General features: G+C 38.4%; 55 protein-coding genes, 1 tRNA gene and 2 pseudogenes. 36 read left to right on the top strand and 22 right to left on the bottom strand.

The genetic code is table 11. The features are described from left to right. Positions 1-294 precede the first annotated feature (294 nt). The 5 genes from U736_RS0105590 to U736_RS0105570 are packed head-to-tail and all read right to left on the bottom strand — an operon-like array spanning position 295 to position 2,503. Complete coding sequence (locus tag U736_RS0105590; protein ID WP_026500420.1) at positions 295-612, bottom strand: hypothetical protein; 318 nt, start codon at positions 610-612, stop codon at positions 295-297. 11 nt (positions 613-623) lie between these two features. Next, complete coding sequence (locus U736_RS11830) at positions 624-821, bottom strand: hypothetical protein (protein ID WP_015856893.1); 198 nt, start codon at positions 819-821, stop codon at positions 624-626. After that, a complete protein-coding gene (locus U736_RS0105580; protein WP_026500419.1) occupies positions 811-1,368 on the bottom strand; it encodes a hypothetical protein in 558 nt (185 codons plus the stop codon). The genes U736_RS11830 and U736_RS0105580 overlap by 11 nt, the downstream gene beginning before the upstream one ends. A 55-nt stretch (positions 1,369-1,423) precedes the next feature. Then, positions 1,424-1,975 carry a hypothetical protein gene (locus U736_RS0105575; RefSeq protein ID WP_026500418.1) on the bottom strand — a complete coding sequence of 184 codons (552 nt, stop codon included), beginning with the start codon at positions 1,973-1,975 and terminating at the stop codon, positions 1,424-1,426. Positions 1,976-1,984: 9 nt separating this feature from the next. Further along, positions 1,985-2,503 carry a hypothetical protein gene (locus U736_RS0105570; protein WP_026500417.1) on the bottom strand — a complete coding sequence of 173 codons (519 nt, stop codon included), beginning with the start codon at positions 2,501-2,503 and terminating at the stop codon, positions 1,985-1,987. 2,227 nt (positions 2,504-4,730) lie between these two features. On the opposite strand from U736_RS0105570, the gene U736_RS0105545 reads away from it, so the two are divergent. From U736_RS0105545 to U736_RS0105515, 3 genes are all read left to right on the top strand, one after another. Continuing rightward, positions 4,731-5,300, top strand: coding sequence for a hypothetical protein (locus U736_RS0105545; RefSeq protein ID WP_026500414.1), 570 nt, complete (start codon positions 4,731-4,733; stop codon positions 5,298-5,300). 1,491 nt (positions 5,301-6,791) lie between these two features. Then, a complete protein-coding gene (locus U736_RS0105525) occupies positions 6,792-7,772 on the top strand; it encodes a YopJ/AvrA family T3SS effector serine/threonine acetyltransferase (RefSeq protein WP_015856898.1) in 981 nt (326 codons plus the stop codon). 374 nt (positions 7,773-8,146) lie between these two features. Continuing rightward, positions 8,147-9,076, top strand: coding sequence for a YopJ/AvrA family T3SS effector serine/threonine acetyltransferase (locus U736_RS0105515; protein ID WP_026500412.1), 930 nt, complete (start codon positions 8,147-8,149; stop codon positions 9,074-9,076). Between the two features lie 479 nt (positions 9,077-9,555). On the opposite strand, the gene U736_RS12600 is transcribed toward U736_RS0105515, so the two are convergent. After that, positions 9,556-9,807: a hypothetical protein gene (locus tag U736_RS12600; RefSeq protein WP_143711786.1), complete on the bottom strand. Its 252-nt coding sequence runs from the start codon at positions 9,805-9,807 to the stop codon at positions 9,556-9,558. A 187-nt stretch (positions 9,808-9,994) separates the two neighbouring features. On the opposite strand from U736_RS12600, the gene U736_RS0105505 reads away from it, so the two are divergent. Genes U736_RS0105505 through U736_RS0105495 form a run of 4 tightly spaced genes read left to right on the top strand, consistent with a single transcriptional unit; the run spans position 9,995 to position 11,219 of the window. Then, positions 9,995-10,657: a lysozyme gene (locus U736_RS0105505; protein ID WP_026500411.1), complete on the top strand. Its 663-nt coding sequence runs from the start codon at positions 9,995-9,997 to the stop codon at positions 10,655-10,657. Continuing rightward, the gene (locus U736_RS0105500; protein WP_026500410.1) at positions 10,654-10,890 is read left to right on the top strand and encodes a hypothetical protein; all 237 of its coding nucleotides are present in this window, start codon (positions 10,654-10,656) and stop codon (positions 10,888-10,890) included. Before U736_RS0105505 ends, U736_RS0105500 begins: the two co-directional genes overlap by 4 nt. Further along, positions 10,814-11,026 carry a hypothetical protein gene (locus U736_RS13170; RefSeq protein ID WP_015856902.1) on the top strand — a complete coding sequence of 71 codons (213 nt, stop codon included), beginning with the start codon at positions 10,814-10,816 and terminating at the stop codon, positions 11,024-11,026. Before U736_RS0105500 ends, U736_RS13170 begins: the two co-directional genes overlap by 77 nt. Further along, entirely contained in the window at positions 11,019-11,219 is a 201-nt protein-coding gene (locus tag U736_RS0105495; RefSeq protein ID WP_026500409.1) for a hypothetical protein, read from the top strand. The genes U736_RS13170 and U736_RS0105495 overlap by 8 nt, the downstream gene beginning before the upstream one ends. A 1,997-nt stretch (positions 11,220-13,216) precedes the next feature. Here U736_RS0105495 and groL read toward each other — a convergent pair. Further along, on the bottom strand, positions 13,217-14,860 hold the full coding sequence (gene groL / locus U736_RS0105480; RefSeq protein WP_015856904.1) for a chaperonin GroEL: 1,644 nt from the start codon (positions 14,858-14,860) through the stop codon (positions 13,217-13,219). A gap of 58 nt (positions 14,861-14,918) precedes the next feature. Next, complete coding sequence (gene groES / locus U736_RS0105475; protein ID WP_005774667.1) at positions 14,919-15,215, bottom strand: co-chaperone GroES; 297 nt, start codon at positions 15,213-15,215, stop codon at positions 14,919-14,921. A 226-nt stretch (positions 15,216-15,441) separates the two neighbouring features. Between groES and fumC the strand changes: the two genes are divergently transcribed. The 3 genes and pseudogenes from fumC (at position 15,442) to U736_RS0105460 (ending at position 19,165) form a co-directional block, all read left to right on the top strand. Then, positions 15,442-16,830, top strand: a complete 1,389-nt coding sequence (gene fumC, locus U736_RS0105470) for a class II fumarate hydratase (protein WP_015856905.1) — start codon at positions 15,442-15,444, stop codon at positions 16,828-16,830. Positions 16,831-17,412: 582 nt separating this feature from the next. Continuing rightward, positions 17,413-17,632, top strand: a pseudogene (locus tag U736_RS12195) (lyase family protein); the annotation flags it as partial. A gap of 642 nt (positions 17,633-18,274) precedes the next feature. Continuing rightward, positions 18,275-19,165 carry an outer membrane protein gene (locus tag U736_RS0105460; RefSeq protein ID WP_015856906.1) on the top strand — a complete coding sequence of 297 codons (891 nt, stop codon included), beginning with the start codon at positions 18,275-18,277 and terminating at the stop codon, positions 19,163-19,165. Between the two features lie 1,378 nt (positions 19,166-20,543). On the opposite strand, the gene U736_RS0105445 is transcribed toward U736_RS0105460, so the two are convergent. Then, positions 20,544-20,628: transfer RNA gene (locus U736_RS0105445), tRNA-Leu, on the bottom strand. A 221-nt stretch (positions 20,629-20,849) separates the two neighbouring features. Between U736_RS0105445 and U736_RS0105440 the strand changes: the two genes are divergently transcribed. The 4 genes from U736_RS0105440 (at position 20,850) to U736_RS0105415 (ending at position 24,476) form a co-directional block, all read left to right on the top strand. Next, positions 20,850-21,455 (top strand): YqaA family protein, encoded by a 606-nt coding sequence (locus U736_RS0105440; protein WP_015856907.1) that lies wholly within the window; start codon positions 20,850-20,852, stop codon positions 21,453-21,455. Between the two features lie 12 nt (positions 21,456-21,467). Continuing rightward, positions 21,468-22,040: a disulfide bond formation protein B gene (locus tag U736_RS0105435; protein ID WP_015856908.1), complete on the top strand. Its 573-nt coding sequence runs from the start codon at positions 21,468-21,470 to the stop codon at positions 22,038-22,040. 281 nt (positions 22,041-22,321) lie between these two features. Next, positions 22,322-22,846: a type II toxin-antitoxin system PemK/MazF family toxin gene (locus U736_RS0105430; protein ID WP_015856909.1), complete on the top strand. Its 525-nt coding sequence runs from the start codon at positions 22,322-22,324 to the stop codon at positions 22,844-22,846. Positions 22,847-24,107: 1,261 nt separating this feature from the next. Then, the gene (locus U736_RS0105415) at positions 24,108-24,476 is read left to right on the top strand and encodes a hypothetical protein (protein WP_015856910.1); all 369 of its coding nucleotides are present in this window, start codon (positions 24,108-24,110) and stop codon (positions 24,474-24,476) included. Positions 24,477-25,257: 781 nt separating this feature from the next. Here the strand turns inward: U736_RS0105415 and U736_RS12595 are convergent. Continuing rightward, positions 25,258-25,908, bottom strand: a complete 651-nt coding sequence (locus tag U736_RS12595) for a hypothetical protein (protein ID WP_015856911.1) — start codon at positions 25,906-25,908, stop codon at positions 25,258-25,260. A 1,068-nt stretch (positions 25,909-26,976) separates the two neighbouring features. Between U736_RS12595 and U736_RS0105405 the strand changes: the two genes are divergently transcribed. After that, a complete protein-coding gene (locus tag U736_RS0105405; protein ID WP_015856912.1) occupies positions 26,977-27,786 on the top strand; it encodes a VIT1/CCC1 transporter family protein in 810 nt (269 codons plus the stop codon). A gap of 245 nt (positions 27,787-28,031) precedes the next feature. Continuing rightward, positions 28,032-28,562: a dUTP diphosphatase gene (gene dut / locus U736_RS0105400; protein ID WP_026500404.1), complete on the top strand. Its 531-nt coding sequence runs from the start codon at positions 28,032-28,034 to the stop codon at positions 28,560-28,562. Between the two features lie 824 nt (positions 28,563-29,386). Here dut and U736_RS0105395 read toward each other — a convergent pair. Then, positions 29,387-29,968 carry a biopolymer transporter ExbD gene (locus U736_RS0105395; protein WP_015856914.1) on the bottom strand — a complete coding sequence of 194 codons (582 nt, stop codon included), beginning with the start codon at positions 29,966-29,968 and terminating at the stop codon, positions 29,387-29,389. Then, on the bottom strand, positions 29,965-30,849 hold the full coding sequence (locus tag U736_RS0105390; RefSeq protein WP_015856915.1) for a MotA/TolQ/ExbB proton channel family protein: 885 nt from the start codon (positions 30,847-30,849) through the stop codon (positions 29,965-29,967). Before U736_RS0105390 ends, U736_RS0105395 begins: the two co-directional genes overlap by 4 nt. 1,002 nt (positions 30,850-31,851) lie before the next feature. Between U736_RS0105390 and U736_RS0105380 the strand changes: the two genes are divergently transcribed. From U736_RS0105380 to U736_RS12545, 3 genes are all read left to right on the top strand, one after another. Continuing rightward, positions 31,852-32,181 (top strand): ElaB/YgaM/YqjD family protein, encoded by a 330-nt coding sequence (locus U736_RS0105380; protein ID WP_015856916.1) that lies wholly within the window; start codon positions 31,852-31,854, stop codon positions 32,179-32,181. A gap of 3 nt (positions 32,182-32,184) precedes the next feature. Continuing rightward, complete coding sequence (locus tag U736_RS0105375; RefSeq protein ID WP_026500403.1) at positions 32,185-32,628, top strand: membrane protein; 444 nt, start codon at positions 32,185-32,187, stop codon at positions 32,626-32,628. A gap of 1,333 nt (positions 32,629-33,961) precedes the next feature. Further along, positions 33,962-34,126, top strand: a complete 165-nt coding sequence (locus U736_RS12545; RefSeq protein WP_169728635.1) for a hypothetical protein — start codon at positions 33,962-33,964, stop codon at positions 34,124-34,126. Between the two features lie 705 nt (positions 34,127-34,831). Here the strand turns inward: U736_RS12545 and U736_RS0105340 are convergent. Then, a complete protein-coding gene (locus U736_RS0105340; protein WP_015856918.1) occupies positions 34,832-35,575 on the bottom strand; it encodes a nuclease in 744 nt (247 codons plus the stop codon). Between the two features lie 158 nt (positions 35,576-35,733). Here U736_RS0105340 and U736_RS0105335 point away from each other — a divergent pair, with 158 nt between their 5' ends. The 17 genes from U736_RS0105335 (at position 35,734) to virB11 (ending at position 47,038) form a co-directional block, all read left to right on the top strand. Then, complete coding sequence (locus U736_RS0105335; RefSeq protein ID WP_026500399.1) at positions 35,734-36,084, top strand: TrbC/VirB2 family protein; 351 nt, start codon at positions 35,734-35,736, stop codon at positions 36,082-36,084. A gap of 27 nt (positions 36,085-36,111) precedes the next feature. Next, positions 36,112-36,435: a VirB3 family type IV secretion system protein gene (locus tag U736_RS0105330; RefSeq protein ID WP_015856920.1), complete on the top strand. Its 324-nt coding sequence runs from the start codon at positions 36,112-36,114 to the stop codon at positions 36,433-36,435. Further along, positions 36,435-38,795 (top strand): VirB4 family type IV secretion/conjugal transfer ATPase, encoded by a 2,361-nt coding sequence (locus U736_RS0105325; protein ID WP_026500398.1) that lies wholly within the window; start codon positions 36,435-36,437, stop codon positions 38,793-38,795. The genes U736_RS0105330 and U736_RS0105325 overlap by 1 nt, the downstream gene beginning before the upstream one ends. Next, positions 38,792-39,565 carry a type IV secretion system protein gene (locus U736_RS0105320; protein WP_026500397.1) on the top strand — a complete coding sequence of 258 codons (774 nt, stop codon included), beginning with the start codon at positions 38,792-38,794 and terminating at the stop codon, positions 39,563-39,565. The genes U736_RS0105325 and U736_RS0105320 overlap by 4 nt, the downstream gene beginning before the upstream one ends. Before the next feature lie 23 nt (positions 39,566-39,588). Then, entirely contained in the window at positions 39,589-39,861 is a 273-nt protein-coding gene (locus U736_RS0105315; RefSeq protein WP_026500396.1) for an EexN family lipoprotein, read from the top strand. Further along, a complete protein-coding gene (locus U736_RS0105310) occupies positions 39,861-40,286 on the top strand; it encodes an EexN family lipoprotein (RefSeq protein WP_026500395.1) in 426 nt (141 codons plus the stop codon). Before U736_RS0105315 ends, U736_RS0105310 begins: the two co-directional genes overlap by 1 nt. Positions 40,287-40,288: 2 nt before the next feature. After that, the gene (locus tag U736_RS0105305) at positions 40,289-40,693 is read left to right on the top strand and encodes an EexN family lipoprotein (protein ID WP_026500394.1); all 405 of its coding nucleotides are present in this window, start codon (positions 40,289-40,291) and stop codon (positions 40,691-40,693) included. A gap of 26 nt (positions 40,694-40,719) precedes the next feature. Next, positions 40,720-40,923 (top strand): hypothetical protein, encoded by a 204-nt coding sequence (locus U736_RS11810; protein WP_081725913.1) that lies wholly within the window; start codon positions 40,720-40,722, stop codon positions 40,921-40,923. A gap of 64 nt (positions 40,924-40,987) precedes the next feature. Then, positions 40,988-41,392, top strand: a complete 405-nt coding sequence (locus U736_RS0105300) for an EexN family lipoprotein (RefSeq protein ID WP_026500393.1) — start codon at positions 40,988-40,990, stop codon at positions 41,390-41,392. A gap of 26 nt (positions 41,393-41,418) precedes the next feature. Beyond that, complete coding sequence (locus tag U736_RS0105295; RefSeq protein ID WP_026500392.1) at positions 41,419-41,640, top strand: hypothetical protein; 222 nt, start codon at positions 41,419-41,421, stop codon at positions 41,638-41,640. Between the two features lie 49 nt (positions 41,641-41,689). Then, positions 41,690-41,974 carry an EexN family lipoprotein gene (locus tag U736_RS0105290; RefSeq protein ID WP_026500391.1) on the top strand — a complete coding sequence of 95 codons (285 nt, stop codon included), beginning with the start codon at positions 41,690-41,692 and terminating at the stop codon, positions 41,972-41,974. A gap of 61 nt (positions 41,975-42,035) precedes the next feature. Further along, the gene (locus U736_RS0105285; RefSeq protein WP_026500390.1) at positions 42,036-42,947 is read left to right on the top strand and encodes a TrbL/VirB6 family protein; all 912 of its coding nucleotides are present in this window, start codon (positions 42,036-42,038) and stop codon (positions 42,945-42,947) included. Between the two features lie 14 nt (positions 42,948-42,961). Beyond that, positions 42,962-43,243: a type IV secretion protein VblB7 gene (locus tag U736_RS0105280; protein WP_034451808.1), complete on the top strand. Its 282-nt coding sequence runs from the start codon at positions 42,962-42,964 to the stop codon at positions 43,241-43,243. After that, on the top strand, positions 43,240-43,911 hold the full coding sequence (locus tag U736_RS0105275; RefSeq protein WP_026500388.1) for a VirB8 family type IV secretion system protein: 672 nt from the start codon (positions 43,240-43,242) through the stop codon (positions 43,909-43,911). Before U736_RS0105280 ends, U736_RS0105275 begins: the two co-directional genes overlap by 4 nt. A gap of 2 nt (positions 43,912-43,913) precedes the next feature. Then, complete coding sequence (gene virB9 / locus U736_RS0105270; RefSeq protein WP_026500387.1) at positions 43,914-44,768, top strand: P-type conjugative transfer protein VirB9; 855 nt, start codon at positions 43,914-43,916, stop codon at positions 44,766-44,768. Between the two features lie 27 nt (positions 44,769-44,795). Beyond that, positions 44,796-45,968 carry a type IV secretion system protein VirB10 gene (gene virB10 / locus U736_RS0105265; protein ID WP_026500386.1) on the top strand — a complete coding sequence of 391 codons (1,173 nt, stop codon included), beginning with the start codon at positions 44,796-44,798 and terminating at the stop codon, positions 45,966-45,968. A 17-nt stretch (positions 45,969-45,985) separates the two neighbouring features. Next, positions 45,986-47,038, top strand: a complete 1,053-nt coding sequence (gene virB11 / locus U736_RS0105260; protein ID WP_026500385.1) for a P-type DNA transfer ATPase VirB11 — start codon at positions 45,986-45,988, stop codon at positions 47,036-47,038. 839 nt (positions 47,039-47,877) lie between these two features. On the opposite strand, the gene U736_RS12775 is transcribed toward virB11, so the two are convergent. The 9 genes and pseudogenes from U736_RS12775 to U736_RS11555 form a co-directional block, all read right to left on the bottom strand. Continuing rightward, complete coding sequence (locus U736_RS12775; protein WP_244395820.1) at positions 47,878-47,997, bottom strand: type II toxin-antitoxin system RelB/DinJ family antitoxin; 120 nt, start codon at positions 47,995-47,997, stop codon at positions 47,878-47,880. A gap of 168 nt (positions 47,998-48,165) precedes the next feature. Continuing rightward, on the bottom strand, positions 48,166-49,683 hold the full coding sequence (vbhT, locus tag U736_RS0105240; RefSeq protein ID WP_015856933.1) for a type II toxin-antitoxin system protein adenylyltransferase VbhT: 1,518 nt from the start codon (positions 49,681-49,683) through the stop codon (positions 48,166-48,168). Further along, entirely contained in the window at positions 49,670-49,858 is a 189-nt protein-coding gene (locus tag U736_RS0105235) for an antitoxin VbhA family protein (RefSeq protein ID WP_015856934.1), read from the bottom strand. Before U736_RS0105235 ends, vbhT begins: the two co-directional genes overlap by 14 nt. A 168-nt stretch (positions 49,859-50,026) precedes the next feature. Next, a pseudogene (locus tag U736_RS10995) lies at positions 50,027-50,298 on the bottom strand (HigA family addiction module antitoxin). Next, the gene (locus U736_RS12770) at positions 50,270-50,431 is read right to left on the bottom strand and encodes a type II toxin-antitoxin system RelE/ParE family toxin (protein ID WP_244395821.1); all 162 of its coding nucleotides are present in this window, start codon (positions 50,429-50,431) and stop codon (positions 50,270-50,272) included. Before U736_RS12770 ends, U736_RS10995 begins: the two are co-directional and overlap by 29 nt. A 775-nt stretch (positions 50,432-51,206) precedes the next feature. Continuing rightward, entirely contained in the window at positions 51,207-52,580 is a 1,374-nt protein-coding gene (gene glmM, locus U736_RS0105220; protein ID WP_015856935.1) for a phosphoglucosamine mutase, read from the bottom strand. Between the two features lie 546 nt (positions 52,581-53,126). Next, positions 53,127-55,277: an ATP-dependent zinc metalloprotease FtsH gene (gene ftsH, locus U736_RS0105215; protein WP_015856936.1), complete on the bottom strand. Its 2,151-nt coding sequence runs from the start codon at positions 55,275-55,277 to the stop codon at positions 53,127-53,129. A gap of 114 nt (positions 55,278-55,391) precedes the next feature. After that, entirely contained in the window at positions 55,392-56,879 is a 1,488-nt protein-coding gene (tilS, locus tag U736_RS0105210) for a tRNA lysidine(34) synthetase TilS (RefSeq protein WP_026500384.1), read from the bottom strand. 18 nt (positions 56,880-56,897) lie between these two features. Next, positions 56,898-57,671: tol-pal system YbgF family protein (locus U736_RS11555; RefSeq protein WP_026500383.1), on the bottom strand; the 774-nt coding region annotated here is incomplete at its 5' end.

Genomic DNA, 57,671 nt, shown 5'->3' with positions numbered 1-57,671 from the left:
CATTTTTATACTTGATAAAGAAAATAAGTTACAAGATTTTCTCTCTTTAAGAAAACACCAACAGCAAATGAAGCCCAAAAACAATAAAAGCCTCTCTTCGCTTTCCCCCTCACCGCTCAAACAAAAGCCCCACGCAAGCAAAAGCCTCACGCAAGCAAAAAACCCAATCAAGCGAGAGCCTCAATTCTTTTCAAAAACACAGCACAAATATAAAAAAGCATAAAACGAGAAGCGCACCCCATGCTCCTTAATGAACAAGTCAAACGCAAGGCTTATGGCAACAAAAGCATCTCTTCACTTTTTCCCCTCGCTCACATCGTATAATATAACTGGAGCTTTTTTCTGCTCAACCTCTTCTTCTAATTGCCGTATCATTTTCTTCAACCGACGGGTCACGATAAAACGCATAATAAAAACAATCGGTAAGAATAAAAAAGTACAGGCAAGCATCCATGCCAGCGGCTCGAATACGACAAGAGAAACAAAGTCCCTTTCTCTCCATATCTGAACGACAGTAGTTATAACTATTGGAGCAGTCGCCATGACTGTAGAAAGATAGAATATTTTTTTATAGTCTTGCCAAACAAGAGAAAGCTGTTTTTTATCAAACATTCTGCTGCTTTTTATTTTTGAGAGATCTGTTTTAAGGCGATATCGCGTTCATTCAGCACGCATTTCAGTTCCTTTTTCACGCGACAATAAAGCCGCGCACGCTTGATAAACAGGTAATAAATGACAACGACCGGTGCCCATATTAAAACACTTAAGAGCGTAAAGAACAGAAAAGAAATGGCTATTAATGTTATAAGACTACTCGTCATTTTGTCCCCCTTCCACATTCTGCATACGCATTGCCTGATCGCGTTGTGGTATCGCTTCTTCCAATTGTTGAAGCATTTTGTTCAATTTTCTCGTTAACTGCATGCACATGATCCCAATGATCGGAGAAAAGAGAAGAACCCCTAACCATATAAGGCTCAACAGCTGCATAATAAAGGCAACGCTATCATTTTTCCACCATACAAAATTTGCGATAGAGCAAGCAGATTGCAAAACAGAAAAGAGAATAAGGATAAAAAAGATTATTTTACATTCTTTTGAAGAAAAGGGCAGAGCTTCTTTGACGTTAAGAAAACGCATTTTCGCATCAAGGGTCTTAAATACGAGATTGTGTCTTTTCATTTCTCCCCGATCATTGCGCAATTGTTGTACAGCTTGCTTTTGTTGCGTCGTACTCTTTTTCAAGTCTTGAGCGAGTTTAAAAGATAACCTGATATGTTTGATCAACAGGTAAGGAAACCTAACAACGACCATAACCATTAAAATGGCAATGATAACGAACCCTAAAAAAGCCAAATGCTGCATCATAATGCTCCCTTTTTTTCCCTATCGTATTGATGTGAAATTATCATTTTTATTCTCTTCAAACAAATGTTTCTAATCTCTTTGCTGTTTTTTTCACGCCATACTGAAGGAAACTATGGAGAATTAAAATGACAGGTAAAGAAACAACAATACATGTCCAGACCCAAAACAGCAGTCGCATGACAAAATCAATAATGTGAAGCACTATCATAGGCACGTAATTGTGCAAAAAAATTGCAGATTTTGGAAGAAACGCTAAAAAAACGACAACACCTGTACAAAGTGCAACCATAACGAAAGCGATAAAAAAGATCATAAAACAATCTTTTTTTGAGAGAAGCAAAGATTCTTGAAAAGAAAAGGCACTGAACTGTGTTGCAAGAACTGTATTCTGTCCTCTACCCTCTGCCTGATTATGCCTCAAATTCTGCGCTGCACCCTTTTTTAATTTTCGCTGCGTCGCCAATAACAAGATTGTCCGTTTTATTAAAGAATAATAAAGTGCAACGATTGTCACCATGGTAGAAAGGAATACCATAAAAATTGCAGAACAAATAAAAATTGCCGTCCCTACGGCAATCAACATTCCAATGATTAAAGAAGCGGTCACTTTCCCCTCCTATAGTCTTCTGTTAAGAGATTGGTTGTCTAGCTGTTGCTGCTCTGGCAAGGTTTCCCACAGCTTCATCATTTCCTTCACATCCCGTTTAAATACGATGTTAAAGACAACAAAGAGCGGACAAAAACCAAAAAGAACGCCAAAAATCATTTGCGGTAAGAAACATAAAAAAGCCCAAACACTATTCCACCCCGCATCAAGCAAATGCTCAATGATAGGATTTTTAAAAGGATGTGCAAGGCTCTCCTGAATTATTTCCTGAAAACTTTCTTGTTTCATTTGTCCCAGTGCTTGGAACTGTTCTTTGGACATAATGTGAAAAAAATCCAGAGGATCCATATAAACAGTTGCGACAAAAAGCACCAACAAGAGGATAGCCAAACAACAAATGATGATATAATCGCTTGTTGAGAGAGCCGTCAATTTTTTGAAAGTTGCCGATTGATCCAACACTGGCTGCGATACAAAAGCCTTATCTCCCTCATGGGCAGATTGCTGTTGTGATTTATCTTCGATCATACGGATACTCCCCCACTTTTAAAATTCCCACTCTTCAAATTTGATAGCACGCCACCAGCGCGACAAATTCGCTTAGCACTCTTCTCAGAGTAAAGCAAGCACTATAATCCCTTCTAAATATTTTATTCACTTAGTCCCTATACGCGCTTATACATGACGCGCTTACAAGCCCAAACACCCCTTTCCCTCTCTTTATCGATCACATAAACCCTAAAGGACACCGTTTTACAAAAATCCAACAAATATTTAATCTAAAAAACATCCCATGTGGAAAACTGACATACCCACCATAAACGACAGTGTTTTCACCGCTTAAATGAAGCCGAGTATATATGAAGCAAAGGATAATGATATTCCTTGCTCGCCTCAAAGAATAAAGATTTTAAAACCCACCTCAGTTTGTAAACAATCCCATTGCTCTTAAGTGCACTCTACCTGCTGAGCACTTTATGGGCTCCACTTGCATAAAGCGCTCTACGAACAACACCTCCCTTAACACAAATTATTCCTTAACATTGGCACCTAATTTTTAACACTTATATGCGTCAAACGTTGTAATGCCTCATAAGCCTTCCTATCCCCGCCTCAAATGACAGTATTTTATGGCATAACAAGATAAAAAACATTTTCACAAGCGCTTTGTATCTTAATAATCAACACATCCTAAATGCTGTAAGATTCTCTCATTTCAAATCTACTCCCTGTTGAATCAATCAAAATTATTTGCTTGTACGTAAAAAGTGGGGGAGCCATGCGGAGTGAAATTGTACAATGAAAATGCCTCTTATAAACCGTCTCAAATGCCAAGAGCTTGTAATACATATTGGGAATTGGCAAAGTCATGCGATGATACCAGCTTACGCTTTTATGAAGCCTAAAAATGATGATACTTAATAAAGTTATATTATCATGGGATTTTATATTATCATGAAAGCTTTACCATGATACCCTTCTTGAGCCACCGTCGTGAAATGGGCTCGAGCACATGTAAAAGATGTCTCTTAAAAACAAGCGCGTGAATATGCCGCAATAAGTATATTCCGTTTGAGGCATTGTGTATGACGTAAGAGATGTGCCCCCAGAATATGATAAACAAGAACGCGATAAACAAAAGCGTGAAGCAATAAGCACGCCCCACAGACCAAACCAAACAACCGATTATCTAAAATGCGCCTACAGCAGCTTTGAAGTTTTTCAATTCTCATTTTAAAATTTCTTGATTAAAAAAGTCCCTATTTTAAAATTAAAAAAGAAATGTCTTACACCTCATAGCCCCCACCTTTATAAAAGCATCTCTTAATAAACGCCTCTTTTATCAAGTTACCTGCCGCTTATAAAGCTTCTTTGGATATTGCATCCCGTCATTTAACCATTTTAAGTGACCACCTCCCTTTTTTATGATGAAATCCATTAAAACAGCAAAAACAAAAATATCCTCTATAAACGATAACTCTAAATCGCTTGATCCTTCACAGTTTATTTTATTATTTTGAACTGATGAACCATATTTTACTTGAAAAGATAAGGATCTTATGCTATTATAAGAACATTGAAAAGTTTGTTTTTTTAAGCTCTGTATCGCTCAAAAAAAAAGATAAAATCCTCTATAAAAGATAAAGGTATGTTAGCAGTCTGATCTATATCAGGTATCTTGGTACAGCGCCCAATAAGAAACCCCCAATATGCCTCCCGATAACAAGGCCCCCCGAATGATAAAACCCCACTAAAAACAATGACTTTTCAAAGGTGAAACTGAAAAGTTTCCACAAAGCGCTCATGAGAAAGAAGGCAAATAATCCTATTAGAAAAGACTTCCTATTAGAAAGATGACGCCATACCCATAAAACATCATTCTTGTTTATTTATTCGCATGTGACAAAAGTTTCTTTTCAACTGTTCTAGAGCAGTTGAGAAATCTTTAGAGAGCAAATAATCCGCTATCCATGAAAAAATAAGCATGATAGGGGCGAAAAATAAGACTGGTAGGGGTAAGATAAAAATGACAAGAAACACCTTAAAGATGATTTTTTCGCCCCACCCCGTTGCTGTTCTTTGTGCTGAAAGACGCCTTTAGTATCCGTTTCTCCTTTGATCTGCAACAGCTCATATTCCCCCAGTATTTGCCCACCCAGTATTTGCTCCCTCCCCCAGTATTTGCTCAAAGTGCTTTTTACATCACTGTCCCCCATCAACAGACAGTTTATTTTTCATTTAAATGGTTAAGTTCATGAAAATACGTAAAAAACGCGGTAGACCGAGAATAACAGGCAAACTCAGAGAGCCCAATGGCCGTATTTCACGTGCCCAAAGCCCCAGCGAATCTGCGCTTCAATCTGCGATTGAAATGCGTGCAAAACACTTTGGTTTAAGCCTCGAAGAAGCGAAAAATCCGCTTGTCGGAACCTATATTGGGCGTCTTTGTTTGCTTGGCTATAAAGGGGATTCATCAGGCATCAGTAAAGAGCAATATGATACGGCGCAACGATACTTGCAAATCAGAAACGACTATTTATGTGCAAAAGGCTTACCAAACGGCTATTATGATGGTTTTACGCACAGCGCATCAGATGAGAAAACAAAAAAGCAATGGGTTCAAAGAGCGACGGAACACTATGAAGATATGCAAGAAGCGATTAAAGAAGCGCAATATTTACATCGTCAACACAACTTTCATGCGGCATTACAATATCTTGTTATAGAAGATCAACCGCTGCCTAATCTTGTTGGTTCGTTGCGTATTATTCTTGATGCCCTTTATAAACATTTTGACTGTTCTAGCAAAAAGAGCATTAGCTAAAAACACCCATCGTTTTCTCTCCCTCACAGGATAAAGATTCCAAAATCCCCTTTGTAACATGCCTCTTTGTAACCAGCTCCGTTGTAAAGAGACAATCCTTCTTGGCAAGTTACACTTGAGACCCACTGGACTTGCCTTTCATAGAATTCCATGGGATTGACGAGCTTAAAGCACGCAACAAACAAGCTTTAAAATATCCACCACGCCCTTTAAAAAACGCTTCAACCTGTCAAAGAGACTTATCACCATACCTCAACTATATATCTACCCATGCCTCAAAGGACAATAATTCACAGCATATTTCACGACATAGGCAAGATAAATATTGCCCCCTCTTCAAACAGCAACATTTTCCCCATCACCTCCCCATCACCTCCCATTGTAACAAACCGCCCTCATCATCCACTTTTCCCCCAATATCGCGATATCCTTAGCCCTTGAGACAATTCATTATAGTCATTGTGCATCTTTTTTTGTACAATTCTATACAGCTCTTCTGATCTTATGACGAACAAGAGACATGGCTTTGATTGCAGCATAATCTGGATTTCTCATTCAAGATCAATAACGACTAAAACATCATTATAAATCAATAGCTCATCATTAAGACACCCCATTGATTTTTTACAAAATTAAAAGCATCATCCCTTAAACGAAAGAAAAAGCCCCCACCAACAATCTCCTCCCTCATCAACAACTGTACCGGTAACCATCCACTCATCACGCCACCGCTAATATGACAGACAGCACAGCCCCAATCGCCAACACCTACGCTTTACTCCCGCAACACCTGCCAACCACCGCCTTCCCAATTCCATCAATAAAATACCACGGATTTCAAAACCACAACTCTCTCCTCTCCCTTCACCTTGCTCCCTCTTTTCTCAAAGGAGAAAATGTTTTTTGCCACATCAAAAACTTTCCCATTAAAACAACATATTTTGCTGCATAGCTAATGAATGAGCTTTTTTCTGTAGATTTGTTGCCACAATAAAAAAGGAAAAAATAATCGTTTCGCTGTTGACAGAATATGAAAAATCGTATTTAATAATGGGTGCGGTAAGGGGTTTTTTGCGCCCAGATTTCATCATCAAATGTTTGAGTTATTATAGACTGTTGTCAAACAGTGTGTTTCGCGACAATCTTCAGAAGCCTCCTGTTTGAAGGTATCTTTCGTCTTTCTCTGATTATTTTTCTTCTGCATCATTCAATTTGCATCACCAACAGCCCTATAATTTTGAGATTTTCAAAACAAGCAGTATCCAATAAGGGCTCCCAATAAAACGCTCTAACAAAATACCCCAATAAAAATATCGATACAATACATTCACAGAAATGATGAGCAATATACGAATAATAATATGAAAACGACAACAATATGCTCTCATCGCCTCATCTTTCAAAATGCAAAAGCTCTCTTTCAAAACATTGTTTAGCCAAAGTTGAAGAAAATAATGTCGTCCATTGATTATTAATATGGAGGCTAATATCATGAAGCCACAAGATTCTTCCCCCCCTCATTCCTCACAAATACCCGAAAGTACAAGCGCACCTGAAGAAGCAAGCGCACAAAAAGCTGCGAAGACACCCGAAGGAGCGCGTGCAAATGCATCACTAGACAATCTTGCTTCACATTTAGAACGGCTCAACATCGAAAAAATTAGAAATACTCCTTTTAATCGTGCGGAATTAAAAGATATTGTTGCTGGTTTAGAACAGCATAATGCCGATGGAAGTTGGATAAAAAATTATTATGATATTTTAGATCTTTATATGATGCCAGCCTTGGTAGATCAAGCAAATCGTAAATATCCAGAGATGAATCTTAAACTTGCGACGCCCCCTGACGGCTTTGCCCTTGCGCTTAAAGAAACGCTCGAAAACGGCATAAAATCTTCCAGGCTGATTGTTAATGCGCATGATAGGGGAATCCATTTTGCGGTCGTTGATCATCAAACTATAGAAGACAAAACATCTTTGATCTTTTTAGAACCTACCTCACTGCGTGACACGCTCCCCGCCTTACTTGCATTAAGAACGCGACAATCCATTGAAGATCACCAATTGCCTAACATTCATTTTGCCATGGCAGAAATGGATATTCAACGCAGTTCCTCTGAATGTGGGATGTTCAGCTTAAGCCTTGCCAAAAAGCTTTATCTCGAAGCTGATAAATTAAAAAGACTGCACAAAGATAATATTAAAGGCATGTTATGTGAACCAGATACGCCTTTACCTGCTGAAAAGTTAGATCCATATCTTCCAGCTCGTTTATACAAACACGTGCAAGGAAGAAGACGTCTTAGGGAATATCTAAAAGCCAATCCAGAAGCAGCACATGAAAAAGTAAACAAAAAAGGAGAAACTCTAACCGAGAGGTTTGAAAGAAGCTTAAGTGTAACAGAGACAAAAACTGTTTCTGTTTCACAGCACAGAAAAAGAGCGACGGAATACAAATCTCTGATGATGTAATGAAGACTTTTTTCATATCTATAAAGAATGAAGTTATGCTGCTTGACAGTAAGGTGTGGGTTGCTGTTAGCAAATCTTCTTTTCCCTTTGAAAGAAGTAAAAATGCAAAAAGTGAGCAATTACCTCTTCAAACAAAAGGCAAAACAATCGTATTCTATTAAAAGCAGCCCATTTTAAAGCCCGTATTTTAAGACTTTGAACAAACATAAAACACGCAAGTTTTGAAAAGACCTACCCGTACTTTCTTATAAAGCAGCCGAAAAATGATTTTTTCCTTAATCTTCAAGAGATAAAGATTCTTTTTCAAAACATTATTTGGTCAAAATATAAGAAAATAATATTGCCTCCCGATTATAACCACGGAGGTTCATATTATGAAGCCACAAGATTCAAAAGATACTGCCGCTCATGCCTCACAAATAGCAGAAAGTAACATCGAAAATGAATCCTTAGAAAGCCTTATTGCCCGTTTAGAACAACTCAACGCTCCTCAAAAAGAAGAGAGCACCTTGAGTCAGGAAAAGTTGAAAGCTATTATTACAGACTTAGAGGATGATCTCGTCACCGGCCGTTGGATTAACTCTTATTATGAAAATATAGATATTAGATTGATGCCGGCTCTCGTAGAAAAAGCAAACAGCAAATATCCAGAAATGAATCTCAAATTGGCTCTTACAGCAGAAGAGTTTTCGCACGCACTAAAGGAAGTGGTTGAGAGCGACGCAAAATCTGCTCGATTTATAGTAAATTCGGGAAGTAAAATCCACTTTGCAGTCCTTGATTATCAAAAAGTTGATGACAAAATCTCTTTGATTATGCTTGAACCTACAACATTTCAGAATATCACTGCTTGCAAACTAGGGATAAAAATAAATCAAACCCTTCAATGTCTTCAACTGCCTCCTTATTCTTTTACCACGGCAGAAATGGATATTCAGCGAAGCTCTTCTGAATGTGGGATGTTTAGCTTAAGCCTCGCCAAAAAGCTTCATCTTGAATCTGATAAATTAGCAAGATTGCACAAAGATAATGTTAAGGGTGTATTATGTGAACCCAATTCATCTTTATCTGCTGAAAAGTTAGATTCCTATCTTCCCATCAGTTTATACAAGCATGCGCAAGGAAGAAAACGTCTAGAACAATATTTAAAAACCAATCCGGATGCTGAACATGAAACAGTAAACAAAAAAGGTGAAACTCTGAGAGAGAGATTTGAAAAAAACTTAAGAACAACAGAAGGAAAAACTGTTTCCGTTTCCTCCCACCAAAAAAGGCTCACTGAATACAAATCTTTGATGATGTAATTGAGTTTTTTTCCATACCCATAAAGAACGAGGCTCTGCTGCTTGACGGTGAGGTGCAAATTGCTGTTAGCAAATCTTCTTGTCCCTTTGTAAGCAGGTAAAGATGCAAACAACAAGCAACGTGACCTCTTAAAGACAAAAGGCAAAACAGGACTGTTCTATCAAAATCTGTCGATTTTAAAATTTTATCAAAATTCCACAGCTCTTCTTAACAATGATCTATATTTGAATAGATAGAAAGCTGAATACATAAAATATTTTATAGTTTTGGATGTTAAATAAAAGCACACGCATCTTTCTGTAGATTTTTTCTAAGAGTTGTGCACTTTTATCTCAAGCGCCTCCACATCAGTACCACTTGCCAAAACAACCGCAAACAGCCGCTCTCTTATCCCTCACAATCAACACCATCCGTTCTCCCCATCTCTCCCCCCCCCCCACAACCCCTGCCAAAACAACCGTAATCACCAACACCAATGCTAACACAAATCATTGTGCACCCCTCCCCCCCTGCCACGCCAACAGTGCCTTCTAAAAATTCCATTCACCAACATATATGTCACCCCTCCAACCACACCTCTCATGCCACCGCTAACACAACCGTAATGCCACCATAATGCCATTGCGTACATCAACACAATCGCCAACCTCACCAACATCAATAAGACCAGCACCAATAAGCCCCTATCAACAAACCAGCACCAAGTCTCAAAACCAACAACATCTCTCAACGGAAAACACCAGCCAAACCATTATCCCACTTGGCCAACCATTATCCCATCCCTTAAGATGCTACAACTAACATTTTGATTTTATTAAAGTTTCACGTCTCTTCTGTTTTTGAGGAGTAAAAAATTTCATTTTTAATATGTCGACCAGCCTCACGTTAACGTGAGGCTTTATTTTATGGAGAAGCAAATGAGAAAAATATCATCAGCAGGGCTTGCACTCATTAAACAATGGGAAGGATTGCGTTTGAACGCCTATAAAGATGCCATCGGGGTATGGACAATTGGCTATGGACATACCAGCGCTGCTGGCGAACCGTTCGTTCACAAGGGCATGATCATTACTGAAAAACAAGCAGAAGAAGTTCTTTCTCAAGATTTAAGACAATTTGAAAATACCGTTGAAACAAATGTGACGGTTTCCTTAACGGATGAACAATTCGCCGCGCTCGTATCGTTTTGCTATAATATAGGAGCTTCGGCTTTTTGTAATTCGACCCTGCTCAAAAAACTCAATAACGGCGAATATGAAGCCGTCCCTGCTGAATTACAAAAGTGGACCAAAGCAGGAGGAAAACGTCTTCACGGTTTAGTGCACCGTCGTGCAGCCGAAGCAGGACTATGGGCAAAAGGTGCTTATGTTTCTCCTAACTACCAAACCGTAGAAACGCAAGAACCAATGGGATTTTTCAAAGCAGAAGCACTTACACCGATTATTGGTTCTTTTTCTGGACTTGGAGGCTTATTGGCAGGCAATGGTCCCATCCAATGGGCATTGGCAGCCATTATGATTTTAGCCGCCTGTGCTGGCATCTTCTTTGTGGCAAAACGGTTTCGGGAGCAACGCTTATGATGTGGTGGATGAAAAAAAATCTGATGATAACAGGAGCGACTCTAACCGCTTTTTTTATCGCTTTAGCAAAAGTTTTTACTCTTGGAAAAAAGATTGAACAACAAAAGCAAATAGAAAAAACGCTAAAGTCATCAACAACACGACTAGAGGTGGAAAATGAAATTAATCAAAAAAGTGATCCTGATGTACGCGCTGCTCTTACTCGCTGGTTGCGCGATAAAAACAATAAATGAACCTTTTTCTTGCGTTGGTTGGATGCCCATTTATTTAGACAAAAAAGATCTCAATATCATCAGCTCAAATCTAGCAAGAGATATTTTAAAGCATAACAAACAAGGGGAAGGCTTGTGTGGGTGGAAACATGGCTAGAAAAAAAACAGAGCTGACAGACCAGGAAAAAGAAATCCTACAAGAAATCATCACGACTTATAAAAGTGTAAAAATAATGTCACGCTATACGAAGTGGATTATATTCATCATTTTCTTATTAGCGCTTGATTTTTCACGTATCGTGGATGCATTGGCAAATATTTTTACACAAAAATCGAATATTCAGCTCTAAAATAAATAAAAAACATGAGACGTGTTAAATCTTTTTTAAAAATATAAAAAGCCATTCGTTATTTTTTGAAAACACGGAGATTTTATTGATGATTTTTCACGTCTCATGGAGAAATTTTTACACACTCTTCACCAACGCTTTCATGAAATGAATTTAGGAGCATGAAGAGAGATTTTTAACAAACGCGTGAGTCAACAACTCTGGTAACATAAGAAAATGATCATACCAACATACATTTTTAAATAACCTATTGATGATCAAAAGATTTTATACTCTTCACAAATCCCATCGGGAAGATACCATCGCGAAAAAATTTAAAAATATTTAGAGATATTTTTTTAATAATTGCATAAGTAAACAACGCAAAAAGCATTAACTTGCCTAAAATCCCCTTTCTTTACGCTTTAAAAAAGAGCAATCGGACACCACCCTACACGTTACCAATCCCCAATATTTATAAAACCCCCGTTTATACCCCCCCACGTTTACAAAAACTCTTTTTATAAAAAACTGACTATTTGAGAATATTCATGAGATGCATTTTTATTTTCTTTAAGTATTTTACCCTAGCTCCATCCACTTGTAAGGTATAAGAAAATAATTGAGATTATTTCAACATAAGAAAGAATTGAAATAAAAAAATCCACCGCAATAAAAATCTCTTATTCAACATACAAAACAATAAATTATTCTTATAAATAAAAACGTTGCTCCATTAAAAGTTTTGCCATTAAAATCCATTAAAAAATGTGAAGAAACACATGATTATCGTTATTTGCAAGAATGCAATGCTCTTGAAAAGAGTAAAACCACATCACATTGATTTATAACTATCATTAAGCACTCTTCAACTTGAATTAAAACCCTGCATATCGTGGGATTCTCTCATTTCCAAACCTGTTTCTTTTGAAACAATCCAAACCATGTCGCTTGCACATTACAGTGTATGGGTCAAAACTATACAAGCAAGGCATGCCTCACCGTCTCACGGACTAACGGCTTGTCATAACATTGAGAGCTGGAAAATGTATGATAACGTTCGCGTATTCTTTTATTAAGCGTAAAGATGATCGTGCCCTATAGTTATGCACTTCATGAGAACTTTGCCCTTATGCCATTCATGAATCCATTACGAAATCGTCCATTGCGAAATCGGTGTGACAAGCGAAATGTCTCTTAAAAAACACGTCAATAGGCAAAAATGTATATTTGGAGACAAATATATTTGCGACTTTTCTGTTTTACGTGAGGGATTTCACAAAAAAAAGATACGCAAGCAACAAAAGTTTGAGGCATCATCTTCATTATTTAATAAGATATTACTATAAATACCTTTAAAAGTCGTAAAGCAAAAAGATGATGACAAGACGAGTGATTATATGCCTTTACATTCTTCCTCAATGAGGCTGTCTTTCTATTGCAGAGATTAACCAAACAGAGATATGCTTGTCCCAGTATACAAAAGCCCTTTAACAGAGCAAACCTTAAATTTTGTTTTCATACAAAATCTTAAACACCAGCATCTTATTCATAAAAAAACAAACAAGACCCAACATGCTTTGCCCAACTTTCTCTCTTCAACTTTCAATGGGCACGAACTCTTGCGTTGGTTCATAAAAACCATTCGCCCTTCTAAAGCGCAAACACGAAAGTACAAACACAAGATTTTTTAATGTTGCATACATAAACTTAAAATGAAAAAATAGAACTGTATAAGAAAGAAATGACTATAAATCAAAAAGTTGTATTTTTATCAATAAAATATTTTCAAAGAAAACCACGATCCCCGCACAATAAAAACATCTCATAAATGCAAGAGAAAAAGTCATGAATAAAGAGAGAGATCTATTCACAATGGCGATACATCAACCAATGAAAAATAACAAAATGCTATAAGATCATTGTCATAAAAGGAAGAACTGTACAAAACGTGAAAAAGCATTAAAAAAAACGGGCACAGAAGGCCCGTTTCTTTATTACTTCTATGGAACAAGAGCTTAGAAATCCATTCCGCCCATTCCACCCATTCCGCCACCAGGCATTGGAGGCATTGGTGTATCTTTCTTTGGAACTTCAGCAACCATTGCTTCTGTTGTAATCAGAAGGCTAGCAATTGAAGCCGCATTCTGGAGAGCAGAACGCACAACTTTCACTGGATCAACAATTCCCAAAGCAATCAAATCACCAAATTCACCCGTGGCAGTATTGTAACCATAAGTGTCAGCATTATTTTCCAGCACTTTGCCCACAATAATAGCGGCTTCTTCACCGGCATTGGTTGCGATTTGACGTGCTGGCGCTTGAAGAGCACGACGAACGATATGAATACCTGCTTCTTGGTCAGGATTGCTTCCTTTAACGGTCAACGCATTTGCTGCACGCAACAATGCGGTACCACCACCAGCAACAATACCTTCTTCAACAGCAGCACGTGTTGCATTCAAAGCATCATCAACACGGTCTTTCTTTTCTTTCACTTCAACTTCTGTTGCACCACCAACACGGATAACAGCAACACCACCAGCGAGTTTAGCAAGTCTTTCTTGCAATTTTTCACGGTCATAGTCAGAAGTTGTTTCTTCAATCTGAGCCTTGATTTGATTAACGCGAGCAGTAATTTCAGACTTTTGTCCAGCACCATCAATAATGGTAGTGTTTTCTTTAGAAATATTCACTTTCTTTGCACGTCCAAGCATATCCAAAGTGACATTTTCAAGTTTAATGCCCACATCTTCAGAAATAACCTGTCCGGATGTCAAGATTGCGATATCCTCTAACATTGCTTTACGGCGATCACCAAATCCAGGTGCTTTTACAGCAGCAATTTTCAAACCACCACGCAACTTGTTGACCACGAGTGTTGCCAAAGCTTCACCTTCCACATCTTCAGCGATAATGAGAAGTGGTTTTCCAGACTGCACAACAGCTTCAAGCACTGGAAGAAGAGATTGTAGATTAGACAATTTCTTTTCGTGAATGAGAATGTAAGGATCATCAAGATCAGCGACCATTTTCTCAGCATTTGTGACAAAATAAGGGGAAAGATACCCACGGTCAAATTGCATTCCTTCAACGACTTCTAATTCCGTTTCAGCAGTTTTAGCTTCTTCTACGGTAATGACGCCTTCATTGCCCACTTTTTCCATAGCATCAGCGATCATTTTACCGATTTCAGCAGCACCATTAGCAGAAATGGTTCCTACTTGTGCAATTTCTGCTGAAGTTTGGATTTTTTTTGCTTTTTTGAAGAGGTTTGCCACCACTTCATCCACAGCAGCATCAATCCCGCGTTTAAGATCCATTGGGTTCATGCCCGCAGCAACAGCTTTAACACCTTCTTGCACAATAGCTTGTCCTAAAACAGTTGCTGTTGTTGTTCCATCACCAGCGATATCATTGGTTTTAGAAGCAACTTCGCGCAACATTTGTGCACCCATATTTTCGAACTTATCTTCAAGTTCAATTTCCTTTGCAACGGATACACCATCTTTTGTGATGCGAGGCGCACCGAATGATTTATCAATCACCACATTGCGACCTTTAGGGCCGAGTGTCACCTTAACAGCATTAGCAAGGATGTCGACACCGCGCAACAAACGCTCACGCGCTTCACGGCCAAATTTGACTTCTTTAGCAGCCATTTAATTTCTCCTTGGAGTTTTCTCAAAATAGTACACAATGAAAAGTTAAGCGCTTCAATTAGCCCATAATTCCCATAATGTCAGATTCTTTCATGATGAGGAGGTCTTCCCCATTAATCTTGACTTCAGTTCCAGACCATTTTCCAAAGAGGATACGGTCTCCTGTTTTGACTTCTAAAGGCACACGCTTTCCGTTATCATCGAGAGCGCCATTGCCAACAGCAATCACTTCGCCTTCTTGAGGTTTTTCTTTTGCTGTATCAGGGATGATAATCCCACCAGCCGTTTTATTTTCAGATTCAACCCGACGGACAACGACACGGTCGTGAAGTGGGCGGAATTGTATATTAGCCATGTTTTAAATCCTTAAAACTGAACATAATTGCATTAATCTTAAAAGTTCTTGCTAGCACTCATAGCTTGAGAGTGCTAGTATGAGTTAGATATAAAATCTGCATCTCTTAATGTCAAGAATAGCCATAAAATAATTTCTCTAAATGAAGCTTCAAAGTCTTGCCTCTCATTGCACTTTCGCGTTATTTAGCTTTTTTAAGAACCCGTGAACAAAAAAGGATCTTATCATGGTTGAAACACGTCAGGAAACGGATAGCTTTGGAACGATTGCGGTACGTCAAGATCGTTATTGGGGAGCACAAACTGAACGTTCACTGCATAATTTTAATATTGGTAGTGAAAAGCAGCCTCTTGCCATCATCTATGCCTTAGTCCTTGTCAAAAAAGCTGCAGCTGTTGTAAATATGGACAAAGGAAAACTACCAGAAAATATTGGAAAAGCAATTATTGCCGCCGCCGATGAAGTGCTTGCCGGCGATTTTGATACGCATTTCCCACTCTCCGTCTGGCAAACAGGCTCTGGCACACAAAGCAATATGAATGTCAATGAAGTCATTGCTAATCGTGCCAGTAAGATTTTGGGAGGAAAACTTGGCAGCAAAAAACCAGTTCATCCCAATGACCATGTCAATATGAGTCAATCATCGAACGATTCCTTTCCCACAGCGCTTCACATTGCCACCACGTTGCAAACACGCCAACACTTACTGCCAATCCTTGAAGCTCTTATTGGTACACTAAAACAAAAAGAGCAAGAATTTGCAGACATCATTAAAATCGGCCGCACCCATACCCAAGATGCAACGCCTTTAACTTTAGGGCAAGAATTTTCAGGCTATCGTGCTGCATTAGAAGCCAATCTTCAGCGCATTGAAAATGCTCTAACCGATGTCCACATGCTTGCTCAAGGTGGCACGGCTGTTGGCACAGGACTAAATGCGCCAAAAGGTTTTGACATTGCTTTTGCGCAAACAGTGAGCGCTTTCACAGGAATAACATTCCAAACTGCCAGCAATAAATTTGAAGCACTCGCCCATCATGGAGCCCTTGCGCATTTCCACGGAAGCTTGAATGCTCTTGCTGCTGATCTGTTTAAAATTGCTAATGACATTCGGTTTTTAGGCTCAGGACCACGTTCCGGTTTAGGGGAACTCAGTCTTCCCGAAAATGAACCCGGATCTTCCATCATGCCAGGCAAAGTTAATCCCACGCAATGTGAAGCCTTAACCATGGTCGCATGCCAAGTTTTTGGCAATCACACCAGTGTAACATTTGCCGCAAGCCAAGGACATTTTGAACTCAACGTTTATAAACCTGTTATTGGCTATAACGTTTTACAATCAATTACCCTTCTTGGTGATTGCATGCGCTCTTTTGATGAACATTGCATTCAAGGATTACGAGCCAATCGCATTCATATTCACTCGCTCATGGAGCGCTCACTCATGTTAGTCACAGCTCTTGCACCAGAAATTGGCTATGAAAAAGCTGCTGAAATTGCCAAAGCAGCGCATAAAAATGATACAACTTTGCGCGCAGAAGCAATAAAAGCTGGCGTTTCTGGAGCTGATTATGACCGGCTGGTTGATCCCAAAAAGATGATTTCTCCCCAATAAACAACTCACTAAAAAAAGGATGCAAACGTCTTAAAACAAATCTTTCTGTCAAAAGATCGGGGTGTAAGAACCCCGATGATGACCGATAACGATTACCCACGGCGTTCATTTTAGACTCTGGTCCACATTTCTACTCCGGTCTCAATGAGATAATGTATTTATCTATAATGATAATCTAGCATTATCCATATTGAATGAGAATCCTAAATACCGTAGGATTTTCCCGTTTTAAATCTGTCCTATGTTGAATCAATCAAAATCACTCACTTGCACATCACAAGCGAGGTAAATGTTTGGCGAGGTAAATGTTTGGCGAGATGAATGTGTGAATAGAAATTGTATAAGATTAAGACAGGACTAAAAACGCCTCTAATGAACCGCCTCAAGTGCCAAGGACTGTCACAACACCCACGAGCTGGCAAATATAATGATGGTACTGGCTTGCTCCTTTATGAAACGTAAAGATGGGGGTGCTCAATGGATTTATCGTTATACCATTCACGAGATACCTTCATGAAATGGGTTTGGAATCATTAAGAGATGTCTCCTTTATAAAGCGTAAAGATAGAAGTGTCCAACAGAGGAACAGCTGTTGGAAAAAAACTCAATGCACCAAAAAGTTTTTCTCTTTGCTGAAACAAACAGCTCTCTGACGAGGATATCCTTGACAGCTCGCAAGAAATTTGAGGCATTTACCCATCATAGCGCCCTCACCCATTTCCACAAAAACCTGAATGCACGCGCTAATCTGTTTAAAATTGCCAACGACATTCATTTTTTAGGCTCTCATCCACGTTCCGGCTCTAAGCGAACGGAAAGCAGAATTTAACGTTTGACATGGTGCGTGAGAAACCTCATAAAACTTTAAATTCTCGCACTTTTCTCCTTCTTATTCTTCGTATTCTATTCAATCAATCAAAACTATTCGCTTGGATTGTCATAAGCAAAAGTGGCATATAGATAAAAAAAGAAATAAAGAAATAAAGTCGCTCACCCTCTCAAATGCTCAAAAGGCTATCGCAATACAAAGCTACGCAATATCAGAAACGAGCAAAGAATGTGATAATGCCAATATGTATTTTTTACGATCAATTGAATATTAAGCACAATGATATCAATCATTATAGACAATATATTTAACAATGAACAACAAAGGGTGTTTTTAATATATATAAAACAATGGTTCTTTAAACAAATCAAAAGCTTATTTACTATACTATAATCTTTTCTAAAACACAGAGAACACTGAAGCAATATATAAAAATCCTGAAAAATTAAGAAAAACGCGGGATAATAGCACGAAAACAAGTTTTGAAAACGCTTTAATATGGTTAATTATAGATTTTATGCGCATTTTAGTTTTCATAATGATATTAACTATAGATTTTTTTAACCAATTTATATATAATACGATTTGTATCTGAAATAAATTGGGGACGTTTTTATGAAAACAAAATGTTTAATTGCACTATCTATTTTCACTTTCATTACCACTTCAACAGCGCAAGCAGCAGATACGGTAATCTTTGAGCAATCAAAACCGAAGGTTTCATTGCAAAATGATTCATCGTCACGTATCACACCGGTTACTGTTTCTGCACCTTTTTCTTGGTCTGGTTTTTATTTTGGAGGACAAATTGGATATTTTTCCAGTAAAAATACTCTAGATTACGCACAAGAAGCCAGGGATGGAAAATGGGCTTGGGTTGATAGAAATTTATCACCGAAACCGTCAGGATTGAGAGCAGGTTTGTATGCAGGTTCTAATATTGATCTGGGAGATGACCTTGTTTTCGGTTTTGATACGGACATAGTCTGGTCTGGGAGGAAAAGCACCCAAACAGACAATGGAAAGAAAATTCTAAATGAATTAGACTCTATTAACATTGCCTTTAAAGAAGCTGGGATTCCTATCATAAAACCTGCAGCTCAGGATGAAACGATACCCAACTATGGTGACATTGTTGTCAGCAGTGTAACATTGAAAGAAAAATGGTCTGGTGCTGCGCGTGCGCGTATTGGTTTTGCTTCCCATCGTCTTATGCCTTATATTGCAGGGGGTATAGCCTATACACAAATGCAATATATCATGTCACTTTTATCAAAATCACAAGAAGATTCGACAGTTTTTGCTTCTGGCAATGTGTTAGATAAAACAAAAACACTGTTTGGTTACACTGTTGGTGGTGGTTTTGATCTTGCAATGACAGATAATATCATCATGCGTACAGAATATCGTTATTCAGATTTCTTTAAAAAGAAATTTGCAAACGATGATCTTAAAATCTCTTCTCAAACACATGATGTTCGCTTTGGTATCGCTTATAAATTCTAAGTTTTGTAAAAAAAAAATCGAACTCTTAAAAAAACCCTGTTAAAAACGGGGTTTTTTTATGCCCCTTTCCCTCCTAAAAAGACGCGGATTCTAAAAACCAAGACTAAACTGTAAACAAATCGTCACGAAACAATAAAGCCTCTCCCTCTTTTAAAGCAAGCTCCTATCCTCTCCCCCTTTCATGTAATACATTTAGAATATAAAAGCTTTACCATCATACCACTGGCTACCATCGTAAAATACGCCATCGTAAAATAAATGAGAGCAGTTATTAAGAGATGTTTCTTTAAAAGAACTATGGATATTGTGCATCAATTGCAGTTTTATAGGATGATGTTGACTTGGCCTCCCCACTCTCAAAGGATAAAGATTCTAAAAACCCATTTCTAAAATCATATCCGTTTGTAAGAACACAACGAATCTTGGGGGCTCTTGGGACAGGCTCCTCTTGGCACCTCCCCATGGAATGCCCTTAAACCTAAAGTAAAACAAACAAACTTAAAAATATCCAACACACACTGAAAAAAATTACTGTAACGTTTCAAGGAAGTTTACAGACCCTATATGACCACACTTCAAATGAGAGTGTTTTACAGCTATTGTATGCCAGAGTGGAGAGAGGATATTGCGGTTCTCTGTTTATGGAATTTCTGTAACGGGGAAACAGTTTCATTTGGGGAGAATATGAAATTGTCAAGGCAAAAACCAATTTCCAACCTTACTATTTCCTTTTACTTCCCTGTTACGACTTTCAAAGCCTCTACAGCTCTGTCTTTTAAAGAAAGGAGTTTACGCATTGCCTCATGCTTGTGTTTCTCACGGGACTTTTTTGGATCACGCCCCTCATGTCATACGACAGCGCTCCAAACCAAACACACTCAAATCCCAAACACACTCAAATCCCAAACACACTCAAATCCAAGACACTTGGGTTGGCAATTCACATGCGTGTTTTCAAGAAACATCTCTCAAAACCCTGACGCCCATTTTGCAACAACGCCCACAAGAATATAAAATCTATAGAGCATCATCTTTACACTTCATAAAAGTGCAAGATAAAAGTGCAAGCTGGCACCATCCATCATATACTCCTACCCCCCAATGATACCCTTGAAACGGTTTATTGAGAGGCATTTTTATTCATTTTTTGTAAAATTTCATTCCACAATAGCGCATCTAGCTTGCAATGTACAAAAGACATGATTTCGGTTAATTTACTATAAACAGACTTAAAATAAACAAACTTAAAATGAAAGAATCCTATGGTATTCGAGGTTTTTCATTCAACATGCAAAACAGTGAAGACTATCTATAAATCCCACATGTTTTATAAATTAACATGATAGCCATAACAGGATAAAGGAAAATCTCTATGAGATGGTGCGGGTGGTCGGACTCGAACCGACACTCCTCTCGGAACCAGATTTTGAGTCTGGCGCGTCTACCAGTTCCACCACACCCGCACATTGCTACAAAAGACAGGACTTAAAATACAGACTTGTCGATTATTCCTTTGCACTATATGAAGAAGCACAGATTCGTCAACAGCAGACTTCTCATTTTTTAAGAATTCATATCATTTTCTTATCTGTTTTATGAAATATTTTCTTTATTGGATTTCTCTACCGGATTTATAACAATCTCATTTGTAAAGTCTTTACCTCTTAAATTTATAGAAAGCCTCATGATATTAAACAAATTAAAGCTTTGGACGATTTCTTTGGCAAATCGGCGTACAGCACCACACTGGCTTGGTTTCATTGCCTTTATTGAAAGTTCTGTTTTTCCAATTCCCATAGATGTTTTATATATTCCGATGCTGCTTATCCATCAAAAGCGAGTTTATCGCTATGCTTTGATTGCGACTATCTGTTCTGTATTAGGAGGCATTGCCGGTTGGTTTATCGGACATTTTGCCTATGATACTCTTGCCAAACCCATTTTAGAAATTTATGGTAAGGTTGAAAGTTTTGAATCTCTGAAAAATAGTGCAACCCTGCAATTTCTAGTCATTTTACTGATAACATCAGGTTTTTTTCATCTTCCCCCCATCAAGATTGTCACAATTTTGGCCGGTGTAATGAGTGTACGTCTTGAACTTTTCATTCTTATTTGTATTTTTTCTAGAGGCGCTCGTTTTTATCTTCTCGCGTGGCTGATTAAACATTTTGGGCAAAAAGCAATGAATTTTCTAGTACAGAATTTCAAATGGATTATTCTCATTGGTTGTGTTAGTCTCGTTTTAATTTATGGGATTTTCATAGCTTTTTTAAACAAAAAGCTTTTATAAGGAACAGACTTAATGGCGTGCGTTTTGTCTTCTCACCCACTTTTATACAAGCACCTTCATCTTGAACCCAGCAGAAAAGAACAAAGTTTATGGGCTTTTTTTCTTGCTTTTTGCTTGTCCGCTACAATAGGTCTTGCCCTTGGTTTTGAATATTTTGGAGGGTATCTTCCTTGCGATTTGTGTCTCATAGAGCGTTTTCCCTATTATGGTGCCATACCCTTTTTGCTCTTAGCAGGTTTTGGGGCATGTTTTTTTCGCATGTCTGCTTGGATACAACTTTTATTTTTGTGTGTTTTTGTCTTAATGTGTATAAGCCTTGTTTTAGCCATTTATCATGCAGGTGTTGAATACGGCTTTTGGGCAGCCCCCCTCAGTTGTGGTTTAAGCGCAGTGAGAAAAACCTCAGACATTAACCAGCTTCTTAACCAGTTAAACAACATTCATCCCCCTTCTTGTTCTGAAGCATCCGCACGCTTTCTTTTTCTTTCATTTGCCGGCTGGAATGTCGTTGCTAGTCTATTTTACATGCTTATCAGTTTTTATGTTGCCTCAAAAGGACTCCTTTCAAGCAATAAAAAACTCTAACCATAAAATAGAAACGAAACCGCGTGCACTCGTTCTCTCCAATCGCTTCCCCCTAACCAAGAACCCTCCAAGTCACCAATCACCACCCAAAACCACCCACCGCCACCCCCCTATCACCAATATCCCTCCTCTAGCGTTGTACTCAAAAGACAAAAATAAGCAGATATATCCATTTTATGGTTTCACTTCTCTGTACTTATGAGCAACATTTTGATAAAAACCCATGATAGAAAAGCCGTAAAATAATAAGTGAGGGGACCGATAAATATAAATGGTCTGCTATGGCTGAAGATAAGAACACAGCGCCTCCTACCCTATCACCTATTTCCTTAGATATAACCAAACTTGAAGAACCATGTGTTATGATGGAACATGATTATAATGCATGGCGCGAGCATATAAAAGAAAGAGATTTAAATGCTCCTTACCAAAAACCACCTCATATAAAACCACGAATCAAATCGGCACCACGCATCAGACAAGTTTTTTGGTGCGATTTTCCTCATGATTCGATACTCCCTGAATTTTGGAAAAAGCGGCCTGTTTTAGTGCTTTCTAAGAATGCAAAACTCTATGGAAATGTGACAGTTTTGCCTTTTTCGACGAAATCACAACCCAATAATCCAGCCGCCTACCCACTTCGATCTCCTATAGAAAATAAAAAAGCATGGATTATCTGCAATTATGTCACAACAGTTTCTGTAAGTCGTTTAAGTTGCTCACGTACTGTTCCAAGATTATCTGAAGAAGAATTTCATAAAGTCATAGCTCTTATGCTCAAACATTTACCGCGTTTACACCATTGACTTTTAAAAAAAATAAGCGTATATATGTCAGCATACACGGCATCAGTAATGGTGGCCGCTTCCCCGAAAGGGGAGATAGGAACGAAGGAGTGGGAAACCGCTCCTTTCGTCATTTTTGGTATCTTTTTTGAGAACTTTTTAGCCATTTTTTGCAACCTTCCCTAGAACATATCCAACATTCATTCTCCACCGTTGTTGTTTTGAAATATCTGCGATTTGGGGTAAGCAGAAGTCACTATCCGTACTATTGATCTGGTAAAGTTTCCCACGGAGATTACCGTGATGTTGTACATATTTATCATTTCATTGCACAAAAAACCGTGCTGCCATTGCTTAAACTTTATATGATTTGCCGCAATAGGAATATCTTTCCGAGATTGAAAAAATTTTTTCATAATTTGGCATAACAAACAATCCCTTGTTCTTCGCGCTATTGAAGTGTTCAATCGCTCAATTTACCAAAAGATATTCGACCTCACAACTTGTTTATTTACGTCCCTCAATACGAATGAAGCGGATGAAAAAGCCAGCACTTTTGAAAAGAAAAATAAATAGCATTATTTAATGATTCAAACGCTTTAAGACTACACAGAATACTCCATTCATCTTTGAACGCATCAATTTCTGCTAATAATGCTTATGTAATCTGAATAATATTAGCTTACTTACCATATGATAACCGATTGATAACTATAACGCTGAACACAGAACTTACATCACCACACCGCAAAATAGTGTTTTTACAAGATAACATAAAACGATTACTTCACACCGAAATATATCTTAAAAATTACATCAATATTTCATAGCATTTTTATAAAATGCTATGAAATTTGAAAAGTTCATACAGAACATATGTCATTTACACCACAATAAAACTACATTTTGCTTATTAAAAAACATTTTGTTTATTTAAAATATCTCCGTTAATAATATAGAATTGCGTTTACGAATTACCAAAAAAGATTATAAAATAAATATAATAAAAACAATAATATAATTTAAATTTATTTCTAAATTAACAAAAAAATTACAGCTTATAATTTAAGTAAAAAACCAAAATGAAAAGTTTACAGAATCAATAAACTATTGAAATTACATAAAATATAATATAAAATGTGCAATTAAACACTCTGTATTAACAACACATTAAACACATAATAAAATTATACATCACGGGATGCCACGGTGCTTTTTTTGTTTTGTTTAGAGAGTGTAATGAAAAAAAATTGTTTAAATCTTTTAAATTGGGATCATTATAATGAAAATATTTCAAAAAATCGCGTTATATATTGTTACAATAGCCTTTTTCTTTTCACAGATTTTGGAAGCTAATGCTTATTATTTGAATAGCCATTCTCAAGGTTCTAGTTTTGCTTCTACAGTGTCAAAAGAAAATAAAGTTGTTAAAGCTATTGATATGGTTATGGATCATATTTCAACACAAAGCACTGAACAAGATGTTAAAAAAGGTGTTGTAAAGGTAGGAGTTATGATGGGACTTGCACCAGCACTTTGGGGTCTTATTGCGTATTTTTCATGGTTGTTTTCTAAAAAGCGGGATCCTTATCGTATACCGGGTGAAAGAACATTCAATGCTTTTGCGGACAGTGCGTGGATGCTCGTTTAAACAACGTTTCACTTAAATACAGTTTAAACAGGAAGCTTATTTAATACTTAATAACATAAACTGTAATTCAGATTACAGTTTATGTTTTTTTATATTCAATTAATACTGTTAACTTTTTCCCACTCTACATGATAAATAAATTTTGATCAGCTATATTCATAACAATGCAATGCGATAAATTGAACACTGTTTGATATGATAATATCTCTCTCTCATTTATGCACTCCTATCCTTAAACCTGCGCCTGCAATCACAGCACAAAAGATAATTCGTTACACGCTAAAAAATCCACCTAAATGCAAAAGCTGTAACAACGCTCAACTTCGACTATTTGAATAACAGCGATCATTCAAACTTTAACCAACATGATAATACGCCTATTCTAAACGATTTATGTACCACCTCATCCGCAACACATTGCCAAATATCCGTACATTTCCCCGAAAAATTTTCACACTTTTACGCATAGTAAAAAAAAGATTAACTGTAATCATGTTGCACTCCTTAAATTGATAACGGATTTTAAAAATGCCCAAAAAAATCAAACAAAAATAGAGAGGTAAGTTACGAAAACTACAGGGTAAATTTTACTGCCCCAAAATGTCTATTTTCCCCCGCCTGAACAGTCAGAGGAACACTATAAAAATTATTTTCATTGAAAAACAATTACTTATAATCTAGGGAAGAAAAGTAAAAATCTCCCCCAGAAAAAGAGATTACCTTCAAAATTATCAAAAAAAACAGCACAATTTTAGTGATCTTTTTATTTTTTTTCTTTTGATCAAAGAGAGCTGGCAGGTGTCTTAGGCGCCCCTCCGGTAGGTTCCCAATTCGCAACAGCCGCTAATTCCTCAATAACATCCTTTTTTAACTTACCATTTTTCTTATTGTGTAAATCATATTGATCAGCATTCTGTTGCAACCATTTTGCAAGCGTTCCTTTAACAGTTTTACCACCCTCAACCTCACTCACCGCTTCCCATGCCGCAACAATAGCAGCAAGCTTTGGAGCGTAACGTGGATGCGTTGGATCTTGAAACGCATATTTTTGGTCCTTAGTCTCAGCAGAATCATCCTCAGGGAAAAAAAATGGAGGGTACAGACCACGCGATGAAAGCCATTCTTTTAAATCATCAACGCGAACATATGAGGAATCTGCATCTATAAAATCCGAAAAATTATAGTACGACCATTCTATCTCTAATCGATTGCTTTTTCCCGCTTGAACGATAGCATGATAGGCTGCACGGAAATTAGCAGTTTTCTCTGATGATACGGAAAGGTTATCTTCGTAAATATCACTTTTTTCTGGTTCTAATTTGTTGACAAACAAATACTTTCCTGGATTTAATCCAACTATTAAAAGCGCTGCCTGCAGTATTGTTAGTTTTTCAGAAAGCCGCCAAAATTTCAAACCATCACTATTTTCCATATATGCTCCCTTTTTTATCTGTACAATTTCGCTCTTTTTTAAAAACATCAAAAACGTTTGTTAACGCGTAGAGATTATGCACTTCTCACATTTCAACTCATCCCATACTTTAAATAAAAACACAGCACCCACACCCATCCTTGTGATACACAAGAAAATGATTTGAATTGTTTCAATATAAGAAGTTTTGAAGTGAGAGAATCCTACTGAATTTTGGGCTTTCATGCAAGATATCAGGCAAGTTACAAGGCGGTAAATGCCCCTTCATAAAGCATAAATTTTCATGCGTGATCAAACAATTTGATATGATAATATCTCTCTCATTTATGCACTCCCACCCTTAAACCTGCCCCTGCAATCACAGCACAAAAGATAATTCGTTACACGCTAAAAAATCCACCTAAATGTAAAAGCTGTAACAACGCTAAAATGCGCGTAAATATCATAAGAATACTGTCTTACACCTCCACACGTGGGATCAAGTGGCGTAAAACTGTACAATAAAATGCCATGCCTATAATAAACCGTGCTAAAGACTGTCGCAACACTGGGAGCTAAGGTGTATGATGATGCCGGCTTGCTCTTTTATGAAGCGTAAAGATTAAGAAGACTCAATGGAGTTTATATTATTTCATGGAAATTTTGTCGCTCTACCCTTCTATACTCTTCACAGGGTCCCCTCGCGAAATGGGCTTTTGTCCCTTGAAAAAGGTCTCTTTTAAAGAATCATCTCAAATTCCAAGAGCTGTTACAGTCTTTTGAACGCATCAAATGAATGATGGTGCTAGCTTATTCCTTTCCCTACATTCTCTAGCACAATACATTGAAACACTCCATTCAAACGTCCCTGTAGCAAAATAAAGCATATTTTCTCTTAAATTTTTCACGCAATCATTTCTTTCATGTGACCATTATTCTTGATAAATCTCCTTTGCTTTCTTGACTTCCCAGCACTCTTTATTTCTCAGTGCAACCTTTTTGTAATTTGTCAGTTTTTAACTTTTAGATTGACTTTCGGTTTATTTTTCTTATGTTTTAGAATTATTCTAAAGTGCAGAGGAACAGAAAATGTTAAGATCGTTTTTTTCATTTGTACAACGTAAAGCTCTGTTCTTTCGTTCAGCACAAAAAATGATGCTTCAAGCGCTCAAAGTAAAAGAGCAACATGCAGCGCTCTATTTAAAATATGCAAAAGCTCTAGAACCTTATTCCTCTAAGGAAGCGGCAATTTTTACCGCCATGGGGCTTCAAGAGCTTAAAAATTATAAGGAACTTTTGTGCCTTACTTGCCATAATCGTGCAAACACTATCGGTTCATTATGTGACCGAACTTCTCTTGTAAAAAGCAAGAGCAGCCATCCCTCTAAAAAAACAACAGTGGCCAATAACACCGTAAAAAAACCTTCGAAAACGCAAAGACAAACACTTTTAACTTGGATTCAACCAGGTCTTGCAGGATTAATGGATGGCTCTGTCTCGACCCTTGCCCCCATTTTTGCAGCAGCTTTTGCCACAGGAGACACGCATCAAACTTTTTTGATAGGGCTCTCAGCTTCAATTGGTGCAGGACTTTCGATGGGTTTCACAGAAGCAGCCCACGATGACGGTAAATTATCAGGGCGTGGTTCACCATTAAAAAGAGGTCTTGCCAGCGGCATTATGACAACATTAGGGGGATTGGGCCATACTCTTCCCTATTTGATCAACTCTTTTTATGTAGCGACCGTTATTGCTTTTATCATTGTTTTTTTCGAACTAGGCGCAATCGTCTGGATCCAAAACAAATTCATGTCAACTCCCTTTTGGCGTGCCTCTTTACAGGTCATCATTGGTGGTGCTTTAGTTTTTGCCACGGGTATTCTTATTGGTAGTATCTAAAAAATCTTATCTGTAACCATAATTTAGATCTCAAATAAGCGTATGTCCTTAGGTATAAGCCATCATTGATGATGTCATTATTGAAAAATACCATTAATGATGTCAGATGGCGTTTTGGAATATTCTAGATCAGCAAGCTCTGGGGACAACCTGTATTAACAAACCTTTATCGACTTGGTTTTATGGATATCTTTTGTTAAAGTACCATTTCTTTCTAGACCTCATATTTTGGAAATACCTTTATCATGTCGCACTCTGAAACCAACGCCCCTCTAAACAATCACCCTGTCTCTTCTCAATCTTCACATGCCCTGACTTTATTTGTTCAGCGTCTTGCACACGGACAAGGTTTAGAACTTCCTCACTACGCAACGGCTGGTTCTGCGGGTCTTGATCTACGTGCAGCAATTGGAGAAGAAGAAACGCTTGTTCTTGCCCCTGGGCAGCGGGCACTTATTCCAACAGGTCTCATTTTTCATTTATCACGTGGGCTTGAAGCACAAATACGTCCACGCTCTGGCTTAGCCTTAAAACACGGCATCACATGCCTCAACACTCCAGGAACGATTGATAGTGATTACCGTGGTGAAGTCAAAGTCCTTCTTATCAATTTAGGACAAGAAGACTTTTCTATCCAACGGGGAATGCGCATTGCCCAAACAGTCATCGCTCCCGTATCCCAAGTCAATGTTTGCGCCATTGAACCAGAGCAAAATACCCAAAGCCATAACGAGAGCCGTGGAACAGGAGGTTTTGGTTCAACGGGGCATACTTAAGAAGCTCTGAAAAATCGCTACTCTCAAAATATAACACTCGCAACCACTCTTTCACTGGAAGTCCTTTGGGCTTTTAAAGTGTAGAAGGAGTGCGCATGTGCCTTCAAAGTTTTTTACTAAACGGAACCTCTAAACAATCATCTCTCAATTACGTTTCTTGCGCTATACAAAACTTCGTTATCACCGGACACCCCTCCCCCCATAACAAAAACATTGGCATTAACCATTGAGAGCCCACATACCGCTTGTAATGTCTACAATCTATACATCATATTGATTTATAATAATTAATTATCTTGCAACTTAAATGAGAAATCTCAATACTATAAGATTGTTTCATTGCAAATCTATTTATATTACATCAATCAAAAGTATATCTCTCACGTTCCAAACGTGGCTAGCATGTAGAAAATACCTATAATGAATACTTGTACTAAGTACTGTCACAACATTGGGAGAAAATATAAATACTATAATGGTGCTCGCTTGCTCTTTTGTTAAGCATAAAGATAGTGAGGTTCAATAGATTTTTTATTATTTTACGGGGGGCTTTACCGTCATACCATTTATAAACACCGTCGCAAAAAGGGCTTTAAAATGTATTAAGACACACAACAACCACTCCTGCTGTTTTTCTCGATCACACCTCTTGAGGCAAGATTAGTAGAGCTTAATCTTAAAAAACCGATTCAATATATGAACCCCCTGCGTAATATCAAACCCATGCGTATTTGGTTTAATAAATCCACGACAAAACCCTCATCAATTTCACTCTACGACTTTGAGTCATATGCTTTGCTTCCTGCAACAAAGGCTGTTTTTTATCACTGGTCAGAGGCAGCTTCTGAAATATTAGCATTTACCGCTGTGCCCGTTGTTACGGCATCCACATGCCCCACAACGTTACCACCCGCTCCATCGACAGTAGCGTCCGCTACCCCTGTGGTTTTATTATTGATCACACCTTTTGAGGTAAGATTGGTAGAGTTTTGCAATCCTACAAGACCGATTTTATTATATCCAGCCATGCGTATTTGATTTAATAAATCGATGACAGCACCATAATCAATTTCGCTATCGGCTTTGATTAAAATTTTTGTCTCTAAATTTTGCGTAGTTTCCCTCAACAAAGCTTCTCTCAAAGCTGCTTGTTCTACAAGATGATCACCAATGTAAAGAGAACGATCTTTTTGCAAAGTAACATAAAGAGGTTCATCAGACTGAACCACTGAAGGTATTTGAGTTATAGAAGGAAGCTGAACGGGAATGACAGATGTTGCCAAAGGTGCAGCAACCATAAAAACAATAAGCAACACCAATATAACATCAATAAAAGGGGTCACATTGATTTCGCTTTGCAACCCACTTTCGTCTGTATCCCAATCATTATTCAGGCTTGCTTTCATTTTTTATGACTTTTCTGTTGTCTTTGTTTATCAAGTTCACGGCTCAAGAGCCTTTCAAGAGCCGCAGCGATATCGCCTAAATCATTGCGATAACCATTCAAAGCACGCATAAGGCTATTATACATAACAACGGCGGGGATAGCTACAAAAAGCCCAATAGCTGTTGCGAATAAGGCTTCAGCAATCCCAGGAGCAACCACATCAAGTCGCGTTGTTTGAGACTGAGCAATCCCAATAAAAGAATTCATAATGCCCCAAACAGTCGCAAAAAGACCCACAAAAGGAGCAATTGCGCCAATGGTTGCAAGAACAGTGCTTCCACATGCAACACGGCGTGTAGCAGCCAACAAGCAGCGTGACAAAAGCGAATGAACCCTTTCTTTTAAACCTTCATGAACATCGCGAGCCCTAACATCGCGAACATCGCGGGAAACATCTTCATATTGATTGCTCTCCTCATAAAAGAGAATGTCTTCAATCGTTTGTGCACTTTCCCTTGCACCGGTTCTTTCCCCAGAGCTTTTATTTATCCCTTCAGGAGCAGAAAAATGAACCTGTTGTGTAGAAAGATACACCTCTTTAAGAACTTCTTTGAGAAAAAACACTCCAGCCCCTTTGCTTTCTTTCAAGCTAGCTGCCAAACGCGTAAGAGTCTGAGCATTAAGAACCAATTGAAGTTCATGACGTACTCTTCGTTTTGCCAAAGTGATCTCAATAATTTTCACAAAAGCAATTGTCCAAGACATAAGAGAAGCAAGTAACAAAATAATGATAACGGCTTTCACCACCCAATCAGCAGCCATAAACATAGAAAAAGGAGAAAAATCATGCGCTGTCACTACAGCAGACATATTATCTAAAGGTACTGTTTCAGATTCCATTTCTATCTCACATTCTTATGGTCTTATCTTTATTTATGAGCTGGATCGTCACCCCGCACAGCATCACTGTTCCACAATGCCACTACCCTTTTAACGTCATTTTCGCATTCCTCTTAAGAAAGAAAACTTGATAAATCAAGTATAGTTTTATTCCACAAGCTCTCTCTTATTCTAAAGAAATAACTCAAGAAATTTTTCTCTAACAATTCAACAAGTTGATCTTAGCCAATCAATTTATTACATAAATTTGGCAAAATAATAGACTCGCAAGGAGTATTGCATATAATATTTTAATTTATAAGAATAATTTATCATCGTTTCTGTTGAATGAATCCCTCATATCGCAAAGCTTCTCTCATTTCAGCAGCTCTTTTAAACCCAACAAAATATTTGCTTGCATGGAATAAGCAGCAAAAAGATCATAACACTCTTGAAGAAAAGAATATGCACATCTCTAACAACCAGTGCACTGAAGTACCACCTATCCCAAAATAAAAATATACCTTACATTTAAAAAAAGAACTATCGCAATATCTTAAACTGACCACAAGTATAATGGGAGTGCTCGTTTAGTCCCCAAATACATAGAGAGTAAAGAACAGCAATATTATTTTCTTGTTCTTCTGCAAAAGCATAAAAATGACATTGCTTCTGCCGCAAAAGCGCAACAACCATGTTTTTTATCTGTCACAAACCTAAAAAATAAGCCTTAACACGCTTTTAAAAAACTATTATAAAAACTGCGCCACAAGAAACTGAAGAATGGTGCTAACTTCCTGCAAAAGCATAAGACAATTTTCAACGGATGCAATCCTTTACGGGTATTGCCTATCGTATAGGAAAGATTTATTTTATCAAAAACAGTTTTAAATTCGACAAAATGAAAGGAACCAAAAAAAACTTTTGGCGTTACTCAACCAGTGAAAATTTTCACTCCAATGCAAATGATCACTATGAACACACCAATACAAATATAATAAATCAAGAGAGGGAAAGAATATCATGGCTCAGAACAAAACAACACAGCATAATAAAACAACCGTAGAAGAAAAAGACCTACAAGGACAATTAGAAAAGTTACGCACTGAAATTTCAGGGATTACCTCAACCCTGACAGATCTTGGTGCAAACAAATTTAACGCCGCCAAAGACAAAGCGGAAAAACTATATCATTCAGCGAAAGAAAGTGGTGAAGACATGATGTCTCAAGCAAAAGACAAAATCAGTGATCTTGAACAAACCATGAATCAATGCGTTCGCAAAAATCCTGGCAAAAGCGTTTTGTTTGCCGCAGGGGTTGGTTTTATTCTTTCTCAATTACTGCGTCGTTAAGCAATGCATAAGTTTATCGCTCCTCTTTTAAACCATCTTGTCGGTGGAGGGCTTAAAAGCACTGTCAAGCAAGTACGCCTTCAAGCAATTTGCTATGGGTTTATTGGCATTTCATTCTTCATGTCTTTGCTTTTTTTATGTATCATCGGTTTTATTGCGTTATGTTCTGTTATGAAGCCTCTTGCTGCTGCCAGTATCATGTTTTTAATTTGTCTTTTTCTTGCAGGATTAGGTCTTATTATCAGTCGGGTTTTCAAGGCTTATCAACGCTATGACCAACAAAAAAAGACAGAAGAACAACGCCATAAACTAATGACAGACGCGACCGTTTCCAGCCTTGCAGCTCTCAGTCAACATTTCCCTTTTGCCAAATTGAGAGTTCCCATTCTCGGACTTGTAACTTATTTTTTGTGGAAAAAAGATAAAAAAGACCGCTTTTCAAAGTAAAATATGTAAAACTGTCACTCTAATCCCCCCAATGTGCTTTCTTTTATAACAAAAGAAAGCACATTTTTTCTTATAGTCTCTTTAGCTTCTTCAAGTGCCTGAAAGGAAATCCCTTTCATTTTCGCTAAAAATTCCATGGATCCGATTAAATCTCTTTCAGATTGCAATCCATGTTTCATGAACATAGCAACATGAGGCAATGCTTGCATTAAAAATTCTGGTTTGATTTGAAGCAATTGGTTGTTTTTGAAGGCAAGGTGTTTTCAGTTTTACCTTTCCTCTATTTTTTCATAAGCCTTTTTTCATGACCATAGGTCACATCATCGATTTGAATTTATAAAGCAAAAATATTCCCCGTATGAAAATTCTTTTTTCAAAAAAATCTGAAATTTTTACCGATAAGAAAGTTGTAAAAACGTCCATTACACAACAAAAATTTATCAACTCTGATACGAATAGAACAGAGGTCATACCTACAATTCACGTCACAGAAAAAATAAAGAAAATTTTATAGAAATATTTTCTGATGGCATTCAAGCAATTTTTAATTTATCTCGTACAGGACATCGTGCTTTGATAATAGTTTTAGAAGAATATCGATCTAATAAATCAACAAACGAAGACCCCAGCAGCGTTACCTTAATCTGGTTTGATGGAGGTATAAATGGAAAAAAGCGCGATATGGTCGACAGAACTTTTCACAATGGTTTAAGAAAGCTCATACAAAAAGGAATTTTAAAACCAAAATTGCCTAATCAATACTGAGTGAATCCTATTCTGTTCTTCAAAGAAGAAAAAGTTGCTTTTATGAAAGAATATCAAATAGAATCATCTTCTACCAAACCGGATATTTCATCCGTTGAACATCAAACAGATCTCGAAGATTTTATAACAAAATAACTTGTGTCATTTATTGTACTGTGTATATTATAGAGCATCTTGATTTAAGCGCGTGAGGGGAAAATAATGTCAAAATCACAAATAAGCAAAGAGGCGCTAGTCCTTTTGCTTTTATGGCTTCGTGGTCCTTTAAGATTGATACTAAGCCTTATAGTGATAATGGGGTTTATAGGATTGCTTACAATTCCTATTATGATATTATCAATAGGTTGGTCAAAAGCACTAATAAACATTACAATTTGTTCGTTTATATTAGGTTTTGGCTCTTTCCTTCTAATTTTTTATTATGATAGACTTATAAGATATTTACAATAAACTGTTCACGTATTTTTCCATTAACAATACTAATAAAAAACAAAAGATCACGATAATTAAATCTGTATTCCGATATAATTGATGAGATTAATACATATAATTTCTAAAGAGGGGGAAAATGAAAAAAATTATTTTAATATGCTTAGCTCTATTGACTATAGGATTGAATATTACAGGTTGTGGTAAAAGTGAAGAGGAAAAACGTAGAGCCCAACAAGAAGAACAAGCTAAAAAGTTTTTTGATGAAGAATTAACCTCTACAGATCGTGATCATGCATTTTAAAAAAATGCTAGTATCAATCTCTAACTAAAAGAGTATTTTGTGTAACTCACACCCGACAACGTCATTATACACTTTAACACGTATAAAGACAATCAGTTTTAAAAACTTTGGAAAGGCTTTTCATAACCTATCCGTTTAACGCTAAGTATTTATATAACAAAATATCCATTTATTATCTTTTCTTGTCTTTTTTATAATATTTTCAAATATATATCACTTAAAATACCTTATTATTTTCATCACTTTCTTTTGACTTATCCCCCTATAAGCTTTCTCTTTAATCATGATATCAAAGCCGCGTGAGAAAAGAACAAGATAAGCCTTTTGGTTATTGATCAAGGGGCACACGTGCGCCTAACGATACGCTTTTAAGAATTTCCCAGCCTTTAAAACTTAAGGATTTTAGCCTTCTCATTTAAACGCAGGTTTGATGTCATGATTTTGGGGTGCGATTATTAAGAGTTTGAGAGGCAGAAAGCCTTTCATTTAAAAAGCAAAACGAAATTGACATATAGCCAAGGAAACCCCCTCTTACATAGCGCTGTAGTAAGCAACCTATATGCATACGCGAGCTTTAAACACAACAATTTTTACTGAAGAGAGTTGTCCACCAAGAACTGTGTGGATTATGATTAACTTTTTTCTGATAAAGTTCGTAGTGGAATATTGCCTTGACTTTTAAATAGTGCTTAAGAGGACGCTTTATCAATAATGGTCAATAGGATTATAGCTCCCGTGATCTCTTCGCCAATCTTCTGGTTGTTGAAATTGGCTCGACCATAAGCCATTTTGTGCTTTTTGAGCAGCAGATTGCAGAGTTTTATAGTCTGCTGGAGATGGAAAATTATGCTGATCTTTTGTTAACACCATTAACCCTTCTGCAAGCCCCAAACGTGCCAGATCAACCCCATCCACAAAACATTGTGCATAATGAACCTGTTGAATGACACGTGCTTGCCGACAAGTAACCTTTTTATCGATTGTTTTTGAGACAAGCCAAGCAGTAACAAAAGCACCACATGGCCACTTAACGCCATTGCGTGAGGCAAATTGCCTCATTTCACAGCTTTCCACACCATATAATCGAATATCACGGATAATCTTTTTTCTCCATCCATCATCCACAAGCGTAATCATTTTAAAGGTCACACCACTTGTGACCTGTATAGCACCGGAATAGACCGGCACATTTTCTTCATAAAATTGTGATGCGAGTGGTTCTGGATGTAACATCACATCTTGTTGGTTTGCATCTTGTTGGTTTGCATAATCTATCAATTGTGACTTCGGATTTTGAACAAGGTTTTCTATTGTCTTTTCTGGCACTTTAAAAAAAGAAGTTTGCATAAGTTTTTCAGTATGTTGACTGAAATAAAAGCCTCCCAAAATAATAATATAAATTAAGACAATATATTTAGGCGCTGCTCTAAGACATTTTAAAAGTATCATTTTGAATATTACTATATTTTTTGTTTATTAATTAATAAAAGATTAAATATTGTTAATTTATCGATAGAAAAATTTATTTTTTTCATTTACATGATTCCTGATTAATATTTTGAATATTAATATTATTATAAACTTAAACATAAAGCGGGGAAATTTTCATGAAAAACATGAATAATTTGTTCAGTTGTGAACATACCTTACAAAAAACTGCTCTATCCAACACACAAAAGAAATGGTTAACAGCAGCATTGATGCTGTTTATTGCCTTCATCGCACTGAGTGAACCAGCATTTGCCGCAGGTGACTTTGGAAAAGTTGAAACTGCTCTTGATAAATTAGTCAAAGCTTTAACAGGAAACATTGCAAAATCGATTGCAACCATTGCGGTTGCTGGTATTGGGCTTGCATGGATTGCTGGTTATGTTGAAATGCGTAAAGCTTTTTTTGTTTGTGTTGGCATCGGCATTGTTTTTGGTGCACCACAAATCGCATCAATGTTTATGTCTTAATTCGCTTGACTCTAGCCTTTCAAAGCCATGAAAGAGCACGATAAGCTAACAGAAGATACGTTATTTCTTGCTTGCACACGCCCTGCAATGATTGCAGGCGTGACGGTGGAAGCTATGGGATTAAATGCGATAGGAACGATGATGTTGTTCATTATGACAGGCAATATTTTTCTTATCACCTTTGGTGTGATGCTGCATTTCATATTCAAGGAAATCCTAAAGCATGACCATAACAAATTTCGTATTCTTCTGACATGGCAAAAGACATCTATTTTTGCCAGAAATTCGAGTCTATGGGGTGGGGGAAGTATTTCTCCATTACGATTAATTCGTAATTATGAGGAATTATAATGAACACAACAGAGCGCAAACGTGAAAAGCAGCCAGAGGCGATCATTCCTTACGTGCGCCATGTCAATAAACACATCATTGCGCTGGATTCACGCGCTCTCATGTCCGTTATTAAACTTGAAGGGATTAACTTTGAGACAGCGGATATTATTGATCTGAATGTGCTTCACGAACAGCTCAATAATCTGTTTAAAAACATAGCGGATGAACGGATAGCGCTTTATAGCCATATTATCAGAAAGCGTGAAACTGTTTATCCGGATGGGACTTTCAGATCGGCATTTGCCAAGCAATTAGATGATAAATATCGTGAGCGGATGGTTTCACAGGAGCTTTATCGCAATGATCTTTATCTTTCGATTTTGTGGAATCCACACGTTGATCAAACGGATAAATTAGTGGAGTTTTTCAAACGTTTAGGCAAAGCCAAACAAGAAAAGACAGAAGCTGACGCAGAGTCCATTCGCAAGCTTGAAGATATTACAACAGATCTTATTCAAAATTTAGAGCGTTATGGTGCAAAAAGACTGAGCCTTTATGAACATGAAGGCAATATTTATTCGCAGCAAAGTGAGTTTATCCACCAATTGGTGGGAGGTCGTCGTGAACGTATCCCCCTCACATGGGGGACGATAGCGTCGACCGTTTATTCAGACCGTCTCATTTTTGGGAAAGAGATCATAGAAATACGCTATGAGGCAGGACAGCGGTTTGCGGGCATGTTTGGTTGGAAAGAATATCCAGCAAAAACCAGGGTAGGCATGGCGGATGGTTTGCTCACGCTTCCCTTTGAGTTTATTTTCACCCAATCTTTTGTTTTCAAGAGCAAAAACATTGCCAAGCAGATTATGGGGCGCAAACAAAACCAAATGGTCAATGCAGGAGACCGTGCGGGCTCACAAATTATGGAGCTGGATGATGCGCTTGATGATCTTGAATCCAATCGTTTTGTTTTAGGGGAACATCATTTATCATTGGCAGTTTTTGCTGATACGCCGCAAGAGTTAGCGGATAATCTTGCCAAAGCGCGTTCTCGTCTTACAGATGGTGGGGCTGTGATTGCGCGGGAAGATTTAGGGTTAGCGGCGGCTTGGTGGGCACAATTGCCTGGCAATTATGCTTATCGCACCCGCTCTGGAGCGATAACCAGCCGCAATTATGCAGCGCTTTCTCCTTTTCATTCTTTTCCGGTTGGAAAAATAGATGGCAATGTGTGGGGACCAGCGGTAGCCTTGATGAAAACCTCTGCTGGTTCACCGTTTTATTTTAACTTTCACTTTGGTGATTTAGGCAATACGTTTGTTTGTGGTCCCTCTGGTTCTGGGAAAACGGTTATTGTCAATTTTCTTTTAGCACAACTTCAAAAGCATGATCCCAATATGGTCTTTTTTGACAAAGATCGGGGTGCAGAACTTTTTGTCAGAGCGGGTGGCGGCACTTATATGCCCTTGAAGAATGGTAAACCGACAGGCATAGCACCGCTAAAAGGCTTAGACTATAACAATCCAGCAGATAGAGTTTTTTTACGCCAATGGATTATAAAGCTTGTTTCTTCTGAAGATCAAAAGATCAGTGAATCAGAAAGACAAGACATTACGGCGGCTGTTGAGCAGCTTGCCTTGTTGCCAAAAGAACAACGGACGATCTCTGCCTTACAAATGTTTTTTGACACCACGCATAGGGAGGGGATATCGGGTCGTTTAGAAAGATGGTGTAAAGGCAATGCCTTAGGGTGGGTTTTTGACAATCCTGATGACGACATTGGCATTGATGCAAAATTTATTGGTTATGACATGACGGATTTTTTAGACAATGATGAAATTCGTCCACCTTTAATGATGTATCTTTTTCATAGAATTTTGTCTCTGATTGATGGACGTCGTATTATCATTGTCATTGATGAGTTTTGGAAAGCCTTAGAGGATGATTCCTTTAAAGCCTTTGCGCAAGACAGGCTGAAAACTATTCGTAAACAAAATGGTTTGATGTTGTTTGCAACACAATCTCCCAAAGATGCGATCAATTCGACCATTGCTCACACCATTATAGAGCAATGCCCCACACAGATTTATTTTCCCAATCAAAAGGGCAATCATGGGGATTATGTAGAAGGTTTTAAATTATCGGACAGAGAATTTAACCTGATACAATCAGAATTAAGCCGTGAGTCACGGCGTTTTCTCATCAAACAAGGGCAAAGTTCTGTTGTAGCAGAACTGAATTTACGCGGCTTTGATGATGAAATAGCCATTTTAAGCGGCACCACCAAGAATATTGAACTCCTAGAGACCATTATGGATGAAGTTGGACAATCTCCAGAAAAATGGCTTCCTATTTTTCAAGAAAGATCAAAACAATGAAAAAACTTTTATTGGCAACAGCCCTTTGTGCAGCTTCATTTGGCTTTCAAACAAATGCCTTTGCTATCATGGTATATGATCCCGCGGCTGTTGGACAAATAATGAAACAAGTCCAGCAAGGCACACAACAGCTTGGCAAATTGCAAGAACAAATTCAACAAGGTGCACAACAGCTTGAGCAATTAAAGAGCCAACTCGATCAAGCGAAACAATTATATAACTCCTTGAATGTCAAGCCTGACATCTCGGGATTGAAAGACATGTTTAACAAGCAAGGGAGCAGTGGCGCCCTCCCTTCTGACTTTAACCACTTTCAACAATCGATGGGCAGCGGCGGCGGTGGCGGCGGCGGCGGTGGCGGCAGCAAAAACACGCAAAAATGGCAAGAAGAACTTAAATACAAAGAGCCCTCAGGCGGAGCAGGATCAAAAGAAGCAGTAGATGCTTTTTACGCACAGGAAGTGAAAAAAGCCGAACAGCGCGTAGTAGGACAAGCAGCAAAAGGCCAAGACGTCTACGAAGAAGCCAGTGAAACACAAAAAAACATTACCAAGCTTCTCGATGAACTTGGAAGCACTAAAGATGCGGGTAAAATTCAAGGCATTCAAGCAAAATTAGCAGCGGTACAAGCAGACCTCCAAACAAAAATACTCCAAATGCAAGCCGCCGCGATGATTCAACAAGCGGAATACAAAGCTGCCGAACAACGAGCTTACGAAGAATTTGCAGCGCGATATGCAGATTATGCCAAAAAACTGCGTGGTCAATAAACGGGAGAAAGAGGGGCTTGAACATGAACAAGATCATCATAACAACATTGCTACTTTGCACAGGGCTGATCACGGCTGGTTGTGAAAAAACCCACAGCGTAGAAGAATTTAAGAAAGATCACAAATTATACGAAAAATGGAAAATGAAATGTATGACATCAGGGGATCTCGATTCGCAAAATTGTAAAAACGCAGAGCAAGCTTATCGTGAGAGTCTTCCAACATGGGGATGGGGGAGAACTGGCTCGACAAATGACGATAAACAAGAATCTGAAAAGAAACAGGACAATAAATAATGAATAAAGTTCTCATAACAACATTGCTGCTTTGCACAGGGCTCATCACGGCTGGTTGCGAAAAAACCTATAGCGTCGCAGAATTTAAAAAAGATAAAAATTTGATGGGAGAGTGGAATGCTAAATGTGGATTCGCAGGAACTTCAAAAAATTGTGAAAACCTAAGATTAGCACAACTTGAACTTCAAAAGGAATATGAAGCAAAAGCTGAAGAGAGAATTAGGGAGCACAACGAAAACATGCGTAAAGCGATGGAAGAATATCGAGCCGAAATGCGAGCTAGACATGAAAAATGGAAAATTGATTTTGAAAAAAGGCAAGCTGAAATAGAAAAAAAAGAAGCTGAAGAAAAAGCAAAAGAACAAGCCGAAAGAGAAGCAGAAGAGCGCGCTAAAGCTAAACAACAACAACAGGACAATCATTAATCATGAATAAAGTTCTCGTAACAACATTGCTACTTTGCACTGGAATTATCACGGCTGGATGTGAAAAAACCTATAGCGTCGCAGAATTTAAAAAAGATAAAAATTTACGCTTCGAGTGGGATGCTAGATGTGGATTTGCAGGAACTTCAAAAAATTGTGAAAACATGCGGTTAGCATTTTTAGAACTTGAAAAAGAATATGAGGCACAAGCAGCAGAAAGAGAGCGTCAAGCGGAAGAGAACGATCGCAAAAGATATGAAGAATTTATGGCGAAACAAAAAGCTGATCTTGAAAAAATGGAAGCTAATACTCAAAAAAAATTAGCTGAACAAAAAGCAAAAGAGCGCGCGGAAGAAGAACGAAGAGCAAAAGAACGGGCGGCAGAAGAACAACAGAATAATAATTAAGACATAATGAAGAGCGGAGCATCTCAATGGCAGTAGAAAGCAAAGGCATATTTTCTTATATCGACAATATGTTGATGGAGCCCATTACAAAAACAATGGATAGCGCCATTACACATCACTACTGCGCTTTAGCTGCTCAACTTAAAGAACCTTACAGACTATACAATAGATTTATGGCAACATTATGTCTGTGCCCTAGATTTATCATCACTGGTTATAAAAACCGATAACACAAGCATAATTTAAAGATTGTGCTCAAAACTTGTAAAACTGAAAGAAAGAAGGGGAAATACTATGAATAAAGTTCTCATAACAACATTGCTACTTTGCACAGGGCTCATCACAGCTGGATGTGAAAAAACCTATAGCGTCGCAGAATTTAAAAAAGATAAAAATTTACGCTTCGAGTGGGATGCGAAATGTGGATTTGCAGGAACTTCAAAAAATTGTGAAAACATGCGGTTAGCATTTTTAGAACTTCAGAAAGAATATGAAGCAAAAGAAGCAGAAAGAAGTCGTAAAATTGCAGAAGAAAATCGCAAAAGATATGAAGAATTTATGGCGAAACAAAAAGCTGATCGTGAAAAAATGAGAGCTGAGACTCAAAAAATACTCGAAAAACAAAGAGCGGAAACACGCGCTGAAGAAGAACGAAGAGCAAAAGAGCGCGCGGCAGAAGAACAACAAAATAACCATTAAGACATAATGAAGAGCGGAGCATCTCAATGGCAGTAGAAAGCAAAGGCATATTCACTAAAATAGACAATATGTTGATGGAGCCCATTACAAAGACAATGAATGACGTCATTACACATCACTATTGCGCTTTAGCTGCTCAACTTAAAGCATTTCACGCTCTTTATAATATATTTATGGCAACAATATGTCTGTGCCCTAGATTTATCATCACTGGTTGTGAAACAACCGATAACACAAGCATAATTTAAAGATTGTGCTCAAACCTTGTAAAACTGAAAAAATGAAGGGGAAATATCGATGAATAAAGTTCTCATAACAACATTGCTGCTTTGCGCTGGGCTCATCACGGCTGGTTGTGAAAAAACCTATAGTGTTGCAGAATTTAAAAAAGATAAAAATTTACGCGATGAATGGAGACGTAAGTGTGGATGGACAGGAGATTCACAAAATTGTAAAAATTTAGACAAAGCAATAGAAGAAGTACGTCAAGAAAATTTTGATAACTATCTAAATAAATATCGTAAAAATGACGATAAACAAAAAATGAAAGAACAATCTGAAAAGAAAGAAGACAGTAATTAAAGCATAAAAATTCGACTTTGTATGGAACGCGAACCCGTATGATAAGAAGCGGAGAAAAACAATGGCAGCGTATGATATATTTACCATGATAGACAACGGGTTGATCGAGCCCCTCACAAAGGTAATGGATGACACCATTAGAAATCTCTCATCATCTTTATCTACTCCGCTTAAAGCGTCTTGTACAATCTATATTATATTTATAGGGTACAATATCATCTATGGGCGTTCTTCCATGCCCTTATGGGAGTTTATAGCAACAGTTTTCAAACTTGGCATTATTGTTGCACTTGCCACAAACGCCACCCATTATAATACTTGGGTTAGGGATATATTCTTCAACGATCTGCCGAATGCCGTTGCAAATGTCACCCAAGGAGCACATTCAGATAAAAATGTATGGGATAATATGATACAAACTGCTGCTGGACACGTTTTTGATGCTGCCAACAGAGAACATACATTTACATTTGCTGTCTATTGGCTTGCTGGTCTTTTCTGCTTAGGAGTTTCTGCTCTCTTTTGTGGTGTCGGTTTTTTCGTCTCAGTATATGCTAAAATTGGTTTGTTTCTTGTCCTATCAGTAGGTCCACTCTTCATAAGTCTCTATATGTTTTCCTCAACCAGAAGATTTACAGAAGCATGGTTAAATCAAACAGTAAATTTCATCATACTTCAGGTATTAATAGTCATAATCGGTGGTTTATATGTCGATCTTGCAACAAAACTCCTTTCAGATAGTCCTAGAGATATGATCGTTGCTTTAGTGCAATTTTTAGGTATCAGCAGTTGTGGTATTCTTATCTTTTACAAATTGCCAGAAATCGCATCGGCTTTAGCTTCTGGTGGAGCTGCTCTTACAGGATCAACGAAAGCAGGCGTCGACGCAGTAAAAGCTCCTTTCAAAGCTATGCAGAAGCATATGGATAAGATGGAACAGAAAGCAATGGCAATATTAGGCCTAATAAAATGAAAGGAAATGGAAGAATGTTAAAAAAAATTGGGGTAATCTTGCCGTTTCTCTTTCTCAGTGGCTGTGTGTCTTCACCAAACACACTGAAGTCACTCCCAAAGTGTGATGGATATTCTAAACGTCCACTCAACAGATCAATGTGGAATTGGGAAGGGAAAAAACCCACGCCCACGCCCATTATCATCAGTAACAACACCCCTTCAACCCTAAAAGAAGGGAAGCTGGAAACGCTTCTGGCACAAAAATTAACGGATGAAGAAATCAAATCTTACAAAAATTGCGGGCAAAAAGCATGAAAGAAAAAGACATAGAACAATACATTGCCGAAGCACGCTCGTTTGATCAAGATCGCATGCTCGCCTCACGCCGCACCACCCGCGTCTCGCTTGCCATTGCCGGCATCGCGGTTGCTGTTGCAATAATGTCTTCTCTCGCGGTCATCACCCTCACGCCCCTTAAAACCGTGGAACCTTTTGTCATCCGTGTGGACAATTCAACCGGCATTGTTGAAGTTGTGGAAGCCTTAAAAGAAGGTCTCACCAATGTCGACGAAGCAATCACACGCTACTTTGCTGCAAAATATGTCCGCTCCCGTGAAGGCTTCACCACAGAAGAAACACAACACAACTTCCAAACCGTCTCTCTCCTCTCTTCTTCTGAAGAACAGCAAAGATTTGCCAGCTGGTATGGAGCAAGAAATCCCCAAAGTCCTCAAATTCTCTATAAACACGCCTCCGTTACAATAACAATAAAATCAATCTCCTTTATCAATGACGATGTTGCCCAAGTGCGTTACTACAGAACCATCCATGACAACGACAACAACAAAGAATTCATCACCCACTGGGTTGCAACACTTACCTTTGAATATATCAATGCCCCTATCTCTGTCCAAAACCGTTTGATAAATCCTCTAGGGTTTATTGTTAATGAATATAGAACCGATCCGGAAGTGGTCAACTGATCATGACAAAAAAAATTCTTTTTCTCATTCTTAACATCGCTATTACCCTCTCTCCTATAGCCTTGAGCCATGCCAGTATTTTTCCCACCCGCGCGCCAAGCGATAGCCGCATTCGCTTTATCAACTATGATGCTTATAATGTCACAAAAATTATTGGCTCCATACGCTCATCGGTACAAATAGAATTTTCTCCCAATGAAGAAATTGCCCATGTGGCAATTGGCAACAGCGTTGCGTGGGAAGTCGCTCCCGCTGGCAATATTCTTTTCCTAAAAGCCCGAGAAGTCCAACCCATTACCAATCTCCAAGTCGTCACCACAAAGCTTGATGGCTCAAAGCGCTCCTATCAATTTGAACTCATGGTCAAAGATGGGGAAATTTCCTCTGGACAAGAAACATATTTCCTTGTGAAATTTCGCTACCCACAAGAAGAAGCAGAACAAAGAAGACTCGCCGCCCTTATGCGACAAGAAAAACAACAAGCCCAGCGTATTGATAATGTCTTCAACGCTTCTGAAACCTACGGACCACGCAATTGGGCTTACACCGCTCAAGGCTCAAGCGTGCTCGAACCCTCCTCCGTTTATGACAATGGCAAAACCACAACATTTACATTTCCAGACAACCAAGAAATCCCTGCCATTTACATCGTCAACAATGACGGTACAGAATCGCTGGTTCCCAAAACCACAAGAGGCAACATGGTGATTGTCCATGCCATTAGCGCGCACTTCACCCTAAGAAAGGGAAAAAACGTCCTATGCGTCTTTAACGAAGCCTATCAACCTAAAGGCACAAATCCAAATACTGGAACAACCTCACCAGCTGTTGAACGTAAAGTTGCATCAGATCTTTAAATAAGCGGGAATTGAAGGGGACAACATATGAGTGATAAACCAATCATCGAAGATCGTGGATCTATTGGGGATGGCAAAAACAATAGCGCCAAAACCGCCGGCAAAAAAATAGTTGTCGCAATAGCCTGTATAGGAATCTGCGGCTATGTGCTCTGGAACATCTTATCCTCCCCCCCAGAACAAAAAGACACCGCAAAAGCTCATAAAAAACAAGAAAAAAGCTTTCACAATTCCCTCGCCCCTTTAGAGCTCGCCCCCTCTGACCCGCGTGCCAACATAGCGCCAATAACCTTACCACCACCACAACCACTCGCACAAGAACCCAAAAAAGATGACCCACTACTTGATGCCGCAAGACGCGCCCCTGTTCTCGCTTTTGCCAAAGGTTCTAAATCTCAATTAAAAGACATCGTCAACACGACTCTCAACCCCTTTGACAAACTCCATGCCCTCGAAAATCTCGCAAATGCGCAAAATTCTCCTGCCCTTCAAGACACACAAAATTTTGCGACCCTATTAAAGCCTACCAAAACAGAAGAAACAAAAGCAAAACTCATCGGCAATAGAAACTTTATCATCGCCATGGGAACCTCTATTCCCTGTATCTTAGAAACCGCATTAAACAGTGAGCAACCAGGCTTTGCAAGCTGCATCATCAACCGTGATATCCTCTCTGACAATGGGCGCGTTGTTTTGCTTGATAAAGGAACCCAAGTCGTTGGAGAATACCGCGGAGGGATAAAACAAGGTCAATCTCGCCTCTTTGTGCTCTGGACAAGAGCCAAAACCCCAACCGGTGTCATTATCGACCTTGCCTCACCCGCAACCGACAGTTTAGGCAGAGCCGGGTTTGATGGCAACATCAACACCCATTGGTGGGAACGCTTTGGCTCTTCCCTTTTACTCACCGTTATTGATGGTGCCACAACCGCCCTAACAAATAAAATAGTAGGCAATTCCAATAAAGAAGGTTCAAACAACTCTGGAGGCGGCGGTTTTGAAGGCGCAAACAACACTGGAAAAGAGGCCGCCAGTATTGCCCTTGAAAATCAAATCAATATCCCTCCTACCTTAGAAAAATTTCAAGGCGAACTCGTCAACATTTTCGTAGCAAAAGATCTCGATTTTTCATCTGTCTATAAACTAGTCGTAAAGAGCAAAAGAAACCGCTCTACTCCCAGCTATTCCTTTTTTCATTAAGCCAATAAAGTCACATTATGCCATCAGCAAAAAATGCAGAACGCGCCTCTATCGTTTTAACAAAATTAAAGATCTTAGATGACTTCCTCAATGATGAGAATTTATTTGAAATTGTTATCAATCGCCCCGGCGAAGTAATTGTTGAGGGTCCAGATGGTTGGCAAACCCACATCTTAAAAGAACTAACCTACGGCGAACTAGAAGGAATTGCAAAAGTTGTTGCTGCCTACACAACACAAAAAATCAGTGTAGAAAATCCCGTTCTCTCCGCAACACTGCCAAACAACGAACGCATACAAATTGTTATGCCTCCAGCTGTTGCAGCCAATACCATTAGCATGACCATTCGTAAACCTTCATCACGCACTTTTTCTCTTGAAAGTTTACATGAAAACAATCTGTTTTCTGTCGCCCAAAACACCAGTTTCACACCCACACAACAAATGACTGAACGGTTATCCGAACTCTCTGATACAGACAAAGAGTTAACAGATCTCTTTATCGCTAAAGATTTTTGCACCTTTTTAGAAAGAGCCGTTATTACACAACAAAATATCTTAATATCGGGCAAAACCGGTTCCGGGAAAACAACCCTCTCCAAAGCTTTAATTGCAAAAATCCCTGAATATGAACGAATTCTCACCATTGAGGACACGCCAGAACTTGTCGTTCCCCATTCAAACAAAGTCCAACTCTTTTATTCAAAAGATAACCAGGGCTTAGCAAAAGCAGGCGCAAAAGAACTACTTGAATCTGGCTTACGCATGCGCCCCGACAGAATCCTTCTACAAGAGCTGCGTGATGGTACAGCCTTTTACTATATCCGTAATGTCAACTCTGGTCACCCAGGCTCCATTACCACCGTCCATGCCTCAACAGCACTTGCAGCCTTCGAACAAATGACCCTTTTAGTCAAAGAAAGTGACGGTGGTGGTAATTTAGCACGCGATGATATCCGCGGCTTATTAATCTCGATGATAGATGTCATCATCCAATGTAAACGCCTCGAAGGAAAATTTCGTGTAACAGAAATCTATTACGATCCTTTCAAACGCCGTGATGCTTTTTAAAAAACGCAACCCTCACCCCCCTTTTATACCAATAGAGCTTTCTTAAAAACACGATTATAAGCCGCGGATATCATCGCGTGCTAAATTACCACCATAGCTTCAGATTCATTTTCAATAATCGAAAGCAAAAAGCAAAAAGAAGTAAAAATATCACCTCCATTCCCAATCACGAATGCGCCCCACAGAAAAACCACAACGTGCCGAAAATGATATCTATAACCCAATATCTTTTCTGATTTTTTTTGATATCAACATTTGCAGGAATATCGATACAAATTTAGTATCAGTTTCACCTTTAGCTTCAGACAAAAGCTTCACAAACACCTTTTAATATACGAGGTCCTGCTTTATTTGCCTTATCCATTATTATTTTTTTCGATATTCATCGAGAAGCGCAGTTAAATTTTTCTTCCACGCATTCCTCTCTGATTTTGCCAAATTGCCTCAAGATGATTGACTGTACACATCTTCGATCAACACCGGAATATTTTGACCACCCAAAAAAGGCTATAACCCTATATCTCCCTCTTTTACCCCTTATGCTTTAAAACCTGACGTTCCTTAGCTTCCCTCTCGTACCTTCCACAAGATCACCAGCATCTGGATGAGTAGCAATAAAAGAAACAATATCAAATAATTCTTCAAGCGATACGCCTTCTTTTTTTGCAGAAATTCAATAAGCTGCCGTTTTAATCACGGTTTGCATACATCATTCAATATACGGAAACACCCATAACGATAATGATGTAAATTAAAAGCTAATTTGAAGTGAATGATCAGAAATATCAAATATCCAAATGACGAAATAAATCTTACCTATCTTTAGCAATACATATCTCTTAACCCTTATCACTTTTCTCAAAAGTTTTAAGCGTTTCCGCATGAGGAATATACATATTAAATGGCAATCCCTTTTCATAAACAACTTTTATCAAAACAATACGGATGAAATCAGACACCGTAAGTCCTAAATTTGCTAATATTTCACCGGCTTCTTTTTTAACGCCTATCTATGCAGGCACGTATAACATCTTTTGTCACACCCATATTAAACACCTCCTTTGATTACCTCTCTTTTACCGTATGGCTTAATAGGGCTTATACAGCATAAGGCTTTATCCTTGCCCTCACCGTATCACATCTCTTGATCTTGCACGCGCTATTGCGTTGATTTTCTCCTGTTGTCTCTGTTGCAAAAATTTAACAACCATTTGAAACTCTTTTATGCGTTCTTTATTATAAGACTGTTCTTTGGAGATCACTTTTGATAAATCAAAACCATATTTATGAATGGCATCCTGTCCAAAACGTTTATCTAAAGCACTTTGCAGCTTTAAAAATTCTTCACTAACCTGCTCTGGTATCTTTAAATAACTATCACAACCAGCTTCAACATTTTTCATAAAAGTCACTGCTTCTTGTGAAAGCGAGGGTACTTCAACTTTCAATCGCTCACGCTCCCGTGTAAGCCTATTTATATGTGTCTCATAAGAATTCTTATAAAAGGATTGAAGCTCTCTCATAGTAGAAATAGCGAGAGGAACATGATAAAGTGCTGCTTTTCGTTCTTTTCCTATAGCCTTCAATTTATCAATAAAACGATCCGACCCACGCAGTTCACCCGCTCTATCAGGTTCCCTTTCCAAAATATCAGGCAATTTATCGCCTTTACCTGCTAAAATTGTTTGTTCAATCCTAAGGGCAGCCTCTTGTGGATCTCTATAAATAAATGCTAAATGATTGTTTAATTTTTTAAACATATCAATGTAAGATTTTTCATTTCTAAGAGCGCTTAGCACCTTCTGTTCTAGATTAGAGTTATCCATATAAGCAGCAAGGTATGGCGCTTTTTCTGTTGCTTTTGCAACAACATTCAAATCATTTTGTAATTGTTCAAGTTCTTCTTTTTGACGTTTAGCAAAACTTGTCTTTTCTCTATCCCAAGGAGTTTCAATCTTCTCTTTTTGTTGTTCCAAGCACTCTTCATTAAGATCAACGCCAAAAGCAATATTTTTGCCAATACCTTGAGAAACATCATCCCTTTTATTTTCTGTAAACTTGGTAAGGTTCTTATAGATGAGTGCAGACAGATATTCTGAATTACCAAAATGTGCTTCAATTGACGCACGTGTCATTTCTTGTCGCTCAATACCCTTCCAGTTGATATGATAACCAGCTTCACGAGCAAGTTGCACCATAAATTCACGCTGAGTACGCCCATTCCCCTCTCGAAACGGATGTAATGCATTCAACTCACCCATGTAATACCCAGCCCTTTGGCTAAAGTCATAAGCGCCAAGACCACACAAATACTGTTCTTTTGCAAGCTTTTGTGTAATCTTCGGTGCATAACTTTCAATCTGATTATAACTAGCAAACATACTATTGCCTTTGGCAATATCCACTAAACGAACTTGTCCCGCCCATTCATATATGTCACCAAACAGTCTTCTATGGATCTCTTTCATGTAACCCAGATCAAACTCACCACGAATAGGAGTATGTACAAATTCGAAAGATTTTACATAAGAAATCGTAGATTCTACACGCTGCAGTGTGGCTTTGTCTTTAATACCAAACCGATTATACATCACACCAGTTTCAGGATCAGTATAAGGATCACCGCTCCCCTTATACTTCCCCACGTTTTACCCGCTCCATATAATCTTTGATGATATCACTTATTTCAAGCTCACCTATAATATAACGCTCTACTTGAGCAACAACCAGCGGATCTGGCTCTAATCCCTCTAAACGTTGACTTGCTAATGCATTTTTAGCAGCAAAGCGACGTCGCTTAATTTCCTCTTCACTCAACATATAAAACCCTCCTTTGCTTATATTTATTATAGCCAAACAGACTACAGAAACAAGATTTTATTCCTTATCTTACCGTGTTCACATCTTTTGATTTTGTACGCGCTATCGCATTATTTTGCTCTTCCACATGTCTCTGTTGCAAAAACTTAACCGCCGTTTGAAACTCTTTTATGCAATCTTTATCATGAGACTGTTGTTAAGGATTTTTTTTGATAGATCATAACTTGTTTGCATAGCGAGCCAAGCACGTGCTGTGCTTACATCAGACATTTCAAGCCTAATAGCAAGATTAGCACTCATAGCGGCTTTTCCATTTAAAACTCTAGAAAGAGCTACACGAGAATACCAAGCCACTCTGCTGCTTCATTAACGGATAAACCAAGCTCTTTGATCACATCTTCACGCAATAATTCACCGGGAAGTGAAGGATTCTTCATCATTGTTTAGATCTCCTTTTTGATGATAATCCAGATAATCAACCATTTCGACATCTATGCTATCAAAGCGAACTATTACACGACAATTTTCATTTACAGTAATTGACCAATAATTCTTGAGATCACCTTTTAGCAAATGTAATCAAAAAGACGAAAAACTTAAATCATTTGGCGATATAGCAACTTCAAAGACACCTAGAATACGCTTCAATTTTTGAGCATGGGCGGTTCTAACCCCTTTAGTCGTGCCAGTATTATAAAAAGCTTCAATCCTTTTAGGTTTAAATCCTAAAATCATAAATTAATATAGCGTGTAACACTACAAGATACAAAAAATGTTCATAATTTTTATACCACACGTTTTTTTACTTTATAAACATTAGAACTGTCGTGAAAAAATTGCTCATTCTCATCTCTTTCTAATTATTCTACTCATTATCGGAAAAGTATAAGTTTATAATTAGGGGAGCTAAACGTAGTAGGAGCGCATCATATCCCCAATTGGCAGCTGCACTTAGAAACATAACGACGATATAACCAATGACCCATTGCTGTTTGATGTTCATAAGGATCTGCCCCCGCTGTATATCCAGTAAAAAGAATGAATAACACTAATAAAACTCTCCCCTGCTATAAACTCTGTTAAAATAATAACCAGTTTACGAATAAGCAAAAGAAAAAGGAAAATCAAAAAAAGGCATGGTTTTAATATCTTACAAACTATAGAACACTCTACGCATTATAGTTATGAGAACTCTATTTTTCTCTTTTTTATTTAATTTATTAGTAGATAGAGTATCCATTACCGTTATTACATCACTAACATAGCTACCATACCTTTTGTAATTGCCAACATCCCGCATTACAATAAGACCTTTATCAAAGATGATCTGATAATTTTCTCAAAAAATTCAAGATTCCTCAAGTGCAGTACCCATGCGTACATCATGATGAATAATAACATCCATCAACTCTGTCACAACCGTGTCCAATACTTCTCGTGCATCGCCTTCAGCCATAAGGCGGATAAGCGGCTCAGTTCCAGAAGCGCGGATCACCAGCCGTGCCTCTTTTCCCAACCGCTTCTCTGCTTGATCAATGGCCGCTTTGACTGGATTTTTTTTCAGTACATTTTTATTTTTAATCGTTACATTTTTTAAAATTTGCGGTACAGGTTCAAACCGTTTACACAATTGGCTCATAGGGCTTTGACTTTCCTTCATACAGGCTAAAATCTGCAATGCAGCCACCAAGCCATCACCCGTTGTACCAAAATCACTAAGCACGATATGCCCAGAAGCCTCACCACCAACATTATATCCCTTTTGGCGCATGGCATCGACAACATAACGATCTCCAACATTTGTCCTTACAAGGTGCAACCCTTTACTGTTCAAGAAACGCTCCAGTCCAAGATTTGACATAATCGTTGTGACAACACCATTGCACCGTAATCGTCCCATTTTATGCCAATTTTCAGCAATTACAGCAATCAACTGATCTCCATCAACCGTTTGTGCTTTTTCATCAACAATGAGAACACGATCTCCATCTCCATCAAGAGCAATCCCCACATCAGCACGCACTTCATGCACTTTTCGTTTTAAAGAGCTTAAATCGGTTGATCCACATTTTTGATTAATATTGGTACCATTGGGCTCATCATGAATAGCAAAAACCTCAGCCCCCAATTCCCATAAAGCACGGGGAGCAGCTTTATAAGCAGCCCCATTGGCACAATCCACAACAATACGCAAAGCATCTAAGCGAACATCACGCGGCAAGGTCCGTTTGGCATATTCAATATAACGATAAATATCCCCCTCAACCCGTTTTGCATAACCAATTTCAGCAGAACTTGCTAAAGATTTTGAAAGATCTGTATCGATCAATTGTTCAATTTTCGCTTCCATATCATCTGAAAGTTTAAAACCATCAGGACCAAAAAGTTTAATTCCATTATCATAGAACGGATTATGAGAAGCAGAAATCATCACCCCAAGATCCGCTCGCAAAGAGCGGCAAAGCATTGCAACAGCAGGTGTTGGCACTGGACCCAATAAAAAAGCTTCCATCCCCGCAGCAGTCAATCCTGAAACCAAAGCGTTTTCCAACATATAGCCAGATAATCGTGTATCCTTGCCAATCACCACACGACGTGATTGATGTTGTGAGCGGAATAAAACCCCTACAGCCATTCCAACTTTCATGGCAAAATCGGGTGTCATAGGAAATGAATTGGCTTTCCCCCGAATTCCATCTGTACCAAAATATTTTTGCACCATGCCTCTTTCCTTTAATATATAATTCTTCCCTTGGCTTTTTTTTTAAACCCTAACAAGCCTCCTTGGTACAATAGTCCCCCTCCCCATATAAAATCAGATCATTGATCTAAACCTTCATGCATTTAGACAATCAAGAACCCTATCCACCATCTACACATCTAAACCACTCTCAACCAATTATGTTCACACCCTCACACATACAAGCAATATTATCGCCTAAAAATGCTTCATAGTTCCCTTGAACATAACCAAAGGATCATCTCACACTGTTGCCAAATCCGTAAAGAAACCCAGCACCAAACCTCAAACCTTATCAAATCCGCAAGGAAATCTATCGCCTAGCCTCACACCTTGCCAAATCCGTAAAGGACAATACCACCTCGCCTTGTAACCTGCTAAAGCTGTTATTATACAACGGCTTTGCTTAATTTTTTGCTTCCATATTTTTGCAAATATTACATTAAAGGCGCAAGCTTTGCTTGCGCCTTTCTCAAAGAATTTAGAAGTTTTCCTAAAACATCGTTACTCAAGCATTATAAACAGTTCTTATTTTTCTTTATCATCTCCCGCAGTATTGGACTTCTTTTCAGAATTACTTTTAGAGCGGTTGACTGATTTTGCGGTACCTTTTGTGCTTTGTGCTTTTTTCTCAGTCTCACCCGACTGCCGTTCTTTAGACGGAGCCTCCTTAAGCTCAACATTACCGGATTTTGCTGTTTTTTTCCCAACAGCTTCCTCTGCTTTGTCTGCCTCTAGTTTATCGATCTCTGCTTTATGAGGCGCTGTTTTAACGTTTTTTTCATCTTCCACTGTTGTCTCTGTCTTCATTTTTCCAGTTTTTGGAACAGAAGATCCCCGTGGCGCAGCATTCTCATCTTTCTGTGTGCGTGAAGGAGGCTTTCCTGCAATAACTTCGTTAATTTCAGCTCCCGTTAAAGTCTCATATTCCAACAAACCTTGTGCCAAAGCAAACCATTCTTTTCTTTTTGTCTTCAAAATGTTAGTCGCATTTTTATAGGCATCATCAATAAGCTTACGCACTTCCATATCAATCATGCGCGCTGTTTCTTCAGAGACATTTTGTGTTCGCGCAACAGAATGACCCAAAAAGACTTCATCTTGGTTATCGCCATAAGCTACATTTCCAAGCAGATCAGAAAATCCCCACCGTGTGATCATTGCGCGTGCTAATTTAGTTGCTTGCTCAATATCAGAAGAAGCACCGGATGTGATATTTTCCTTTCCAAACTTTAATTCTTCAGCCACACGTCCACCCATCATAATGGCTAAACGAGAAATCATCCACCGATAACTCATAGAATAGCGATCACCTTCAGGCAATTGCATCACCATTCCCAATGCTCTTCCCCTTGGAACGATTGTTGCTTTGTGGACAGGATCAGCAACCGGCACATTAAGAGCCACAATAGCATGTCCTGCTTCGTGATAAGCAGTGAGTTCTTTTTCCTCTTGTGTCATAGCGGTTGAACGCCGTTCAGCCCCCATCATCACCTTATCTTTGGCATCTTCGAATTCTTGCATCGTGACAACTCTTTTATTACGGCTCGCAGCCATAAGAGCAGCTTCATTGACCAAATTCATCAGGTCTGCACCGGAAAATCCTGGTGTTCCCCTTGCCAAAATTTTTAAGTCAACGTTAGGCGCTAAAGGCACGTTGCGCACATGCACTTTCAAGATTTGTTCACGCCCAGAAACATCAGGGTTTGGCACAACAACTTGTCGGTCGAAACGCCCTGGTCTTAATAAAGCGGGATCAAGCACATCGGGACGGTTTGTTGCAGCAATAAGAATAATACTTTCATTGGGCTCAAACCCATCCATTTCGACAAGCAACTGATTTAAGGTCTGTTCACGTTCATCGTTTCCACCACCAAGTCCAGCCCCCCGATGACGTCCAACAGCATCGATTTCATCGATAAAGATAATACAAGGTGCATTTTTTTTAGCCTGTTCGAACATATCGCGCACACGGCTCGCCCCAACACCAACAAACATTTCAACGAAATCAGACCCTGAAATGGTAAAGAATGGCACATTGGCTTCACCTGCCACAGAACGTGCTAGCAAAGTTTTACCGGTTCCTGGAGGACCAACAAGCAAAACACCGCGCGGAATACGCCCCCCTAAGCGTTGAAATTTTTGTGGTTCACGTAAAAATTCAACAATTTCTTGAAGATCTTGCTTTGCTTCTTCAACGCCAGCAACATCTTTAAAGGTAACACGTCCTTGCGCTTCATTAAGCAATCTCGCTTTTGATTTCCCAAATCCCATTGCACCGCGTGATCCATTTTGCATTTGCCGCATAAAAAAGACCCACGCCCCCACGATAATAATAACAGGCAATAAGGAAAAGAGAAGATTGAGGAAAATGCTATTTCCAGAGCTTTCAGGAATAGCTTTAACATTAACGTTTTTGCTTTCCAATTTTTGTATCAAACCTGGATCGCGAGGAGCATAGGTTGAAATAGCTCTATGTTCAATGGTTTGTCCTGTTAATTTTTGACCTTGAATGGTCACAGATTTCAACTCATTATTCTCAACTTTTTGCAAAAATTCAGAATAGGAGACTTCTCCACCACCAGAACGCTGACTATCTCCATTAAAGAGAGAAAACGACACAATCAAAATCAAGGCAATAACTCCCCAAATGAGGAGAGAGCGGTAATTGGAATTCATATTCAGCCCACTTAATCAAATATAGATTTTAAACAGTTCCCCTTAACATATAACCTTGTCAGCCCCTTGCCAAGGGATGAGAAGCTGTTTATTTTCTTTTAGCATAATTTTTCTTTATCTTTTCACCTCAATATTAAAAAAAGGTTCCAGAACATTTACCAAGGCAGCATCTTCTCGTGAGGAAAGCCAATCGAAAGGTGCCATAATCCGCTTGATGATAACGTGTTTATGAACAACTGCTCGAGAAATCAACTCTGGAATATCATACCCTTTGTGATTTGAGATCATCAGCAGCGATTGTAAAGAGGGAAAATGAGGCTTTTCAAGCTCAAAATCGCTATTTTTCAATAAAAATTTCAGCTGTTCTAAATTTGCGGCTCCAATCTTTATAGCCTTAGATCCATGATTTGTGATCTGATAGCGCCCATCCCATATAAAAGTTTTATCTGGCTCAACAATAGCCTCTTTCATATTCCGCCCTTCACGCCACAAAGAAATTCCGTGCTTGTTATATTCAATAACAGATCCCGCATAAGTAAAACGCTTCTTTTCTACAGAATCGAGACAGAGTTTTTGAACAAGCATGCTTAATTTTTGATTGGGAAGTAAATAAAATCCCCCTCCCATCAGTACCGCAAAGAGCCCCACCACAAAAGGAAAACTGGAATGTTTCTGTAAAAATAGCGCAGGCTTTGCTATGAAACAACGCCCATGTTGAACAGTAATATCCAGCGCTAAGATCAAATCAGCAATATTTTTCGCTTGTTGACGACGCTGCAATGCGGCTTCATTTATTTTTTGAGCAATATAAGCCAATTTTTCAGGATGAAGAGACTGACGCACGCGCACACGTTCAAAATTGCGATCTTCATTGGTTGGATCATCAATCCATGTTTGTCCTTGTAAGCGTAAATAATTCCGTAATGTTTGGCGTTTTACACCAAGGAGCGGCCGAATCAAACGCACTTTTCTATGCAACAACGCCTCACGCGGAATACAGGATAAACCACGCTCATATAGGGGACTATCGTTTTTTTTGGTAATCTTTTTTCTTATTTCTCTGGCATGATTCTCATCACGTATACCATCGGCTTCACCGCGCAAAACACCGGCAAAACCACTGGAATAAACCTCATCACGCATGGCACCAACTTCACCGTGCAACGCACCTCTATTCTTTTGGAGACGTTGATACCGCATTTGATAGGTTTCAACCTGATCATTGAGTGTATGGCCCGTCATAATAACTGATGCGCCTTGTTTTTGTGCTTCTTTAACCAAGAGATCATAGCGTGCAACACGAGCACTGGAAGCAATATGCGTCTTTGGTTTTTCACCTTCCCACCGCACAGCAATATGTTTAATGTGATGGACTCGACAAATTTTCGCAACAGTTTCTACTTCACGCGTTGATTCTTTACGCAATTGATGATCAACCGTGACAACAATCATTTCTGGAGGAACTGAGAGAGTTTCCAAATGCTCTTTGACCAAAAACATCAAAGCCAAAGAATCACTTCCCCCTGAGACGGCAAGAATCAACTTCTGACACTGAATAAAATCCGATGTTTTAAAGAGATTTCTTGCCAGTCTAACGCACACTGAAAACAACCTCGCTATTTATTTTGCAGGTTTACAAAAAATAGACTCTAATGTTTTTTGATGTTTTGATTTTTTCAAAAAATGAGCACAATCGTCTTTATTTGGCTCAAGAGCGATCATACTTCTTGCTAATTTCAGCAAAATCTCGGAGGTATAGAGCTTCTTTTTATCTGCATACCATGCGGTAAGATAAACTTGCGCTGCTTCATGATAGCGTTTTTGTCCCAACAAAGATTCAGCCAACCAAAATAAAGCATCATCACTCAAAGAATCTTTTTTGTAACGATTTTGAAAAGCGCAAAAGCTTTTTTCAGCATCAACATAGTTGGCAGAACGAATAAAATCATACCCTTCCTTATACAAAGCTTTAGAAGAAGAAAGATTGTCACTCTGATGTGCTTCAATTGGAGCACTTACTTCATGCACTTTGTTAAAATGTTGACTGTTTTCATGATCATAGCTCTCCACCTTAGCTTCCACAGCAGCAACCTTTGTCTGATCACCTGTACTATGCTCCTGCTCCATCTCTTCTTTTACAGTCTGAGATTTTTCATCCACAGCGGACTTTTCAAAAGAACAAGAATAAACAGAAGAGGCTTTTTGATCAAAAAGCCCGTGAAACTGCTTGTTAACATTTTTTAGATTGTTATGCTCAAGCACCATTCGTATCTTATGCAAAAGCTTATCTAAATCATAATCTTTAAATAAAGCCTGCTGATTCTCTAAAATAATCCCTTGGTGCTCCACAACACTAGCAGCTTTTTCCTCCGCGCTAGATGCTGCTTTATCAGC

This window comes from Bartonella grahamii ATCC 700132, from assembly GCF_000518085.1.
Lineage (GTDB): Bacteria > Pseudomonadota > Alphaproteobacteria > Rhizobiales > Rhizobiaceae > Bartonella > Bartonella grahamii.
Note: the sequence above shows the minus strand (reverse complement) of the source record. Positions and strands in the feature narration are given on the sequence as shown.

Excerpts from the sequence above, each read along its gene's own strand:
- U736_RS0105590 (WP_026500420.1), bottom strand. The coding sequence starts at position 612 with ATGTTTGATAAAAAACAGCTTTCTCTTGTTTGGCAAGACTATAAAAAA.
- U736_RS11830 (WP_015856893.1), bottom strand. The coding sequence starts at position 821 with ATGACGAGTAGTCTTATAACATTAATAGCCATTTCTTTTCTGTTCTTT.
- U736_RS0105580 (WP_026500419.1), bottom strand. The coding sequence starts at position 1,368 with ATGATGCAGCATTTGGCTTTTTTAGGGTTCGTTATCATTGCCATTTTA.
- U736_RS0105570 (WP_026500417.1), bottom strand. The coding sequence starts at position 2,503 with ATGATCGAAGATAAATCACAACAGCAATCTGCCCATGAGGGAGATAAG.
- U736_RS0105545 (WP_026500414.1), top strand. The coding sequence starts at position 4,731 with ATGAAAATACGTAAAAAACGCGGTAGACCGAGAATAACAGGCAAACTC.
- U736_RS0105525 (WP_015856898.1), top strand. The coding sequence starts at position 6,792 with ATGAAGCCACAAGATTCTTCCCCCCCTCATTCCTCACAAATACCCGAA.
- U736_RS0105515 (WP_026500412.1), top strand. The coding sequence starts at position 8,147 with ATGAAGCCACAAGATTCAAAAGATACTGCCGCTCATGCCTCACAAATA.
- U736_RS0105505 (WP_026500411.1), top strand. The coding sequence starts at position 9,995 with ATGAGAAAAATATCATCAGCAGGGCTTGCACTCATTAAACAATGGGAA.
- U736_RS0105500 (WP_026500410.1), top strand. The coding sequence starts at position 10,654 with ATGATGTGGTGGATGAAAAAAAATCTGATGATAACAGGAGCGACTCTA.
- U736_RS13170 (WP_015856902.1), top strand. The coding sequence starts at position 10,814 with ATGAAATTAATCAAAAAAGTGATCCTGATGTACGCGCTGCTCTTACTC.
- U736_RS0105495 (WP_026500409.1), top strand. The coding sequence starts at position 11,019 with ATGGCTAGAAAAAAAACAGAGCTGACAGACCAGGAAAAAGAAATCCTA.
- groL (WP_015856904.1), bottom strand. The coding sequence starts at position 14,860 with ATGGCTGCTAAAGAAGTCAAATTTGGCCGTGAAGCGCGTGAGCGTTTG.
- groES (WP_005774667.1), bottom strand. The coding sequence starts at position 15,215 with ATGGCTAATATACAATTCCGCCCACTTCACGACCGTGTCGTTGTCCGT.
- fumC (WP_015856905.1), top strand. The coding sequence starts at position 15,442 with ATGGTTGAAACACGTCAGGAAACGGATAGCTTTGGAACGATTGCGGTA.
- U736_RS0105460 (WP_015856906.1), top strand. The coding sequence starts at position 18,275 with ATGAAAACAAAATGTTTAATTGCACTATCTATTTTCACTTTCATTACC.
- U736_RS0105440 (WP_015856907.1), top strand. The coding sequence starts at position 20,850 with ATGATATTAAACAAATTAAAGCTTTGGACGATTTCTTTGGCAAATCGG.
- U736_RS0105435 (WP_015856908.1), top strand. The coding sequence starts at position 21,468 with ATGGCGTGCGTTTTGTCTTCTCACCCACTTTTATACAAGCACCTTCAT.
- U736_RS0105430 (WP_015856909.1), top strand. The coding sequence starts at position 22,322 with ATGGCTGAAGATAAGAACACAGCGCCTCCTACCCTATCACCTATTTCC.
- U736_RS0105415 (WP_015856910.1), top strand. The coding sequence starts at position 24,108 with ATGAAAATATTTCAAAAAATCGCGTTATATATTGTTACAATAGCCTTT.
- U736_RS12595 (WP_015856911.1), bottom strand. The coding sequence starts at position 25,908 with ATGGAAAATAGTGATGGTTTGAAATTTTGGCGGCTTTCTGAAAAACTA.
- U736_RS0105405 (WP_015856912.1), top strand. The coding sequence starts at position 26,977 with ATGTTAAGATCGTTTTTTTCATTTGTACAACGTAAAGCTCTGTTCTTT.
- dut (WP_026500404.1), top strand. The coding sequence starts at position 28,032 with ATGTCGCACTCTGAAACCAACGCCCCTCTAAACAATCACCCTGTCTCT.
- U736_RS0105395 (WP_015856914.1), bottom strand. The coding sequence starts at position 29,968 with ATGAAAGCAAGCCTGAATAATGATTGGGATACAGACGAAAGTGGGTTG.
- U736_RS0105390 (WP_015856915.1), bottom strand. The coding sequence starts at position 30,849 with ATGGAATCTGAAACAGTACCTTTAGATAATATGTCTGCTGTAGTGACA.
- U736_RS0105380 (WP_015856916.1), top strand. The coding sequence starts at position 31,852 with ATGGCTCAGAACAAAACAACACAGCATAATAAAACAACCGTAGAAGAA.
- U736_RS0105375 (WP_026500403.1), top strand. The coding sequence starts at position 32,185 with ATGCATAAGTTTATCGCTCCTCTTTTAAACCATCTTGTCGGTGGAGGG.
- U736_RS12545 (WP_169728635.1), top strand. The coding sequence starts at position 33,962 with ATGAAAAAAATTATTTTAATATGCTTAGCTCTATTGACTATAGGATTG.
- U736_RS0105340 (WP_015856918.1), bottom strand. The coding sequence starts at position 35,575 with ATGATACTTTTAAAATGTCTTAGAGCAGCGCCTAAATATATTGTCTTA.
- U736_RS0105335 (WP_026500399.1), top strand. The coding sequence starts at position 35,734 with ATGAAAAACATGAATAATTTGTTCAGTTGTGAACATACCTTACAAAAA.
- U736_RS0105330 (WP_015856920.1), top strand. The coding sequence starts at position 36,112 with ATGAAAGAGCACGATAAGCTAACAGAAGATACGTTATTTCTTGCTTGC.
- U736_RS0105325 (WP_026500398.1), top strand. The coding sequence starts at position 36,435 with ATGAACACAACAGAGCGCAAACGTGAAAAGCAGCCAGAGGCGATCATT.
- U736_RS0105320 (WP_026500397.1), top strand. The coding sequence starts at position 38,792 with ATGAAAAAACTTTTATTGGCAACAGCCCTTTGTGCAGCTTCATTTGGC.
- U736_RS0105315 (WP_026500396.1), top strand. The coding sequence starts at position 39,589 with ATGAACAAGATCATCATAACAACATTGCTACTTTGCACAGGGCTGATC.
- U736_RS0105310 (WP_026500395.1), top strand. The coding sequence starts at position 39,861 with ATGAATAAAGTTCTCATAACAACATTGCTGCTTTGCACAGGGCTCATC.
- U736_RS0105305 (WP_026500394.1), top strand. The coding sequence starts at position 40,289 with ATGAATAAAGTTCTCGTAACAACATTGCTACTTTGCACTGGAATTATC.
- U736_RS11810 (WP_081725913.1), top strand. The coding sequence starts at position 40,720 with ATGGCAGTAGAAAGCAAAGGCATATTTTCTTATATCGACAATATGTTG.
- U736_RS0105300 (WP_026500393.1), top strand. The coding sequence starts at position 40,988 with ATGAATAAAGTTCTCATAACAACATTGCTACTTTGCACAGGGCTCATC.
- U736_RS0105295 (WP_026500392.1), top strand. The coding sequence starts at position 41,419 with ATGGCAGTAGAAAGCAAAGGCATATTCACTAAAATAGACAATATGTTG.
- U736_RS0105290 (WP_026500391.1), top strand. The coding sequence starts at position 41,690 with ATGAATAAAGTTCTCATAACAACATTGCTGCTTTGCGCTGGGCTCATC.
- U736_RS0105285 (WP_026500390.1), top strand. The coding sequence starts at position 42,036 with ATGGCAGCGTATGATATATTTACCATGATAGACAACGGGTTGATCGAG.
- U736_RS0105280 (WP_034451808.1), top strand. The coding sequence starts at position 42,962 with ATGTTAAAAAAAATTGGGGTAATCTTGCCGTTTCTCTTTCTCAGTGGC.
- U736_RS0105275 (WP_026500388.1), top strand. The coding sequence starts at position 43,240 with ATGAAAGAAAAAGACATAGAACAATACATTGCCGAAGCACGCTCGTTT.
- virB9 (WP_026500387.1), top strand. The coding sequence starts at position 43,914 with ATGACAAAAAAAATTCTTTTTCTCATTCTTAACATCGCTATTACCCTC.
- virB10 (WP_026500386.1), top strand. The coding sequence starts at position 44,796 with ATGAGTGATAAACCAATCATCGAAGATCGTGGATCTATTGGGGATGGC.
- virB11 (WP_026500385.1), top strand. The coding sequence starts at position 45,986 with ATGCCATCAGCAAAAAATGCAGAACGCGCCTCTATCGTTTTAACAAAA.
- U736_RS0105235 (WP_015856934.1), bottom strand. The coding sequence starts at position 49,858 with ATGTTGAGTGAAGAGGAAATTAAGCGACGTCGCTTTGCTGCTAAAAAT.
- glmM (WP_015856935.1), bottom strand. The coding sequence starts at position 52,580 with ATGGTGCAAAAATATTTTGGTACAGATGGAATTCGGGGGAAAGCCAAT.
- ftsH (WP_015856936.1), bottom strand. The coding sequence starts at position 55,277 with ATGAATTCCAATTACCGCTCTCTCCTCATTTGGGGAGTTATTGCCTTG.